Origin of the sequence: Duganella sp. 1411 (genome assembly GCF_017833525.1) — a bacterium.
GTDB lineage: Bacteria > Pseudomonadota > Gammaproteobacteria > Burkholderiales > Burkholderiaceae_D > Rugamonas.
In genome coordinates, this window is record NZ_JAFICD010000001.1 from 115,344 (window position 1) to 173,014 (window position 57,671).

Genomic DNA, 57,671 nt, shown 5'->3' on the forward strand with positions numbered 1-57,671 from the left:
CAGGCCGTCGGCGTCGCGCGCGCACAGGGCCGCTTCGGCCGGTCGCGGTGCCAGCCACCACGGCCCGGAAAGGGGATCTATCGGCATGCCGGCACCCTTGCCGCTGGCGCTAAACGCCGACCGGGAACGTCTCCGGCGCCTCGCCCAGCTTCCAGGGACTGGTCAACTCCAGCGGTTCGAGCGCGCGCGTGGTGTCGAAATGCAGTATCGCGTCGAACTGTTGCGACAGGTGGGCATGGAAATAATGGCTTTGCCGCTCCGTCTCCGGACGGTAGATGACGCCAATGGCGCGTTCGAGTGCCTGTTTCCACAGCGCCCGGCTGGTTTCCGTATCGTCGCGCAAGGGCAGCATGAAGCGCGGGATGCCGGTGTGGTGGAACAGCGATTCATACGCGCCCGGGAGGGCGGGGCGCGCCCGCTTGCGCTCGGCCGGCGCGTCCCAGTCGGATGCGGCGGTGACGGTGCCTTCGTAGGTTGTCAGGCCGATCAGGAATGCCTGTTCGCGGTAGCGCTCCCGCGCCAACTGGCCGAGGGTCCATTCGCCGCAGCGTCCCGCCTCGGTGGCGCGCGCGTCGCCCACATGCGAGTTGTGTGCCCAGACGACGATCTTGGCGGGCAGGTCCCGCGCCGGCGCGCGCAGGTGCGAGGCGAGCGCCTCGAGCGTGCCGGCCATGTGATGGTCGCGCAGGTTCCACGAAGAGACATGAGCGCTGAACATGGTGCGGTAGTAGCGTTCCGCGTTCATGAGACGCGCCTTGTCGATCAGTTCGATGAGCGCGTCGTAGTCGTCGCCGGCGCCGGTCAGCACATGGGCCGACGCCGCGACCGAACCGATTAATGCGGGAGGCCAGGCATGGCTTGTCATGGTCAAACTCCTTGTGATGTGGGATGGCGGGGACGGCGCGCGCTTCGCCTGGAAGCCGGCCGGGGGATCGGCCAGGGCGAGCACGCCATCCGGATCGACGGCGCCACATCGTATCTTGACCGCTTGTTGCGTTGTCGAAGGCATGGTTTTCTCCTGCGCCTAGGACGTCTGGCCGTCCGGGTTCCGCGTGGCCTCGCGCCGGGCCATGCGCAGCAGCCGCGTCACTTCCTCGTCGCTGGTCTGCCCGAAGTCGTCATACCATTGGCCGACCGAATAGAGCGGCTGCGGCGTACGCAGACATATCAACGCGTCGACCTCGGGAGCCAGTTCTGCGCAGGTATCATTTGCCGCGACCGGCACGGCGACGATAATTTTCGCCGCGTGCGCGCGGCGCGCCAGCCGGACCGCCAATTGCATGGTCGAACCCGTGGCAATGCCATCGTCGACCAGGATTACGACCTTGTCTTGCAACTGCGCGACCGGCCGGCCGGCACGGTACAGCGCCTCGCGCCGCGCGATCTCGAGCCGTTCATGCTCGACGAGCGCTTCGATCGCCTCGGCTGGCACGCCGAACATGGCGATCTCACCGGTCTTTAGCAGGCATGGTCCCTCGGCCGCGACAGCGCCGATCGCGTACTCGGGATGGCCCGGCAACCCAAGTTTGCGCACTGATATGATGTCGAGCGGAACCTCAAGTGCCCGGGCGACTGCGAAGCCGAGCGGCACGCCGCCACGTGGAAGGGCCAGTACGATGACATCGGGCCGCCGGGCGTACGCACCCAATCGCCGCGCGAGCAAACTACCGGCCTGAAAGCGATTTCTGAACAGCTTTTTCATGGGCATGCCGTTGTCTCAAGTCGCGCGTTCCACGATGTGTCTCCGGGATGGCATCGAACCGCTTGCCCTGTGGCCAGAAGACGTAGGCGAGGGTAGGCTGGGGCGGGGCGTTCATCGGCGCGCAAAGGTTGGACCGGCGCCACCGGCAATCGTGCGGCGCAACCTGTCGCCTATGGGCGGCGCCACCACCGTCGATTGGCGCCAGCACACGCGATTGAGGCATATCAAACTTGGTCCTTTCGACAGACCTAAGCTGGCAGGCATTGAGCGATGGAGCGTGCCCGTGGTCGTCGGCCTCCTTTGAGCGAAAGAATATACAGGGCGCAGGCGTACACCTCACACGTCCCCATCAATTTTCAAGGGTACGGTTCTCGTGCCCGCCGCTACCAACGAAGGTACCCATCCATGAAAACGCTATCCATACAGATGTCCGTGGTGCAGAACTGTTCAGTTTCCGAATGTGTCTACAACGCGGCCAACGGTTGCCATGCCAAGGCCATTACCATCGGCGACATGGGCAACCCAGCCTGCGACACCGCTCTTTGCCTGTCGGTTCCGGCCGCAGGGTGGGGCGCCACCGACTCCCGCCCGGCGGCCGGCGTCGGTGCCTGCAAGGTCGATACTTGCAGGCACAACCAAGACTACGAATGCACGGCCGAGGAGATTTCCGTCGGCCACAGGCTCGCTCTTGTCCATTGCCTGACGTACGCGGCCCGCTGAAAAAATACACTTTTGCTTGATCTGGATCTGGTTCGGTGCCGCATGCCTGATCCTGGCGCGCCCGGCACGCAGCGCCGCCAAGGCGTCGGGTCGACCGGCAGGCAGAAGCTTGCCGTCGCGGCCGACAATTTCCATGTCATTTTTCTTCAGATAAGCGGGGTCGCGCGCCAGTTGCGGAATGATCTCGTTTCGCTCAATACTGCTGGGAACATTCCAATAGGGCTGGAAGTCCAGGTAGCGCATCTGGGTGACAAACACCGGGGTTGGCGTGCCCGCCGCCTTGCCGACAATGACGCGCATTTCCAGCGCCGGGCTGATGGCCTGGGCGGCGATGTCGAATGCCCACAGCCTGAAGGCCGGCAGGTTCACCACGACGAGCCGGCCCGGCCGGAGGGCAGGCAGCCAGCGCAGGCGCTCGAGGGTCAGCCCGAGCTGGCGAACCCGGGGCGCGAGGGGCACGGCCAAGGCCTGCATGGTGGCCGGTCCGAGTTCACCATCTTCCACCAAGCCATGGCGTGACTGGAAACGTTTGACGGCTTCCGCGAGCCCGGCCGAATATTGCTGTGCGTTGCCACCGTCGACGCCGGGAACCAGGTCTCCCAGCAGGTTGCGTGAGTTCTTCAACGCGGTAGTGGGCGGGGGATAATCCATGCTCGGGCGCGCTGCGCAGCAACGCCAACGCCCGCTCCGCCTGCCGTCGTTCGGCGCCCAGCCAGATGGTTTCGTTTCCCGCCGCCTCATACAGCCGACGCACCAACGCGGCGTTGGCAGGGCGTGTCGCTATTTCCTCCGATATCGGCCCGACGGTCGCCGTCATCGGGCTTGGCTGCGTTGGATCGGCGGTTTTTGCCCGCATATCCGCGGTGATGGTTAGCTGCAGCAGCAAGCCGCAAACAACGCTGGATAGATTCGGCATGAATTGACCGGGTGGCCCATTGATATGGCAGCCGCCGGAAGCGGCGCAGCTTCCCTCAACCGCATGATACGTTGACACCTTGGTCACCGATGATGGGTTGGACTGGCACACCCGGTACGAGTTCAATCGATCATCGGCAGCGGTGGCAGGAGCTGCCCATCTTATAGTGGGGACTTCGTTCCGGCTCAGCTGTTCATCAGCGTTTCCAACAGTCGAAGCCCGTCGGGCCAGTCGCCAAGCCCGCTGGCCGCGTTGAGATGTCCGCGCGGTCCAACTTCGACCAGTTTGCTTCCCCACGCGGTTGCGCAAGCGCGCGTATGGTCGATGCCGCCATACGGATCGTCGCTGCTGGCCACGACGACGGTGCGAAAGGGCAGTGTCTGCATGGGCAAGGGCGCGAATCCGGTCGTGGCGGCATGGGGAAATGCCGCGGCGGCCGGATCGGGCACGGCCACCAGCAACGCGCCGCGTATCCTTCCCGTGTGCCGCGCAGCCCAATGCGCCACCGCCAAACAGCCGAGGCTGTGCGCCACGAGGATGGTCTCCCCGCCGATCTCCACCAGCTGCCGCTCCATCGCCGCCACCCAGTCATCGCAGACCACGCGGTCCCAGTCCCCGACCGCAAGGCGCCGCCAATCGGGATGCGCCACCTGCCACCTGCTCTGCCAGTGCGACGCACCGGAGTTGCCGATACCTGGAACAACAAAAACGGGATAGTCCATCTGTCAAATCTCCATCAGTGAATGAGGACACCAGTGTAAAAGGCAACGGATTCTGGCAAAATCACAATTCAAATGAATTAATGGCCAGGGACGCTCGAAATGAAGGAAATAGCAGGCGCTGACAAATGAAAGAAAAGCGGATCGTGTTGGATAGGCTCGACTGGCGCATCCTGGAGACATTACAGTGCAACGCCCGCGTCACCAATACCGAATTGGGTAAGCGGATCGGGCTTTCGCAGCCGGCGGTCACGGCGCGTATCAGGCGGCTGGAGGAGCATGGTGTCATCGAAGGCTATGCGGCGCGCGTGAACCCCGGTCTGGTTGGCCGTGGCATCGCGGCGATCGTGCGCATCCGTACGACGCACGCCGAGATCAAACGTTGTCTGAGCGCGTTCGCGGCGATGCCGGAGATCGTCGAGGCGCATCGGATCACCGGCGAAGATTGTTTTTTCGTTCGGATTCTGGTCGAAGAGATGAGCCAACTTGAAGCCGCCGTCGACGCGCTCGCCAAGTTCGGACCCGTGACCACCTCGGTGGTGCTGGCGAGCTATCCGCCTAAGCCTATCCGCGGGCCGGAGACGTGACTGTCGGACCGGGGTGGCCTATGCCGCGCCCGACCACGCCAATATGGAGACGGTTGGTTCGATGGCGACACGCGCCGGCCGGGCACGCACAGCTACCTCAACACGATGCGGAACACGGAACCGCCACCATCGCCGCGCTGGTAGCTGGCGCGCCCGCCGTGCGCCTGCGCGATGGCCCGCACCACCGCCAGACCCAGGCCGCTGCCGCCGCTGGCGCGCGCGCGCGAGTCGTTGCCGCGCTGGAAGGCCTCAAACACGTGCGCCGCCAGGTCGTCCTTCAGCCCGGGGCCGTCGTCCTCGACGGCAAGGTGCAGCGCGCCATTGTCGACCCGCGCCTCGACCAGCACGCGGCCCGGCACGGCGTAGCGGCGGGCGTTGTCCAGCAAGGCGAGCAGCACCTGCCGCACGCGCGTGATGTCGCACACGACATCGACATCGTCCAGCCGCAGTTCGAGCGCCAGGCCGGCCTGGCGCAGTCCCGGGCCCATCAACTCGGCCAGCTCGCGGATCTCGTCGGCGATCGGCGCCGAAGCCAGGCGCATGGTCAGGTGGCCGCCGTCGGCCAGGCTGAGCGTGCGCAAGTCGTCGATCAGCCGCGACAGGCCCTCGACCTGTCCCAGCAGGCTGCGAAATTGCGCCTCGTCGGGCGCGAACACGCCTTCGGCCAGGCCTTGCAGGCGTCCGCGCAGGATCGTCACCGGCGTGCGCAGTTCGTGGGCGATGGCGGCGTTCCACGTGACCAGTTCGTGCGCGGTGCGCTCGAGCCGTTCGGCCATCGAATTGAAGTCGTCGACCAGCGCGGCCGTCTCGCCGAGCGAACGGTCGCCGGCGACGGCGCGCGCGTGCAGCTCGCCGCGCGCCACGCGGCGTACGCTGTCGGCCACCGAGTTCAGCGGCGTGAGCAAGCGCCGGGACAGCCTTCTGGCCGCCACCACGGCCACCGCCATGGCCGCCAACACCAACAGGCCCATGAAGACCCACTCGGGCCAGGTGGGAATCAGGTTTTCCGGCGGCGGCAAGCCCGATTCCGGATAGAACATGATCCACAGCGTGTAGAAAGCGTACAGGCTCACCATCACCACCAACGCCATGCCGACCCCCACGGCGCCCATCGACCACAGGATCTGGCGGCTCAAGCCGGGTTCGCGCATCACGTCGGCTCCACCATGCGGTAGCCGACCCCGCGCAGGCTGAACGGCATGCCGGCGACGCCCGCCTCCTCCAACTTGCGGCGCAATTTGCTGATGTGACTGTCGACGGTGCGCTCCAGCGCGTCGCCTTCCGGCAGGCAGCTGGCCAGCAGCTCGGCGCGGCTGACCACCCGCCGCGGCGTGCGCGCCAGGTAGACGGCCAGGCGGAACTCGGTCAAGGTCAGCGGCAGCGGCGTGCTGGCGCCATCGGCGACGACACGCGCCTGATGGGTGTCGAGGTCGATCTCCAGCGGGCCGCAGCGCAGCATGCCGGCGTTGCCGCCGTTGCCGTGGCCGCCGGCGCGCGCGCGCCGCAGCACCGCGCGCACCCGCGCCACCACCTCGGCCGGGTTGAAGGGCTTGACCACGTAGTCGTCGGCGCCAACACGCAGGGCCAGCAGCTTGTCGAGGTCCTGGTCGTGCGCGGTCAGCATGATGACCGGCGTGTCGCCGCGCCGGCGCAGCTCGGCCAGCACCTGCCAGCCGTCGGGCTCGGGGATCTTCACATCGAGCAGCACCAGGTCCGGCTTGAGCGCCAGATGCTGGCGCAGTCCCTCGCGGCCGTCGCCGGCGCCAACGCCGCGCAGGCCGTCGCGCGCCAGGTAGGCGCGGATGATGTCGACGATCTCCGGTTCGTCTTCGATGATCAGTACCAGGCCGTCGTTCAGACGTGCCGGGGCGGGAGCGGGTGGGTTGGGCATCGGCCGTAATAACAGTGCGTGAAAGATGGGGGTGAAAGCGGGCAATTTACCGGATTCGCGGCGGTCTTGCGAGCCTTTCCGTCCGTTGGGCAACTATTTTACGCCTCCATACAATCTCCACATTCGCTGCATCCAATCCTCATGCGCCACGACTAGACTGGCCGGCTGCCGATTAACCACTGTTTTTCAGGAAGTAGCCAAGAGTATGACGATGAAGAGGCAAGGCCTTACCCGATCGCTGGCGCCGGCGGCGCTGGTGCTGTGCACCGCGTGCGCGCTGGTGGCGTGCGGCAAGCAAAACGCGCCGGAAGTGGCGCCGGCGCCGGCCGCGCCGCTGGTCTCCACGCTCAAGCTGGCGCCGGTGACGCTGACGCTCGACGACGAATTGCCCGGCCGCGTGGCCGCGCTGCGCACCGCCGAGATCCGGCCGCAGGTCGGCGGCATCGTGCTGCGCCGTTGGTTCGAGCAGGGCGCCGAGGTCAAGGCCGGGCAGCCGTTGTTCGAGATCGATCCGGCCGCCTTCAAGGCCGAGCGCAACGCCGCCGCCGCCGCGTTCGAACGCGCCGAGGCGGTCGCCGCGCGCGCCCGCCAGCAGGCCGCGCGCCTGCAACCGCTGGTGGCGGCCGACGCCGTCAGCCGCCAGCTGTACGACGATGCCGTGTCGGCCGCGCGGCAGGCCGACGCCGATGTCGCGCTGGCCCGGGCCACGCTGGCGCGGCGCGCGCTCGATGTCGGCTACGCGCGCGTGAAGGCGCCGATCGCCGGGCGGGTCGGCCAGGCGCTGGTGACCGAAGGCGCGCTGGTCGGCGCCGGCGACGCCAATCCGATGGCGCTGGTGCAGCAGATCGACCGCGTGTATGTCGACGTGCGCCAGCCGGCCGCGATGCTGGACGCGATACGCGCGGCGGCCGGCGGCCAGCACAGCGCCGACGTCGCCATCGTCGGCGCCAACGGCCGGCCGCTGGCCGTCAAAGGCCGGATTTTGTTCTCGGGCATTAACGTCGACGCCGCCACCGGCGACACCGTGGTGCGCGTCGAGGTCGACAACCGCGCGCGCCTGCTGCTGCCCGGCATGTATGTGCGCGCCCGGTTGCCGCGTGGCGGTCCCGCGTCGCAACTGCTGGTGCCGCAACAGGCGCTGCTGCGCGACAGCGCCGGCAAGCCGCGGGTGTGGGTGGTCGACGCCAGGCAGCGTGCCAGGCTCAGGCCGGTCGAGGCCGGCCCGCTGGTCGGGCGCCAATATGTGCTGCGCGCCGGCGTGGCCGGCGGCGACAATGTCGTCGTCGAAGGACAGGAGCGCCTGCAGGAGGGCGCCAAGGTGGTGGCCCGCCCGTGGAAGGCCGCGCCGGGCGCCGGTGCCGCCACCGTGGCCGCCGCCGCTGCCCGCTAATTGGACAGGATAGACCATGCCCCAGTTTTTTATCAACCGCCCGGTGTTCGCCTGGGTGGTGGCGCTGTTCATCATCCTGCTCGGCCTGATCGCGATTCCGCAATTGCCGATCGCGCGCTTTCCGTCGGTGGCGCCGCCGAGCGTGACCATCAGTGCCAGCTACGCGGGCGCGTCGCCGCAGACCATGAACGACACGGTGGTCGGCGTGATCGAGCGCGAGCTGTCCAGCGTCAAGAATTTGCTGTACTTCGAATCGTCGACCGATACCTCCGGTTCGGCGTCGATCACGATCACCTTCAAACCCGGCACCGATCCCGAGCTGGCCCAGGTCGACGTGCAAAACCGCATCAAGACGGTCGAGGCGCGCCTGCCGCAGACGGTGCGCCAGAACGGCCTGACGGTCGAATCGGCGTCGTCCGGTTTCCTGATGATCGTCGGCCTCAATTCCAGGGATGGCAAGTTCGACGACGTTGACCTGGGCGACTACATGGCGCGCAACATCGTCGAGGAATTGCGCCGCATCGACGGCGTCGGCAAGATCCAGCTGTTCGGCGCCGAGCGCGCCATGCGCATCTGGGCCGACCCGGCCAAGCTGGTGTCCTACGGCTTGTCGATGGGCGACCTGAACGCGGCCGTCGCCGCGCAGAACGTGCAGGTCGCGCCGGGCCGCGTGGGCGCCGAGCCCACCCTCGACGGCCAGCGCGTGACGGTGCCGCTGACGGTCGACGGCCAACTGCCCGATCCGCGCCAGTTCGCCGCGATCGTGCTGCGCGCCCGCGCCGACGGTTCCAAGGTCACGCTGGGCGACGTCGCCCGCGTCGAGCTGGGCGCGCAAGGCTACGGCAACGCCACGCGCGAGAACGGCATGGTCGCCACCGGCGCGGCCGTGATCCTGTCGCCCGGCGCCAACGCCGTCAGGACCGCCGACGCGGTGCGCGCGCGCATGGCCGAGCTGGCGCCGTCGCTGCCGGCCGGCATGCGCTACTCGGTGCCGTTCGACACCGCGCCGTTCGTCAAGATCTCCATCGAAAAGGTCGTCCACACCTTGATCGAGGCGATGGCGCTGGTGTTCCTGGTGATGTACCTGTTTTTGCAGAAGGTGCGCTACACCTTGATCCCGGCCATCGTCGCGCCGATCGCCTTGCTCGGCACCTTAGCCGTGATGCTGGCGGCCGGCTACTCGATCAACGTGCTGACCATGTTCGGCCTGGTGCTGGCGATCGGCATCATCGTCGACGACGCCATCGTGGTGGTCGAGAACGTCGAGCGCATCATGGCCACCGAGGGCCTGCCGCCGAAGGAGGCCACCTCCAAGGCGATGCGGGAGATCACCGGCGCCGTGGTCGGCATCACGCTGGTGCTGACGGCGGTGTTCATCCCGATGGCGCTCGCCGGCGGCTCGGTGGGCATCATCTACCGCCAGTTCACGCTGTCGATGGTGGTGGCGATCCTGTTCTCGGCGCTGCTGGCGCTGACGCTGACGCCGGCGCTGTGCGCGACGCTGCTCAAGCCGGTCGCGCCCGGCGAGCACGCCGCCAAGGGCCGCTTCTTCGGCTGGTTCAATCGGGGTTTCGAGCGCATGACGGCCGGCTACGAGGGCTGGGTGGTCAAGCTGGTCCGGCGCAGCGGGCGCGCCATGCTGCTGTTCGCCGCGATCGTCGGCGCGCTGGCGTTCGGGTTCGCCAACCTGCCGTCGTCGTTCATGCCGGAGGAGGACCAGGGCTACTTCATCACCTCGATCCAGCTGCCGGCCGACGCCACCACCGGGCGCACGCTGGACGTGGTCCAGCACTTCGAGCGGCATCTGGCCCAGCGCCCCGGCATCGAGAACAACCAGTCGATTCTCGGCTTCAGCTTCTCCGGCTCCGGTGCCAACTCGGCCATGGCCTTCACCATGCTCAAGGACTGGGACCGGCGCGACGGCGCCAGCGCGGCCGAGGAGGTGGCCATGGCGGCGGAGGCGATGGGCCGCATCAATGAAGGCAGCGCCTACAGCGTCATGCCGCCCGCGATCGACGAGCTGGGCAATTCGTCCGGCTTCGCGCTGCGGCTGCAGGACCGCGCCAACCAGGGCCATGCGGCGCTGGTGGCGGCGCAGGACAAGCTGCTGGAACTGGCCGCGCACAGCGCCCTGGTGACCGGCGTGTATGCCGACGGCCTGCCGTCCGGCGCCAGCGTGCGGCTCGACATCGACCGCCAGAAGGCCGAGGCGCTGGGGGTGTCCTTCACCGCCATCGGCGAGACCTTGACCGCCGCCATGGGCTCGACCTATGTGAACGACTTCGTCAACAACGGCCGCGTGCAGCAGGTCATCATCCAGGCCGACGCGGCGGCGCGCATGCAGGTCGACGACGTGCTCAAACTGTACGTGCGCAACGCCGGCGGCGGCATGGTCGCGCTGTCCGAGGTCGTCACGCCGGTGTGGACCACGGCGCCGCAGCAGCTGCTGCGCTACCAGGGCTATCCGTCGCTGCGCATCACCGGCGCCGCCGCGCCGGGTGCCTCGTCGGGCGCCGCGATGGCCGAGATGGAGCGGCTGGCGGCGCAATTGCCGCCGGGCTTCGCGGTCGAATGGAGCGGGCAGTCGCTGCAGGAGCGCGGCTCGGCCGCGCAGGCGCCGATGCTGATGGCGCTGTCGATGCTGGTGGTGTTCCTGGTGCTGGCGGCGCTGTATGAAAGCTGGGCCATCCCGCTGTCGGTGATGCTGGTCGTGCCGCTCGGCCTGGTCGGCGCGGTGGCGGCCGTGCTGTTGCGCGACATGAACAACGACGTGTTCTTCAAGGTGGGCATGATCACCATCATCGGCTTGTCGGCCAAGAACGCGATTCTGATCGTCGAATTCGCCAAGCAGTTGCACGCCGAGGGCAAGGGACTGGCCGAGTCGGCCATCGAGGCGGCCCGGCTGCGGCTGCGCCCGATTCTGATGACGTCGCTGGCGTTCGGCCTGGGCGTGGTGCCGCTGATGCTGGCCACCGGCGCCAGCGCCGAGACCCAGCACGCCATCGGCACCGGCGTGTTCGGCGGCATGATCAGCGCCACCGTGCTGGCCGTGTTGCTGGTGCCGGTGTTTTTCGTGGTCGTGCTGGGGATTGCGGAGGCGCTGGGGCGCCGCTTCGCCGGCCGCGGCGCGCCGCCGGCCGTCCCGGCTGTTACCACTGACAAGGATTGATATGAAATACCTGGTTTTACCCGGCCTGCTGCTGTCGCTGTCGGCCTGTACGCTGGTGCCGCCGCTGCAGCGCCCGGCCGCGCCGCTGCCGGCCCGCTACGACGACGCCGTCGTCGAGGCCGCCAATGGCGCCGACCTCGGCTGGCGTCAAATCTTCACCGACGCGCGGCTGCGGCGCCTGATCGAACTGTCGCTGGAGAACAACCGCGACCTGCGCATCGCCACCTTGAATGTCGAGGCGGTGCGGGCGCAGTTGCGGCTCGCCGGCGCGGCCCGCCTGCCGTCGGTGTCGGCCAGCGGCGGCATGACGCGCCAGCGCGTGCCGGCCGACGCCGGCGGCGCCACCAGCGGCGTGCAGCAACAAGACAGCGCCGGCATCGGCCTGAGCGCCTTCGAAATCGACCTGTTCGGCCGGGTGCGCGCGCAGTCGGAGGCGGCGTTCGCCCGCTATCTGGCCAGCGAGGAGGGGCGGCGGGCGGCGCACATCGCGCTGGTCGGCGCGGTCGCCGACGCCTATTTTGCCGAGCTGCTGGCGAGCCAGCAGCTGCAACTGACCGCCAGCACGCTGGCAGACTGGCGCGCGTCGCTGCGGATCGCGCGCCTGTTGCAGCAGGCGCGCCAGAACAGCGGGCTCGATATCGCGCAGGCGGAGGGGCAGGTCGCCACCGCCGAAGCCGACCTGGAGGCGCGCCGGCGCGCCGTGGCGCAGGCGCGCAACGCGCTCGAGCTGTTGGTCGGCACGGCCGTGCCGGCCGACCTGGCCGACGCCGTGCCGCTGGAAACGCAGGCGCTGCCGGCCGCGTTGCCGGCGGGCCTGCCGTCCGACCTGTTGACGCGCCGCCCCGATATCCTGCAGGCCGAACAGGCGCTGCGGGCGAGCAACGCCGACATCGACGCCGCCCGCGCGGCGTTTTTCCCGCAGATCTCGCTGACCGCCTCGCTGGGTTTCGCCAGCCCGTCGCTGGCAACGCTGTTCGACGGCGCCCGGCGGACCTGGAGCTTCAGCCCGCAAATCACGCAGCCGCTGTTCCAGGGCGGCCGCTTGCGGGCCGAGCTGGACCTGGCCAGGATACGCAACAGCGCGGCCGTGGCGGACTACGAGCGCGTCGTTCAAACGGCGTTCAGGGAGGTGGCCGACGGCCTGGCGGCGCGCGCGACCTACGGCCAGCAGATCGCGGCGCAACTGCGGACTGTCGCCAGCGCGGAGCGGGTGCGGGAGCTGTCCGACCTGCGCTACCGCGCCGGCCAGGACGGCCGCCTGCAGTTGCTCGACGCCCAGCGCAGCGCGTATGGGGCGCGGCTGGTGCTGCTGGAGTTGCGGCGCGACCAGTTGCGCGCCACGACAGCCTTGTATAAAGCCTTGGGCGGGGGTTATCGGTAGGGCCGGTCGGCGGCCCGGTCCAGCGTGGCGGAGACGGCGCAGATCAATTGACGCAGCGTTTCATGCCGCCGGCGCGCGCTGGAGCGCTTGCTCGATGCCATGGCCAGCAGGTCAGGCGGCGCCAGCGCGGCGCAGGGCAGGTGATAGTCGCCGTCCTCGCGCGGCTGGGCGCCGCATTCGCGCCAGAAGGCGTCGTAGTCGGCGTATACCTTGCCCTCCCTCAATGCGCTGCGGACCGTCCGGTTGCGGTTGCCAACCAGCCGCATGCCGGCGCAACCGAAGTGGCGGCCCATCGCCGAAATCAGCTTGATGAGCAAACTTTTCGGACGCAAGCCATGCAACTGGCGCGTTGCCTCGCGCACCAGCGACAAACCGGCGTCGTTCTTGGGGCCCTGCAGGCAGCCGATGCCGATTTCAGTGCCGGCCATACCCTGAAGGAAGGAAAACGCGCAGGAATACACCAGCGCCTCGCCATGCCATAGCTGCAACGTCAGTTCGCCCTCGCGCTCCATCGGTTCGATGGCGCGCAGCACCACCCTGAACGGGACGCCGGATTTGCCCGCCACGTTGCCCAGCTCGACACCCGTGCGCGCCGCCTGCAAGACCAGCGGCCCCCAACCCTGGCGCAGGATCGAATGGTAGTGGCCGATGAGCACGGAGGTGCGCTGTGCGCTGTTGAGCGTGGTGGAAAGATAGGGCCGAAACGCCTTGCCGACCAGGCGGGGCCTGGCGGCCACCAGTTCGCGAAACATGGGGTCGGAATTGAGCAAACCCAGCCATCCATGGGTGGCGTGGGGATGGATCACGCTTCGAAGCGCCAGCTTGATCAGTTCACGCAGCCGGGCCAGCGGCGTGCCCCCGTGCGCCCCCGAGCGCAGGGTGATAGGCGAAGAATAATTGGTCATCATGTTTGTCTCTACCGACGATAAAGTTCGGCAGAGTACGTCCACCATGCGAACCTTTGATGGGCGATGTGTGGAGAAACGGTGGAGGGATGAAATCTCTTCCGACAGCCTGGGCGGCCTCGGCCGCGATGTGCGCCACGCCACAACCGTAGGCCAAGAAACAACAGCCGACTGAATCTATATGAATCGACTTGCTTCATAGAAATTGCTGTCATACACTTGCAAGCGCGTCCCACCGGTTTCGTTCCCGTGGACGCGCACCACCGGCCACGCACCCGCCGGCTTCCCATAGCCGCAGCAAGATCCCGCAGCCAACCTCTCCGACGAGGCACAACATGAACGCACTCCAGAACCTCAAGATCGGCACCCGCCTCAATTGTGGCTTCGCCCTGTTGATCACGCTGCTGATCGCGCTGGCGGTTTTCGGTCTCAACCGCATCCACGCCATCGACGCCGACACCGAGATCATCGTGCATGACCGCTACGTCAAGGTTGCATTGGCGCACACGATCGAAAACGAGGTCAACCGGCAGGCCAGGGCGCTGCGCACCGCGCTGATCGCCATGGACGACGACATCTCGGTGCGCGAACTGGCCAAGATCAGCGATTCGGCACCGATCATCGGCAAGGCGCTCGACCAGCTGCAAACGATCATCCACAGCGAGCAGGGCAAGGCGGCGCTGCAGGCGCTGGTGGCGGCGCGCGCCACCTTCCAGGACCACGAACACCGTTTGATCGAGCTGATCAAATCGAAACAGGCCGACGCCGCCCACGATTACATGCTCAAGGAAATCATTCCGCCGCAAACCGTTTATCTGGGCGCGATCGAGGCGTTCGCCCAGACCCAGGTCAAGGGGATGGATCAATTCGCCGAGGAAGCCAACCAGATGGCCGACCGCGCCAGCACGTGGATGATCGCGCTGTCGGTGGTGGCCACGCTGCTGGCCCTGGTCACCGCCCACTTCTTGACGCGGTCGATCGTGCTGCCTTTGCGCCGCGCGCTGGAGGTGGCCAAAACCGTCGCCGGCGGCGATTTGCGCACCCGTTTCGACACCTGCGCCAAGGATGAGACGGGCCAGTTGCTGCTGGCCCTGAAGGAGATGAACGACAGCCTGAAGAACATCGTCGGCCAGGTGCGCGCCGGCACCGACACCATCGCCACCGCGTCGACCCAGATCGCCAGCGGCAACCAGGACCTGTCCTCGCGCACCGAGCAGCAAGCCGGCGCGCTGGAGGAGACCGCCTCGTCGATGGAGGAGATCACCAGCACCGTGCGCGAGAACGGCGACAACGCCCGCCACGCCAACCAGATGGCCGTCTCCGCCTCGGACGTGGCGGTCAAGGGCGGCGCGGTCGTGGCGCGCGTGATCGACACCATGGGCTCGATCACCGATTCGTCGCGCAAGATCGTCGACATCATCGGCGTCATCGACGGCATCGCCTTCCAGACCAACATCCTGGCGTTGAACGCGGCCGTCGAGGCGGCGCGCGCGGGCGAGCAGGGCCGTGGCTTCGCGGTGGTCGCCACCGAGGTGCGCAACCTGGCCCAGCGTTCGGCCTCGGCCGCCAAGGAGATCAAGGCGCTGATCGGCGACTCGGTCGAAAAGGTGGAGATGGGCAGCCAGCTGGTCAACCAGGCCGGCACCACGATGGACGAGATCGTCGCCAGCGTCAAACGCGTGACCGACATCATGTCTGGCATCGCCGTCGCCACCCAGGAGCAGAACACCGGCATCGAGCAGGTCAACCAGGCCATCACCGAAATGGACGCCGTCACCCAGCAAAACGCCGCGCTGGTGGAGGAGGCGGCGGCCGCCGCCGAATCGCTGCAAAACCAGGCCGTCTCGCTGGCCGAACTGGTCAGCGTGTTCAAACTCGACGCCGACCGCCCGGCCGCGCCGGCGGCACCGGTGGCGAAGGCCGCCGGCCACCGGTCGCTGCGGCTGGCGTCGGCCTAGCCCTTCGCGCGGGATGCTTGCCGGTCAACCCCCGACCGGCGGCGCCCGCATGCGCGTACGAGAGCGCCTCCCGGTCTAGCCGCCGGCACACCCGGCATCCGGCGGGGGCTTATTTGTAGACGCCGCAGCCGACCAGCGTGTCGTCGACTTTCTCGAAATACGTCGATTTCGATTCGATCGCCTTGCTCACCGGATTCGGCCATTTGTAATCGATCCAGCCCTTGCCCTTGGTTTTGGCGGTGTCGATCATCTCCTTCATGAAGAACTTGTCGTCGGCGTCCTTCAGGTTCATTAAATCCTTGCCGATCAGTTTGGCATTGGCGCCGTGGGCCTGCACCTTGCCGTTGAAATCGATGACGAACACATACAGGTCGCGGTCCTTGAACTGGCCGGCCTGATCGTTGAACGCGGCGTACGCCTTCGCCGGCCCGTTCGCTTTCAGATACTCGACGGCGCGCTGGACCATCGCGGTCGCCTCGGCGGCCGTGCCGCGGCCGTCGGCCGCCCAGCCCGGAACATGGAGGGCCAGCACGCAGGCCGCGACGGACATCGATTTGAGCAATTGTTTCATTTTCGTCTCCCGGAAAGGTCGTCTGTGTTGATCGTCTTCGATTGGTGCCGGCGCCCACGCGGCGGGGCCGGTGTTGAACGCTGATCCCATCGTAGCCCGTCCGCGCGGCCGGAAGTGTCATTGCGCGGACAATCGGCGCCGTGGCCGGCGCGATGTTGCGACAAGACAACAGACGCGCGCACGAATAGCGGCGGGCTAAAAAACCGCCCAATTGTCACGGGCCCGACAATTGCGCTCCGACAGCGATGCTACGCTAGGGTTTGACTTACGCTTACGTAAACGTCAAAAAATGTGTTTCAGATAAGAAAACATAACGGAGACAAAACATATGAAGCTTACGCAGCTGTCGCTGGCCGCCGCCATGCTCACCGCGGTCATGGCCGGCGCCACCGCCCAGGTCAGCAACGACGCGGTGAAAATCGGCGTCATCACCGATCTGTCCGGCCTGTATTCGGACCTGTCCGGCCAGGGCTCGATCGCCGCCGCGCGCATGGCCATCGAGGACTTCGGCAAGACCGTGCTGGGCAAGCCGATCGAACTGCTCACCGCCGACAGCCACAACAAGGCCGACGTGGCCGCCTCCAGGGCGCGCGAATGGATCGACCAGCAGCACGTCGACGTGTTGATGGACCTGGTGCCGACCAACGCCGCGCTGGCGGTGATGGACATCGCGGCGCAAAAAAACAAGCTCGCCATCGTCGTCGGCTCGGCCTCGAGCGTCATCTCCAACGAGAAGTGCACGGCCACCAGCGTGCACTGGATGTACGACACCTATTCCAGTTCGGTCGGCACCGGCAAGGCGCTGCTCAAGCGCGGCGGCGACAGCTGGTACTTCCTCACCGCCGACTACGCGTTCGGCAAGTCGCTGGAAAAGGACGTCTCCGACGTCGTCACGGCCGCCGGCGGCAAGGTGCTCGGCGCGGCCCGGCATCCGTTGAACAGCAACGATTTTTCCTCCTTCCTGATGCAGGCGCAGGCCTCGAAGGCCAAGGTCATCGGCCTGGCTAACGCCGGCGGCGACGCCGTCAACGCCGTCAAGCAGGCCGGCGAGTTCGGCATCGCCACCAAGGGCGTGGTGGTGGCGCCGCTGTTGATGTTCATCAGCGACGTTCACGCCATCGGCCTGAAATACGCGCAGGACATGTACCTGACCGAGGGCTTTTATTGGGACTACAACGATGGCACGCGCGCCTGGTCGCGGCGCTTCTTCGCGATCCAAAAGAAGATGCCGACGATGGCGCAGGCCGGCATGTATTCGGCCGTGACCCACTATTTGAAGGCGGTCAAGGCGGCCGGCACGGACGACACGGCCGCCGTCATGACGAAAATGCGCGAGCTGCCCGTCAATGACGTTATCATCCCCAAGGGCACCTTGCGCGCCGACGGCCGGATGGTGCACGACATGCTGCTGCTGCAAGTGAAGAAACCGGCCGAGTCGAAGTCGCCCTGGGACTACTACAGGGTGGTGGACGTGATCCCCGCCAACGAGGCGTTCAGGCCGTTGGCGCAGTCCGGTTGCGCGCTGGTCAAAAAATAGGCCCCGGCCATATGGAGAGTTCTATGCAGGAACAATTAAGTTATGTGCACGGCGCCCACGACGTGCCGCTCATCGGGGTGACGATCGGCCCCTATCTTGCCTCGATCGCGGCGCGCCACGGCGACAGCGACGCGGTCGTCGTTCCCCATCAAAACGTGCGCTGGAGCTACCGCGAGTTCGACCAGCGCGTCACCCGCGTGGCCGCCGGGCTGCTCAAGCTCGGCCTGTCGCCGGGCGACCGGGTCGGCATCTGGTCGCAGAACTGCGCCGAGTGGGTGCTGGTGCAGTTCGCCACCGCCCGGGCCGGGTTGATCATGGTGAACATCAATCCGGCCTACCGGCGCTCGGAGCTCGAGTATGTGCTCGACAAGGTGCAGTGCAGCGCGCTGATCCTGGCGCCGGCGTTCAAGTCGAGCGACTACATCGCCATCGTGCGCGACGTGGTGCCGGCCATCCACCACGCCAGGCCGGGCGGCTTGCACTCCGAACTGCTGCCGCATCTGCGCCACGTGATCCGGCTCGGCGACGAACGCACCGCCGGCATGTACAACTTCGGCGAGCTGCTGGCCGAGCCCAGCGCCGAACAGCTCGCGCAGCTGGCGCGGGTCGAGGCGGGGCTGCAGTTCGACGACCCGGTCAACATCCAGTTCACCTCGGGCACCACGGGCGCGCCCAAGGGCGCGACGCTGACCCACCACAACATCCTCAACAACGGCTTCTTCATCGGCGAGGCGATGCGCTTGGGCGGCGACGACCGGCTGTGCATCCCGGTGCCGCTGTACCACTGCTTCGGCATGGTGCTTGGCAATCTGGCCTGCGTCACGCACGGCGCCGCCATGGTCTTCCCGGGCGAGAGCTTCGAGCCCAAGGCGGTGCTGGAGGCGGTGCAAGCAGAACGCTGCACGGCGCTGCACGGCGTGCCGACAATGTTCATCGCCATGCTCGACCATCCGGAGTTCGGCGACTACGACCTGTCGACGCTGCGCACCGGCATCATGGCCGGCTCGCCGTGCCCGGAGGAGGTCATGAGCCGCGTCATCGGCACCATGCACATGAGCGAGATCACCATCGCCTACGGCATGACCGAGACCTCGCCGGTCAGTTTCCAAAGCTCGGTCGACGACCCGGTGGCGCTGCGCGTGGCCACCATCGGCCGCGTGCACCCGCATCTGGAGGTCAAGATCGTCGACGGCGCCGGCCGCATCGTGCCGCGCGGCGTCAAGGGCGAGCTGCTCACGCGCGGCTACTCGGTCATGCTCGGCTACTGGGGCGACGACGAGCGCACCCGCGAGACCATCGACGATGCGCGCTGGATGCACACCGGCGACCTGGCCGTCATCGACGAGCAGGGCTACGCCACCATCGTCGGCCGCTCGAAGGACATGGTCATCCGCGGCGGCGAGAACATCTACCCGCGCGAGGTGGAGGAATTCCTGTACCGGCACCCCAAGGTGCGGGACGTGCAATGCGTGGGCGTGCCGGACCGAAAATACGGCGAGGAGCTGTGCGCCTGCGTGATCCTGCGCCCGGGCATGCAGGCCGACGCCGACGACATCCGCGCCTTCTGCCAGGGACAGATCGCCCACTACAAGGTGCCGCGCTACGTCGTGTTCGTGGACGCCTTCCCGATGACGGTGACCGGAAAAATCCAGAAGTACCTGTTGCGCGAGCAAATCACCGGCGACCTCGGGCTGGGCGTTTGAGGCCGCGTTCCTGGCCGAGGGAGTGATCCGGAATGATCAGTTTGTACCATTGTGTCGCCGCGCGATCGTTCAGGCCCTTGTGGGCGCTGGAGGAACTGTCGCTGAACTATGAGTTGAAAATGCTCGCCTTTCCGCCCAGGGTGATCGACAAGAACTATCTCCAGCTCAATCCGCTCGGCACGGTGCCGCTGCTGTGCGACGGCGACGTGCGCATGACCGAATCGGTCGCGATCTGCCACTACCTGGGCGCCAGGTACGGCCCTTCGCCCCTGATCGTCGATGTGGAGGAGCCGGATTACGGCGCCTTCCTCAACTGGCTGCACTTCGGCGAAGCCACGCTGACGTTCCCGCAAACCATCGTGCTGCGCTACGACCGGCTCGAGACGCCCGAGCGCCGCCTGCCGCAGGCGGTGGCCGACTACCGGCGCTGGTTCCTCGGCAGGTTGCGGACGCTGGAGCCGTTGCTGGCCGGGCGGGAGGGCATTTGCGCCGGCCGCTTCACGATGGCCGACATCTCCGTGGGGTACGCGCTGTTGCTGGCCGAGTATCTGGGGCTCGAGCCGGAGTTTCCGCCGTCGGTAAGGTATTATTGGCAGCAGTTGAAGCAGCGGGACGGGTACGGCAGGGCGCGTGTCGCGGAGCTTGTCGCGGCCGAGGCGCAGGGCGTCGATACCGTTCCCGCTCCATTGCGGTCGCCGTAGGCAGAAACCTGGAACGTAGAAGATGGCGAGTGAGCAGATCAAAGAATTCATAGCTTCCTCCTTGTGGGGCCGCAATTTGACGGCGGAGCAGCTCGGGCGGGTACTCGGTGACACATCCGAGTTGATGGCGGAAGGCGGCCGGACGGTCTGCCACCGTGGCGTGCGCGCCGAATACTGGTATGGCGTGGTCGAGGGCCTGGTGAAGGTCTCGAACGTCACGCGGGATGGGCGGACGACGTCGTTGATCGGCATACCGACGGGGGGCTGGTTCGGCGAGGGTTCGGTGTTGAAAAATGAGATCCGTCCCTACGACGTGGTGGCGCTGCGCGCGAGCCACCTGGCGCAGGTGCCCGCCGCGACCTTCCACTGGCTGCTGGGCTGCAGCCTGCCGTTCAATCGCTTCCTGATCGAGCAGCTCAACGCGCGGCTGGCGCAGTTTGTGATTCGCGTGGAGCATTTCCGTTCGTCCGGTCCGGAAAGGCACGTCGCGCACTGCCTGGCCGAGCTGTTCAACGCGGAGCTGTATCCGGGCACGGCGGCCATGCTGCGGATATCGCAGGAAGAAATCGCGTTGCTGGCCGGGGTATCGCGTCAGCTGGTGAACCGCGCGCTGCACCGGCTGGAGGACGCCAGGCTGCTGCAGGCCAGCTATGGCTCGATCCGCATACTCGACATCGAAGCGCTGCGCGCCTTCGCCTCCGAGGCGCATGATCGATCTGGAGACACGTAGGGCGGATTAGGCGGAACGCCGTAATCCGCCAATGCATGCGCCGTCGAAACGCACGCATATCACCTCAAGGCTGCGTACAGGTGAAATTAACGGCCAGCTTACCCGCCTGCGCATCGTTGGCCGGCCCCGTATAGCGCGGATACTGCGGATATGGGCAAAGCGGCCTACTCAACTCCGCCTTGCCATCCACCGCGAATCTGGAAGCGACCAGCGTCCCCGGCGCGGTATTCTTGTCGACCCAGTTATCCAGCGCGGTCAGCAAATCGCTGGTATCCGCCCCGGGCCCACCGGCGCAATGATCCACCGCCGGCGCCAGATAAAACTGCGCAAACTCCGCCACCGCCGCCGGACTTCCAAAGCGCGTCTGCAAGCCCAGGTAATACTCGGTCGTCGACTTGTAGCTCAACGCCGCGTCGTTGGTGCCATGCCACAAAATCAGCTTGCCCCCGCTGTTTTTAAACGGACGCAGGTCGGTGCTGGTGGCCGAGTTGAGCGCCTCCAGCGCATAGAGCGCATTCTGGTTTTGATCGAACGCCCCATACGTCAGCGAATTGGCACTCGGACTGCGCGCCAGATAATTCTTCACCGTCGTGTCCTGGAACAGGAACTGCAAGGCCCCCTGGACGTTGCCGCCTCCCGTCACCCACGCCGGCCAGGCGCCCGGATCGTCCTCGTTGCCGCTCAATTGCCAGCCGGCGTTGCGATAGGTCGGACTGCCGCTGAAGACGGCCGGCGTGGTCCACGATTCGACCACGGCGAGCTGCGCGTCGGACAGGCATGAATCGCCGTTATCGGTGCCGCCGGCACAACGCAGCGACGCCGGGCTGAAATCGCTGGCGCTGCAAGCGGCGGGATTGGAGACCATGCCGTCGACGATGCCGTCCTTGCCGTCGCAGGCTTCGCGCACCGACCGCGCCAGCAAGGCCAGTTTGGCGTTGGTGAATTGCCCGCCCGGCGCCGCCAACGCCACCGCCGTCCGGTTGAACGCGCCCATGAAGCCGACCCAGTTGTAGGCCGGCGCGCGCGCGATGATGCCGTCGAACAGGTTCGGGTAGCGCTGCGCCGTCATCAGCGCCTCGCGCCCGCCGTTCGAACAGCCCTCGAAATAAGCGTGCTTCGGCGCCGCCCCATACGCGGCCTTGACCATGTCGAGCGCCGACGACATCACCGTCGGAATCGACAGGCTGCCGAATAGCTGCGCGGCGTTCGGATCGTTGAGCGCGAACGAGGCGTCCACCGGCGAGCCTTGGTGGCCGGAGTCGCTGTTGACCGTCGCATAGCCTTGCCGCAGGGCGGCGAGGTTGAAGCCGCTTGCATCCGGGATGGCGCCGTTGTATCCGCCGCCACCGCCGTAATACAGTTTGCCGTTCCAGCTGTCCGGCAGGCGCAGTTCGAAATTCAGGCTGGGGTCGATCTTCGCCGTAATCTTGCAATAGGCCGGCGTCGGCGAGGCCGCCGCCACCAGGGTCGCGGAGCCGATCGTGGCGCCGCTGATGGCCTTGCCTTTGAGCGCGTCGCATGCTTGCTGGGCCGTGTTCTGGCGCATGTCGGGGGCGATGGCCGCGCCGTCGCTGCCGCCACAGCCAGCCAACAGCAACGAGGCGCAAGCGGCGGCCGGGGTGAGGAAAGCCTTGATGTACTGTGTCATTCGATGTCTCCTGTTTTTTTATATTGAATCGCCAGGTGGATCCGGATCAGAAATTGTGGTGCACGCCCACGCCGTAGTAGTTGTAGCTGCCCAGCGCGTTCGGGCTGGTCAGCGGCGGCGTTTTCTTGTTCGAGAGATCGGCGTAGAGATAGGTGCGTGCGGACAGGTTGTGTTCATAGCCGAGCGACGCCTGCTTGATGCGCGGCGAGCCGTCCGGGGCCTTCTGGCCGTAGCCCAGCAATATCTTTCCGACGCCCACGTTGTAATTGGCGCCCAACAGCCAGGCTTTGGTGTCGGGGTTGGCGGCCAGCGTGTGGCTCTGGTCCTGCTTTTGGTAGGAGCCCATCAGTTTCAGGTCGGGAATGGGACGGAAGGAGGCGGCCACGGCCCAGATCTTGGTCTCGACGCCGTTGCGCTCGTAGGCGGCCATCGCGCCGAAGCGGCCCAGCGTGTAGGTCGCGCTGGCCGAGTAGGGCGTGGCCGACGGCACGCTGTTGGCGGGGTACTGCGGCGCCAGCGCGGTGCCGCGTCCGATGATGGCCGGATTGCCGTTGGCCTCCTTGGCGCCGACCGTGAGGTTGAGCTGGAAGCCGTTGAACAGCGGCGAGTTGTAGAACACGGCGTTCGAGATGCGGTTGCGCGAGTTGCCCGCCGGCCCCAGCGGATCGCTGGTGTAGCCGGCCACGTGCAGGTCGGACTGGAAGCCGGGACCGATGGCGCCGCCGGGCGAGCCCGCCACCACCGTCGGCAGGCCGTTCCACGGCTCGAACGGAATGCTCGACTCCTGGTACGCGGTCAGGCCGCGCCCCAGCCGCACGGTGCCGAAATCGCCCTGCAGGCCGACCCGGCTCTGGCCCTGGAACAGCGGACGCGAGCCCGATTCGACGGTGCCGGTGTCCGGCTCGAAGCGGATTTCCAGCTGAAACAGCGCCTTCAGGCCGTTGCCCAGATCCTCGACGCCGCGAAAGCCCAGTTTGTTATTGTCGCGCTTGGCCACTTGCGCCGTTGCCCCCGTGACCTTGGCGATCCCGGTGTCCAAGGTGCCGTAGACGGCGACCGACGATTGCGCCTGCGCGCCGGCCACGGTTCCGACTACGCCCAGCAATGTCAGTGTCTCCAATATTTTTTTCATTTTATTTGTCCATTGATGAAAGATGGTGCCGATCCGAGGTTCATGCGCGGCGGCCCGCGGATCGCGTTCAGGCCGGTTTTTCCAGCGTATGCGAGATCCGTCGCCAACTTTGTCATGCTGAGGACAATGCCGATTTTTTATCGATGCGTGACAACACGCCGCCGCCGGAGACGTTGTAGAACTCCATGTCCATTGGTTTAGGCAAGATATCCGTAGGAAATGGCAAGCGTTTTCCAGGTGGTCGACGTCATACTCCCGCTAGATAACCTTTCACTGGAGATACACATACCATGAGCACACTCAATGTCAACGGCAGCCCGCGCGCCATCGATGTCGATGGCGACACGCCGATCCTGTGGGCGCTGCGCGACACGCTGGGACTGACGGGCACCAAGTTCGGCTGCGGCGCGGCATTGTGCGGCGCTTGCACCGTCCACCTCGACGGCCAGGCGATACGCTCGTGCGTCACGCCGGTCTCCGCCGCCGAAGGCAAGCAGATCACCACCATCGAAGCCGCCACCGACGGGCACGACCGCGTCGGCAAGGCCGTGCACGCGGCTTGGGTCAAGCACGACGTGGCCCAGTGCGGCTACTGCCAGAGCGGCCAGATCATGAGCGCGATCGCCTTCCTCAAGTCGCTGCCGCGCGGGAAAAAGCCGACCGGCGCCGAGATCGAGTCCGCCATGGCCGGCAATATTTGCCGTTGCGGCACGTACGACCGCATCCGCGCCGCCGTCGCCGACGCTGCCCGCACTCTCGCCTAAAGGAACCATCATGCTGACCAATTTCAATCCCAAGGAAATGCCGCGCGCGCTGCAAAACATGCTCGAGCGCGACCAGGGCCCGGCGATGGCCAGTCCGCCGCGCCGCGCCTTCCTCAAAATGGCCGGCTTGTCCGGCCTGGCGCTGGGGGCGTTCCCGGGCCTGGCGCTGGCGCAGGGCGGGGCCGAGACCGCGCTCAAGCCGACCGAGCAGCCGCTGGCCTTCGTCCGCATCGCGCCCGACGGCGTCGTCACCGTCACCATCAACCGCCTCGAATTCGGCCAGGGCGTGCAAACCGGGCTGCCGATGATCCTGGCCGAGGAGCTCGACGCCGATTGGGCGCTCGTCACCAGCCGGCTCGGCAGCGACGACCCGGCCTATATCGACCCGGTGTTCGGCATCCACCTGACCGGTGGCTCCGGCGCGATCAAGCACAGTTACACGCAATACCGCGAACTGGGCGCGCGCGCCCGCGCCATGCTGCTGACGGCGGCCGCGCAGCGCTGGAACGTGGACGTTGCGACCTTGCAGACCCGTTCCGGCAAGGTGCTGGGCCCGGGCGGACGCCAGCTCGGCTACGGCGAACTGGCGCAGGCCGCGGCCGCGCTGCCGGTGCCGCAAAAGGTGGCGTTGAAGGACCCCAAGGACTTCCGCATCATCGGCCACGCGACGGGCCGCATCGACGCCAAGGCCAAGAGCAGCGGCAGGCAGGCGTTCGGCATCGACACCCGGCTGGAAGGCCAACTGACGGCGGTGGTGGCGCGGCCGCCGGTGTTTGGCGCCCGCCTCAAGTCGGTCGACGACGGCGCCGCGCGCGCCGTCAAGGGCGTGCGCGCCGTGCTGCGCGTGCCGCTCGACCGGGGCGCCGAGGGCGTGGCCGTGGTGGCCGACGGCTACTGGTCCGCCAAGCGCGGCCGCGACGCCTTGAAACTGGAATGGAACACGGGCGACGTCGAAAAGGTCGACAGCGAAAAGCAACTGGCCCAATACCGGGAACTGGCCGGCCAGCCCGGCGCGCGCAAGTTCGATGCCGACATGGCGCCGCTGGCCGGCGCGCCGCTGACGATCAAGGCGGACTTCGTGTTCCCTTATCTGGCGCACGCGCCGATGGAACCGTTGAACTGCACCGTCAAGCTCGACGACGGCGCCGCCCAGCTGTGGGTCGGCACGCAGATGCCAGGCCTCGACAGCGCCGCCGCCGCGCGCGTGCTGGGCCTCAAGCAGGACAAGATCACGATGAACGTGGCGGTCGCCGGCGGCGGCTTCGGCCGGCGCGCCACGCCGAGCAGCGACTTCGTGGTGGAAGGCTGCCAGATCGCCAAGGCCGCCCGCGCTGCCGGCGTGGCCGCGCCGATCCGCACCGTGTGGAGCCGCGAGGACGATATGCACGGCGGCTACTACCGCCCGATGCACCTGCACCGCGCGCACATCGGCTTCGACGCCGATGGCAACGTGCTGGCCTGGGACCACGCGATCGTCGGCCAATCGATCACGGCCGGCTCGCCGTTCGAACCGTACCAGGTCAAGAACGGCATCGACGGCACCGCCACCGAAGGCATGCGCGATCCCTATCCGTTCCCGATGCGGCTGACCGTGCACCATCCCAAGCTGAACGTGCCGGTGCTCTGGTGGCGCAGCGTGGGCTCCAACCACACCGCGTTCGTCATGGAAACGCTGGTCGACGAGATCGCGCGCATGACCAAGCAGGACCCGGTGGCCTACCGCATGCGCCTGCTCGGCGCCAAGCACGCGCGCCACCGCGAAGCGCTGCAACTGGCGGTCGACAAGAGCGGCTACGGCAAGTGGCGCCTGGCGGCCGGCAGGGCCTGGGGCGTGGCGGTGCATGAATCGTTCGACAGCGTGGTGGCCTATGTGGTGGAGGCGTCGGTCAAGGACGGCGAACCGGTGCTGCACCGGGTCACCGCCGGCGTGCACTGCAACCTGGCGGTCAACCCGCGCAGCATCGAGGCGCAGGTGCAGGGCGGGGCGGTCATGGGCTTGTCGATGTGCTTGCCTGGCGCGGCGATCACGTTCAAGGACGGCGTCGTCGAGCAAAGCAATTTCAGCGACTTCACGGTTGCGCGCATGACCAACGCGCCGGCCATCGATGTGCATATCGTGCCGAGCGCCGAAGCGCCGACCGGCATCGGCGAGCCGGGCCTGCCGCCGCTGGCGCCGGCGTTCGCCAACGCGATCGCCCGCCTGACCGGCAAGCCGCTGCGCGACATGCCGTTCAAGCTGGCTTGAGTGAATGCGTGGGGGTCAAGTCTAACATTCATACACGGCCTCATCCCTCACGCGATTCCTCACGGCCTTTTTTTTCCATTGCCGCGACCGCACGGCTCACTGTTTGGACAGACACGCCAAAATGCGCGGCGATTTGATTCATGGAAAACACCGTTGATCGATAAGCCTGCGCCATCGCCACATCGCGTGGTGAATATTTCGAGCTATACTCTTCAAGCGACATCGCGAGCGCGCGCCTTTGCGTTCTGACGATCTCCGCGGATACCAGCTCGGCGGATTTCCGGTGTTCCGCGATAAATGAATCGTCGCCAAGAATAGATTGAAAGCAGACATTCTTTAGCGGACTTTCCGCGTTGATTCCCGCCATCACAAAGTTTCGATAGGCGTCCTTAGCGGTCGGATAGTCGGGGCCAAAGCTGGCCAGCAGCCAATCAATCGTCAGCCAGGACGGTGCTGACTCGCTCATCATATAGCGGTAGCTGCTCCATTCCCATTTCTCCGGCGCATCCACGATACCAGCGCGGACGGGATTCAAGACAATGTAACGCGCCAGTTCGAGTAAATAGCTCTCCTTTTGTACCAAAACGGCGTGGTAGCGGCCTTGCATCACATGCCCGACCAGGTCGTGGCGACGATTGAAGTGTTGCGAGTAAGCGCTATTTAGCAAACGCATGCCTTGACCAAGATTTCCTTCGGGCGTCTCGATGAGCAGGTGAAAGTGGTTCGTCATCAGGCAAAACGCATGGACCACAAAATGAAATCGTTGACACATGCGTTCAGCTTCGACAAACCACGCAAGACGATCTGTTCTGTCGCGAAAGATATTTTCGCGTCGGTTGCCGCGGCAAGTGACGTGATAGAGAGCGCCGGGAAATTCTAGTCTGAGTGGTCTGGCCATTCGCTCAATCTAACAGGCGATCACGGCGACGCGCTGATCGAACGCAGAAGAGAAGTAGTTATCGCTCGATTCAATAATACCTCCCTCCGATACGTCAGCAGACCGAGGTCATGTATGAATGTTAGACTTGACCCCCCGTGAGCATCTAGCCGGCGGCGATTTGCCGGAGCGCCGCCACCAGATGGTCCAACTGCGCCGGCTGCGTGAACAGCGCCGGCGTTACGCGCACGCAGCTGCCGCCCACCGGCCCGTGGCGCGCCACGGTGAAGATGCCGAACTGGTCCATCAGACGCCGCGCCAGCGCGACGTTCTGCTCGCGCGTGCCTTGTCCGCGCAGCCGGAACGACGTTACCGTGCCATACATGCCGTCCACGTCCGGCGTGAGGATGTCGACGTTGCCGAGCGGCCGCACCCGGCCCACCCAGTAGTCGCGTAGATAGCGCAGCCGCGCGCCCTTGGCGGCGGTGCCGATCTCCTCGTGCAGCCGCAGCGCCGCCGGGATCGTCATGACGGCCGCCGAGTTGAGCGTGCCCGAGTGCACGCGCGAGCGGATGTCGTCGCGCTCGTAGTCGCGGTCGCCCAGGTGGACGCCGATGTCGGCCAGCCGCTCCTTGCGGATGTGGATGAACCCCAACCCCAGCGGCGCGCCTATCCATTTATGCAGGTTGCCGCCGACGAAATCGGCCTGCAAGTCCGGCAGGCGGTAGTCCAGCTGTCCCCACGATTGCGCGACATCGACGATGACGTCGACCCCGCGCCGCTTGGCCATGCGGGTGATGTCGGCGACCGGAAACACCAGGCCGGTGCGGTGGCTGATGTGCGTCAGCAGCAACAGCCGCGCGCGCGGGTTGGCCCGCAGCGTCCGCTCGTAGGCGTCCAGCACGCCCTGGCGCGTGGCCGGCTCCGGCACCCGGACGATGGCCACGCGCGCGCCGCGCCGCTCGGCCAGGTCGTTCATCGCGTATTGCATGGCGTCGTAATCGAGGTCGCCGTACACGGCGGTGTCGCCCTTGCGCAGCGGCCGGTAGTTGGAGATCAGGTTTTGCAGCGATTCGGTGGCGCCGCGCGTGAGGGCGATCTCGTCGACCGGCACGCCCAGGTGCCGCGCCAGTCGCAGGCGGATCGCCTCGGTGCCGTCGCCGTCGAAGCTCTGGCGCAGCAGGCGCGAGTTGTCGCGGTTGAGGGTGTCGATGTTGCGCTTGAAGTCGTCCGCGACCGGCCTGCCCATGATGCCGTAGTAGGCGTTCTCCAGGTTGACGAAGTCGGCGCTGACGTCGTAATGCGCGGCCACGGCGCGCCAGTGCGATTCATCGTCGGCGGCGGCCGGCTGGGCGTAGAGCTCTTGGGAGGCGGCCAGCGCCGCCACGGCGGTGCCGTGCAGGAAGGCGCGGCGGGTCAGCGGGTCGGTCATGGGGATCTCCGTCGGTGGTGGCGTCACGTCATTGTACCGCCGCGGCGCCTTCCGTCTGGCTGGCGCCCACGACCGTTCTGTAGCGCCTTGATCCGGACTGTCACAAACCCATTGCGCAGGTCACTTGCGATTGGGCATCCTGCCGGCATCGACCGCTCCGGCCCCCTCGACGGCGCCACCGAGCCGATGTCGAATAAATAAAATAATAGTGGGGAGACAATCTGATGACGGCCAAGAAGGCACACCGGATCGCGTTGCTGTTCAACGCCAACAAGACCTTCGACCGCGAGGTCATGTCCGGCATCGCCGGCTATCTGGGCGGCACCCGCGCGCCCTGGGATCTGTTCCTGGAGGAGGACTTCCGCCTGCGCCTGTCCGGCATCGAGCAGTGGCGCGGCGACGGCGTCATCGCCGACTTCGACGACCCGACGGTGGCGGCGGCGCTGTCGCGATGCCGGGTTCCCGTGGTGGGCGTGGGCAGCTCGTACGCCGGCGACGCCGACTATCCGCACGGCGTGCCGTACGTGGCGACCGACAATTTCAAGCTGATCAAGCTGGCGCACGGCCACCTGATCGATAGCGGGCTGCGCCGCTTCGCCATGTTCAGCCTGCCCGAGGCGGTGGAGAACCGCTGGGCGCAGGAGCGCGAGCGGGCCTTCCGCGCCTTGATGCTGCGGGACGGCTTGGAGGTCGAGATCTTCCGTGGCTGCGGCACCAGCGCGCCATCGTGGGACGAGGCGCTGCAACGCCAGGCCGCCTGGCTGCGCGGCCTGCCCAAGCCGGTCGGCATCATCGCCGTCACCGACGCGCGGGCGCGCCAGTTGCTGCAAGCCTGCCTGAGCGCCGGCATCAAGGTGCCCGAAGAGGTGGCGCTGATCGGCATCGACAACGATCCGCTGGTGCGCATGCTCACCAGGATACCACTCAGCTCGGTGATCCAGGGGGCGCCGGAGATGGGGCGCCGCGCGGCCCAGCTGCTCGAGCGCATGCTGCACGGCGACCGCGTCGGCGAGGCCCGCATCCTGGTGCCGCCGGCCGGCATCAACGTGCTGGCGTCGAGCCAGCACCAGCCGGCCATGCATCCCTACGTCATGCGCGCGCGCTATTTCATCGCCCGCTACGCCTGTCAGGGCATCAGGACCACCGACGTCGCCGACTACGTGGGCGTGTCGCGCTCCTCGCTCGAAGCCCATTTTCGCCAGGCGCTCGGATGCAGCGTGCACGACGAGGTGTTGCGGCTCAAGCTCGACACCGCCAAGAGCGGCCTGGCCAGCGGCGCGCGCAGCATCGCCGACGTCGCCCTGGCGTGCGGTTTCGGCTCGACCCAGTATATGCACCTGGTGTTCAAGCGCGAACTGGGCTGCACGCCGTGCGCCTACCGCGATTGGGCGCTGGGCGAAAGATTCACCACAACGAAGAGACAAGCATGAAGTTCATCAGATTTTCCGTGTTGGCCGCCGGCGTGATGGCGGCGCTGGCGAGCGCGTCGGCGGCCGAGATCGGCCTGACGATCGAAGCCGCCACGCCGGGGCCGGTCATCAGCAAGTACGTCTACGGGCAGTTCGCCGAGCATCTGGGCACCGGCATCTACGGCGGCCTGTGGGTGGGGCCGGAGTCCCGCATTCCCAACACCCGGGGCTGGCGCAACGACGTCGTCGGCGCGCTCAAGGCCCTGCGGGTGCCGCTGGTGCGCTGGCCGGGCGGCTGCTTCGCCGACCAGTATCATTGGCGCGACGGCATCGGTCCGCGCGCCGCGCGGCCGGTGCGCGTCAACACCAACTGGGGCGGGGTGGAGGAATACAACAGCGTCGGCACCCACGAATTTTTCGAGCTGGTCGAGCAGCTCGGCGCCGACGCCTATGTCAACGGCAACGTCGGCACCGGCTCCCCGCAAGAGATGGCCGAGTGGGTCGAGTACATGACGGCGGACGGCAAGTCGAGCCTGGCCACGCTGCGCGCTGCCAACGGCCATCCGGCGCCGTTCAAGCTGGCCTTCTTCGGCATCGGCAATGAAGCCTGGGGCTGCGGCGGCAACATGAGCGTCGGGCATTACGCCGACGAGTACAGCCGCTACGCCACCTTCCTGCATCCCGGCGGCGGCAACAAGACGCAATTCATCGCCGCCGGCGGCCATGACGACGACACCAGCTGGAGCGAGCATCTGAGCGCGCGCCTACGCACGGGCCGTTTCGACGGCGTCTCCTTCCACTATTACACCTCGCCGGGCCCGGATGCCGACGGCAAGTACGGCGCGACCGGCTTCGGCGAGGCCCAGTGGATCAGCACGCTGAGCAACACGCGCCGCATGGACGATTTCATCACCAACAACGCCGCCAAAATGGACCTGCACGACCAGCACAAGCGGCTGTCCTTCGCGGTCGACGAGTGGGGCACGTGGTACGACGCCGAGGCCGGCAGCAGGTCGGGCTTCCTGGTCCAGCAGAACTCGCTGCGCGACGCCATGGTGGCCGCGCTCAACTTCAACATCTTCCACGCCCATGCCGACCGCGTGCGCATGACCAGCATCGCGCAGATGGTCAATGTGCTGCAGGCCATGATACGCACCGACGGCGACAAGATGGTGCTCACGCCGACCTACCACGCGTTCCGCATGTACGTGCCGTTCCAGGACGCGACCTCGGTGCCGGTCAAGCTTGAGCATAATCCACAGTACGCGTTCGGCGGCCTGGCCATTCCCGCCGTCAGCGCCTCCGCCGCGCGCGGCAAGGACGGCCAGTTGTATCTGGCGCTGGTCAACACCAATCCGGGGGAGCGGGCCGACGTCGCCGTCGACGTCGCCGGCGGCCGGGCCGGCTCGGCGTCCGGCACGGTGCTGACGGCCGCCGCGATGGACGCCCACAACACCTACGCGGCGCCCGCGGCGGTCAAGCCGGCGCCGTACGAGGCCAGGGCCGAAGGCGGCAAGCTGTTGCTGAAGCTGCCGCCCAAATCGATCGTGGTCGTCGCCGTGCGGTAGCCGCGGCGCGGCCGGTGCCGATCAGAACGCCGGCAGGTCGACGCGTCCCTCGACCATCAGTTTCAACGCCACGCCGGACGAGGGACGCGCCGGCGTCGCCGGCGCCGGCTGGCCGCCGCCTATCCACAGGTAGGCGGCGCCCGCTTCAACGCCACGGTTGCCCGCCGCGTCGACGGTGCTCAGCGCCTTGGCGTCGAGCGGGAACGTCACGGTGCGCTTTTCGCCCGGTTTGAGCGTGACGCGGGTGAAGCCGGCCAGCGTGCGGATCGGCGCCGCCGCGCCCGGCCGGGTGACATACAGCTGCACCACCTCGTCGCCGGCGCGCCGGCCGTCGTTGCGCACGTCGACGGCGACCGTGGCCGCCTCGCCGGCGCGCACCACCTTGGGCAGGCCCGCCTTGGCCGCATAGGTGAAGCGCGTGTAGCTCAGCCCGTAGCCGAACGGGTACAGCGCCTGCCCCTTGAAATATTTATAGGTGCGCCCCCGCATGCCGTAGTCCTTGAACGGCGGCAGGTCGGCGGCCGATTTGTAGAACGTCACGGGCAGGCGGCCGGCGGGGCTGAAGTCGCCGGCGATGAGCTCGGCCACGGCGCGGCCGCCTTCGCCGCCCGGATACCAGGCCTGGATGATGGCCGGCGCCTGCTTGTCGGCCAGGTTCAGCGCCATGGCGCTGCCGCTCAGGTTGACCACCACCAGCGGCTTGCCGACGGCGGCCAGCCGTTGCAGCAGCGCCTCCTGCGGAGCCGGCAGGTCGATGCTGGTGCGGTCGCCGCCGGCGAAGCCGGGCGCGTGCACCGTCATTTCCTCGCCTTCCAGTTGCCAGTTCAGGCCGCTGACGAAGACCACCAGGTCGGCCTCGCGCGCCGCGTCCAGCGCCGCCGTGTCGTCGAAGCTGGGTTTGGTCCATTGCAGCCGCTGCTCGCCGTCCCAGCCGCTCTGCCGCGCCTCGACCTCGATCCGGTAGACCTGGCCGGCCACCAGGTCGATCGAGGTTTTGGAGGTCGGCCAGGCGATGTCCCACATGTCGGCCACCATGCGGCCGTCGACGCGGATGCGGTAGCCCTGGTTGCTCTTCATGCGGAAATGGTGGGCGCCGTTCTCGCCGGCGCGCAGGTAGCCGCGCCAGCGCGTGGAGGTCTTGCGGTCGCGGTTGTCGGGCCAGCCCCATTTGAGGTCGGCGCCGGCGCTGTCCTCGACGGCGACCGGCGCGCCCTCCAGGTCCAGGTTGTCGAAGCGTTCGAGCTGGAGGCCGGGCAGGGCGCAGGACTGGTCGCGGCACAGCGCCGACGGCGGCACGTCCTGCAGCGGCGGCGCCACCCAGCCGGTGCCCTCGACGTGGGTCACCCGCGCCGCCGGGAACCTGGCGCGCAGGCCGGCCAGCACCGTGACCGGGCGCGACGGCGTGCCGCTGTAGTTGCCGACCAGCGCGTCGACGCTGTCGGCGTTCGGGCCGATCACGGCGATGCGGCGCGGCGCGCGCTTTAGCGGCAGCACGCCGTCGTTTTTCAGCAGCACCAGCGACTGGCGAGCCGTCTCCAGGTTCAGCGCCCGGTGGGCCGGCGTGTCGTAGTCCTTGGGGCCGATCTGCTTGAACGGCCGTTGCGCGGCCGGCTCGAGCAGGCCGAGGCGGATGCGCGCCTCGAGCAGGCGCAGCACGGCGCGGTCGACGTCGGCCTCGGCCAGCAGGCCTTGCCGCACCGCGCGCACCGTGGTGGCCGGGTTGGCCGTCGGGCTGCCGCCGAACTCGCACATCACGTCGGTGCCGGCCTGGATCGCCAGCGCGACCGCGCGCTCCGGCGTCGTGGTGTAGCGGTGCGCGCCGTCCGAGTGGATGTCGGCCACCGCGCCGCAGTCGGAGACGACGTGGCCCTGGAACTTCCACGCGCCGCGCAGGTAGTCGTTGAGCAGCGACGTGTTGGCGCAGGCCGGCACGCCGTCGACGGCGTTGTAGGCGCACATCACCGACAGCACGTGGCCCTCGGTCACGGCGGCGTGGAAGGCTGGCAGATAGGTCTCGACCAGGTCGTGGCGCGACGGATGGATGTCGTCGCGGTGGCGGTCCGCCTCCGGGCCGCTGTGCACGGCGAGGTGCTTGACGGTGGCCGAGACCTTGGGCGCGCCGGCGTCGGCGCCCTGCAGGCCGTGGATGTAGGCCACGCCCATGCGCGCGCTCAGGTAGGGGTCTTCGCCGTAGGTCTCTTGTCCCCGGCCCCAGCGCGGATCGCGGAAGATGTTGACGTTCGGCGACCACACCGTCAGGCCGCGGTAGATGCCGGTGCCGCCGTCGGCACCGACGGTTTCCAGGTACTTGGCGCGGAACTCGGTGCCGACCGTGTCGGCGACCCGCGCCACGAGGTCGTTGTTCCATGTCGCCGCCAGGCCGATGGCCTGCGGGAAGACGGTGGCGTTGCCGGCGCGGGCCACGCCGTGCAGGCCCTCGTTCCACCAGTTGTAGCCGGGGATGCCCAGGCGGGCGATGGCGGGCGCATCGTGTTGCAGCTGGGCGGCTTTTTCTTCCAGCGTCATGCGCGCGAGCAGGTCCCGGGCGCGCCGCGCGGGATCGGCCGGCGTTTGCGGGGTCGCCTGGTGGGCGAGCAGGGCCAATGCCAGGGCCGTGGCGGCCGCCAGGGCGGATTTGTGGTGACGTTTCATTGATTTTCTTGACCGGCTGGTTGATGTCGGCGCGATGTTAGCACCGTCGATTCAGGCCAGCGGCCGCGTCGATTCTCGTTGCGATAAATTGTTGGCGGAATTGATAATTTTTGTAACGCGGCGTCATATAAATCACCAGACGGTCGAACAATATTTTGCAACCGACTTTGGCGCCGTGCCGGCGGCATGGGGGAGGTGCTAGCATCGCAGCGCTAAGCGATGCCACTAAAAGTAATAATATGGAGACCAGAACGATGCGGTATTTTGTAACGAACGAGCCGGGCAAACCGGTTGCCGTCCAACTCGGAAAACTCGCCGCCGCCTGCGCGCTGGCGCTCGCCGCGCTGGGCGGCGTGCACGCGCCGGCGCACGGCGCCGACGCCCATCCCGGCTGGCCCGGCGCCGGCCAGCTGTTCGTCGGCACCTGCTACCAGCCAGTCGACCGCAGCCGCGAACAGATCGGGCGCGACATCGACCTGATGAAGCAATCGGGCTTCAAGGTGGTGCGCATGGGCGACCTGTCGTGGGACTATTTCGAGCCGTCCGAGGGCAAGTTCGAATTCGCCGAGTTCGACTGGATCATGGACCGCATGCACGCCGCCGGCATCCAGGTCATCCTCGACATCCCCGGCCAGCCGGCGCCGCTGTGGCTGCACCACCGCTATCCCGGCGTCGACCTGGTCAGCCAGCAGGGCACGCGCCTCGACCCGGCCGAGCGCTACATGGACAATAACAGCGATCCCGACTACCAGCGCCTGCTGACCCGCCTGGCCGACACGCTGACCAAGCGCTACGCCCACCATCCGGCGCTCAAGATGATCGGCTACAACAACGAGATCGGCAACGGCTACCTTTCGTACTCGGAGGCGGACCGCAAGCGTTTCATCGTCTGGCTGCAAAAGAAATACGGCACCATCGCCGCGCTCAACAAGGCCTGGGCCACGCAGCGCTGGTCGCGCAAGATCAACGTCTGGGACGAGGTGCGCCTGCCGTACGCCGACGGCCCCGGCCCGTTCGAGCGCCAGCTGGACCTGCGCCGCTATTGGTCCGAGGTCAACATCGGCGTGCTCAAGGGGCTCGACGCGGTGCGCCGCAAGAACACGCCGGACAAGCCGGCCATGTCCAACCTGTGGGACAGCGCCGGGCGCAAGGGCTTCGACTACCTGTCCACCTACCGCGGGTACGCCAACTACGGCGCGATGGGCTTCTATCCGGGCGAGCCGGTCGGCGCCGGTTTCGAGGCGCTGATGATGAAGGCCGGCATGTCGACGCCGATCTGGTTCAACGAATTCACCGCCGGCGGCCCCGGCTACTACGGCACCAAGGGGCGCTCGCGCATGTGGGCCCACTTCGGCCTGTTGCTGGGGTCGCAGGCGGCGATGGCGTGGACCTACAACAGCCACCTGGGCGGCGAGGAGCAAGCGCTGTTCGGCCTGCTCGACCATGACGACCGGCCGTCGTGGAAGCTGGCCGAGTTCGCCACCATCGCGGCCGACTTCGCCAAGCTGGAAAAGCTCGGCTTCCCGCGCATGACCGCGCCGAAGGTGGCGTTCGCCTACTCATTCGACAATATGCAGGCGACCAACCCGGCCGGGCCGCAGGCGACCAACTCGGTGCGCCAGTATCTGACCACGCCTTACATGACGCAGGCGCACAACGCCTTCGCGCCGCTGTTGAAGGACAACATCGACGCGGCCGTCATCAACATCGCGCACGAGGACCTGGGCCGCTACAAGCTGCTGGTGGTGCCGGGCATGTACCTGCTCGACCGCGCCGCCACGGAGGCGATCCGCAAGTTCGTCGGCGATGGCGGCACCGTCATCATGACCGCCGTCTCGGCCAAGGTCGACGGCAACAACCAATGGCACGCCACGCCGTTGCCGGGCGGCCTGACCGACGTCTTCGGCCTGCGCACAAACGAGTTCTACAACGGAGGCACCCTGGTCACCCGGATCGGCGACGAGGAGGTCAAGGGCTCGAACGGCCACTACGAGGTGCTGGAGCCGTCGACCGCCGAGACGCTGGCGCGCTTTTCCAACGTCGACGGCACGCCGCCGTCGATCACCGTCAACCGCTACGGCAAGGGACGGGCGATCTATGTCGCCACGCCGGCCCAGCGCGAGATCATGGGGCCGCTGTACCGCCAGCTGTACGCCAGCCTGGGCATCGTGCCCGGACCGAAGACGCCCGACGGCGTCTACGCGCGCGCCGTCGACGGCCGCGTGCTGTATGTCAACACCACCGCCGAGGCGAAGGACGTGGCGATCGATGGCGCCATGACGGGCGTGCTCTCGGGCAAGCAGTTTTCCGGCACGCTGCGGCTCGAGCCGCTGGGCGTCGACTTATTGGGGAAATAATCCATGAAACGAAACGCACTCGTTGCGGCGCTGGCGTTGGCGTTCGCGCCGACGGCCATCGCCGCCACCCCAACCATTCCGTATGCGACCGAACACGTCATCGCGCCGGGCGATACCGACGCCGTGATCGCCGAGAAGGCGGCCAAGGTGCTGCCGCGCCCGAACCAGAGCGCGTGGATGCGGCTCGAGCGCACCTTCTTCCTGCACTTCGGCGTCAACACCTTCAACCAGGTGGAGTGGGGCAGCGGGCGCGAGGACCCGGCCATCTTCAACCCGCCCGCGCTGGACGCCAAGCAGTGGCTGCGCTCGGTCAAGCAGCTCGACGGCAAGATGCTCGTGCTGGTGGCCAAGCACCATGATGGTTTCGCCATGTGGCCCAGCCGCTACACCGGGCACTCGTCGGCGGCCAGCCCCTGGCGCGGCGGCAAGGGCGACCTGGTGCGCGAGGTGGCCGACGCCGCGCGCGCCGACGGCGTCAAGCTGGGCATCTACCTGTCGCCGGCCGACCTGTACCAGTTGCGCACCAACCCGGTCAACCCGGCCGGCTACTACGGCAACGGCAGCCCGAAACTGAAAACGACGATCCCCACCGATCCCGCCAGCTTCAAGGGCGACCCGTCCAAGGGCCGCGCGCCGGCGCCGGGCTTCAAGTCCTACAGCTACGAGGTCGACGACTACAACCGCTACTTCCTCAACCAGCTGTACGAGCTGCTGACGCAATACGGCCCAGTGCACGAGGTCTGGTTCGACGGCGCCAATCCGGACCCGAGCGTGCAACAGGCCTACGACTACGGCGCCTGGTACGACCTGATCCGCAAGCTGCAGCCCGACGCCGTCATCATGGGCAAGGGGCCGGACGTGCGCTGGGTCGGCACGGAAAGCGGCTACGGCCGCACCACCGAGTGGAGCGTGGTGCCGCTGCCGACCGCGCCGGGCGATTTCACCTGGCCCGACATGCACGGCGACCTCGGCCACCGGGCGCAGCTCACGCCGGGCTCGCACCTGTGGTGGTATCCGGCCGAGACCAACGTCACGATGCTGGCCAACGGTCAATGGTTCTGGGCGCGCGACAAGCGTCCGCGCCCGGTCACGCAGCTGGTGGACATCTACTATTCGTCGATCGGCCGCAACGGCAACCTGATCCTGAACCTGTCGCCCGACAACCGCGGCCTGGTGCCGGACGACCAGGTCCAGGCGCTCGGCCAGATGGCGGAAATCGTCGACACCACCTTCGCCACCAATCTGGCCGCCGGCGCCAGGGTGACGGCCGACCAGGCGGCGCGCGGCCACGGCGCCACGTCCGCGCTGGATGGCAAACTCGACACCTGGTGGGAGGCTGCCGGGCGCGACGGCGGCGCGCTGACCTTGACCATGCCGAAAGCGGTCAAGTTCGACGTCGTGTCGCTGCAGGAGGCGGTCGACCGGCGCGGACAGCGCATCGAATCGTTCGTCATCGAGACCTGGAACGGCGCCGCGTGGGTGGCGGCCGAACCGATCGCCTCGGATGCGCTGACCACGGTCGGCCACCGGCGGCTGGTGCGCCTGCGCGCGCCGGTCAGCACCGACCGCGTGCGGGTGCGGATCACCGGCGCGCGGCTGCATCCGACCCTGGCCGAGGTGGGACTGTATCTGCAATCGACCGATCTGCTGCCGCCGGTTATCGCCGAGCGCGACGCCGACGGCAAGGTGGCGCTCAGCCATCCGGCCGGCGGCGCCATCGTCTACACCACGGACGGCACGGCGCCCCGTGCCGGATCGCCCGTCTATGGCGCGCCGCTGGCGGTGGCGAGCGGTGTGGTCAAGGCCGCGCGGGTGCTGCCCGGCGGCCGGCTCGGCGTCGTCGGCACGCGCGATTTCATAGGATTGTCGCCGCGCGGTTGGCAGGTGGTGGTGGCCGATGGCGACGCCGGCAACGCGGCGCTGGCCATCGACGGCGATCCGGGCACGTATTGGGAGGGGCAGTGGACGGCCGAGACCAAGGCGCCGCGCGCGGTCACGGTTGACATGGGCCAGCGGCGGCGGATCGCCGGCGTGGTGTATCTGCCGCGCCAGGACGGACAGCTTAACGGTACGGTGGAGAATTTCCGTTTCGAGGTCAGCGAGGATGGTGTGCGCTGGACGACCGCCATCGAGCGTGGGACGTTCGCCAATGTGCGCAATAATCCGGATTTGCAGCAGGCGCGCTTTGCGCCGGTGCGGGCGCGCTATTTCAGGTTCACGGCGCTGGATGATGTGTGGCGCAATGGCTGGACCAATGCGGCGGAGTTGTCGGTTATTCCGGCCGAGGGGGAGTGATTGGGGGAGGTGAGGGGCCGTTGGCGGCACTTCGATGGCGGATTACGCTTCGCTAATCCGCCCTACGTGATTCCAGATTGATTCGGGTGCGGCGGGGGGGCTTCCGCGCTAGGTTGCGTGCGGTGGCCGCTCCGTCGCGGAGATACGTAGGGCGGATTAGGCGGAACGCCGTAATCCGCCATCGACGAGCCGCCAACACGCCCGCGTTACCCGTTCGCTTCTTACTTCGCGCTTTCCTCGACGATGGCCAGATCCCACGGCGCCAGCGTCACCTTGTCGTTCGACCCGACCCGCCCCGACGTCAGCAGGTTGGTGCCACCCCGGTGCCGGTAGTCGAAGCTCACTTCCTCGCCCGAATAGTTGAAGTAGTAATGCACCGCGCGACCGAAGCTGTTGACACCCGAACGCGCCCGCACCTTGGCCGGCAGCTGCTGGTCCGGTCCCGTCAACCCCGCCTCCTGCAGCACCGAGCGCACCACCTCCGTCTGCAGCTTGTCCGACAGGTAGGTGCCCTCGTAGACCACCTTGCCGGCGCCGTACTGGTTCGACGTGATGGCCGGCCAGCGTCCGAAGAACGGGTGGTCGTAATAGGCCAGCGCCTTGGCCGTGTCCAGCTGCAGGAACTCGGCCCAGTGCCGCACCGTGTTTTCGCCACCCGTCTTATACGGATCGTCCTTCAGCTTGAGCGGCTGCGCCAGGTTGGAAAACTCCTGGTAGTGGAAGCCGAGCGCCTCGCGCAGCGGCCCAGGCGCCATGGTCCAGCGCACCGCCGTGTTCTCGTTGGTGAAGCCGCTCTTGAAGGTCATCAGCACGCGGCCGCCCTTGCGGATGTAGTCGTTGATGCGCGCCAGCAGCGCGTCGTCGGCCACGTACAGCGACGGCACGATCAGCACCTTGTACGCCGAGAAGTCCTGCGCCTCCGGGAACACGAAGTCGGCGCTGACGTTCAGGTCGTACAGCGAGCGGTGCAGCTGGCGCACCAGCGAGCCGTAGTCGGCCTTGCTGCCGCCGCCGCCCCATTGCGAATCCTTGGCGAACGGCATGTCGTTGAGGGCGTTGAGCGAGTCGCGGCTCCACAGGATGGCGACGTCGCTGCGCAGCTTGAGGTTGGCCAGGCGCGGGCCGATCTTTTGCAGCTCATGGCCGGTGCGGCTCATCTCCGCGTAGGCGCGGTTCGGCTCGAGGTCGTGCGACAGCACGCCTTTCCAGTAGGTTTCCTGGTTGGCGTGGATCGACGCCCAGTGCCAGTACTCGACCATGTTGGCGCCGTTCGACAGGTGCGTGTAGACGTCCTCGCGGAACTGGCCGTCGTACGGCGGGTACTGGAACGAGGAGCTCCAGTCGGTGGTCTGGGCGTTGGTCTCGATGACCAGGAAGTTGCCGCGCTTGAGCGCGCGCGTGAAGTCCGCCTGCAAGGTCTGCTGGGCGCCGTCGTACTGCTCCTGCGGCGACCAGTGGTAGATGTTGACGCCGGCGACGTCCAGCGCGGCGGCCACCGCGCCCTCGTTGACGTCGCTGTGCATGGCGCCGGCGAAGTCGTGGGTGACGAACTGGCGCGGCGAGGCGTGCTCGCGCACCAGCGCCGATTGCCAGCTCAGGAAGTCGGTCACGCGCATCTGGCTCCAGCGCGACCATTCGAGCTTGTAGCCGGTGCTTTGCGCGCCGTCGGCGGTGGGCAGGTCGGCCCAGCTGTGCAGGTCCTGGCCCCAGTAGTTCAGGAACCAGGCCTTGCTGAGGTTTTCGGGCGTGTCGAACTTTTTCTCCAGGTAACGCTGGAAGCCGACGAACACGTCGTCGTTGCTGGCGCCGTAGCTCGACGTTTCGTTGTCGACCTGCCAGCCGATGACGGCCGGGTTGTCCTTGTAGCGCGCGACGATGCGGCGGATCAGCCGTTCGGCGTAGAAGCGGTAGGCCGGGGCGTCGGTGTTCATGTTCTGGCGCATACCGTAGTTGTTGCGCACGCCGTTGGACTTGCGCGCCAGGATCTCCGGATGCTGGCGCGCCATCCACGCCGGCAGCGAGTAGGTCGGCGTGCCCATGATGACCTTGATGCCGGCCTTGCCCATGGCGTCGATCACGCGGTCCATCCAGGCGTACTCGAAGCGGCCGTTCTCCGGCTCCCACAGGCTCCATGTCGATTCGCCCAGGCGCACCACGTTGAAGCCGGCCGCCTTGATCATCGCCACGTCCTTGTCGAGGCGGTCGGTGGGCATGTATTCGTGGTAGTAGGCGGCTCCGTACAGGATGGTTGGAAACTCGGGCGGCGTCGCGCTGGGGGCGCGCACCGTGGCTGGCGCGGCCAGCGCGGCGGAGGCGATCGCCAACGACGACGCTACGAGTAGAACTGTTCGCTTAAGCAGCATGAAATCTCCCTGGTGAATGTTGGTCCGTCCGCCGATGCGCCGCCGGCGGCCGTTTTCGTAGGGCGGATTAGGCGGAACGCCGTAATCGGCCATGCGTGCGTCGCCGGGACGCATGCATGGCCGATTACGCTGCGCTAATCCGCCCTACGTGGTTTAGAGGAACTCTTGGTTTGGCGGTCATTTTGACGGCCTGCCCCACCGGCTGCAATTACTAAGTTCACCAACCGCCGCAATGATTTTGCGGGGCACGGGGTTGCCAGATTGTGTGATTTTGTTGTCCGGACTGGTGATTTTTGGACTTGTTGCGCTCGGGTGTCGTGAACAGAATGGCCGCTTGCATCTTGTACCAAGACCATAAAAATTGGAGACAGCCCGAATGAACACCCTTCAAAGGACGGCCATAGCGGCCGGCGTGGCGCAGTTTCCCGACGATTGCCAATCCCTCATCGATCCACGCATATGAAAAAATTAAACCGCTTGACTGCCCTGTGCGCGCTGTCCTGGCTCGCCGCCAACGCCGGGGCCGCCGCGCCGTCGGCCACCCCCTACCTGCTGCAGAAGGACGGCCGCCATGCGCTGATCGTCGACGGCAAACCGTTCACGATGGTCGGCGTGCAGACGCACAATTCCAGCAACTACCCCGACGCCCTCGGGCAGGTATGGGACGCGGTCAGGGACGCCCACGCCAACACGCTGGAGATCCCGGTGGCGTGGGAGCAGATCGAGCCGGTCGAGGGCAAGTTCGATTTCAGCTATGTCGACACGCTGGTCGAGCAGGCGCGCCAGAAGCAGGTGCGCCTGGTGCTGCTATGGTTCGGCACCTGGAAGAACACCAGTCCGCAATACACGCCCGAGTGGGTCAAGTTCGACAACGCGCGCTTCCCGCGCATGCTGGACAAGGACGGCAAGGTGACCTATTGCCTGTCGCCGCACGGCGAGGAAACCATGAAGGCCGACAAGCGCGCCTTCGTCGCCCTGATGACGCATCTGAAGAAAATCGACGAGGCGCGCGCCACCGTCATCATGGTGCAGGTCGAAAACGAAGTGGGCACCTACGGCAACGCGCGCGACTACGGGCCCAAGGCGGAGGCCGCGTTCAGGCGGCAGGTGCCGCCGGCGGTGCTGGCACATAAGAAGCCGCCGGTCGCCGGCGCGGCCGCCGGCACCTGGACCGAGGTCTACGGCCCCTACGCCAGCGAGTATTTCCACGCCTATGCGATCGCCAGCTACATCGAGGAGATCGCCAAGGCCGGGCGCGCCGTCTACAACCTGCCGATGTACGTCAACGCCGCCCTGCGCGACCCGCTCGAGCCGATGGCGCCGTGGAAAGGCAATTTCGCCAGCGGCGGGCCATCGTACGACGTGATCGACATCTACAAGGCCGCCGCGCCGCATATCGACGTCGCCGCGCCCGACCTGTACGCGTCCGACTCGGACCGGGTCGCGTCCAACCTGGAGCGCTTCCAGCGCGGCGACAACGCGCTGTTCGTGCCGGAGATGGGCAACGCGCCGGTCTACGCGCGCTACGTCTACCAGATCCTGGGGCGCGGCGCGATCGGTGTGGCGCCGTTCGGTGTCGATTATGCCGACTACAGCAATTATCCGCTCGGGAACAAGCTGACGGACAAAACCATGGTCGAGCCGTTCGGCAAGATCTACGCGGCGTTCCGCCCCATGGAGCGGCTGTGGGCCGGCTGGGCGCTCGAGGGGCGCACCCGGGGCGTGGCCGAGAGCGACGCGCGCAAGCCGCAGACCATGGCGTTCAAGGACTGGGGCGTGACGGTCTCGTTCCGCCAGTGGCAGATGGGCGAGCAGCCCGAGTCGGCCGACATGAAGGACATCCCGGCCGGCACCGAGTCGCCCAGTGGCGGCGTGGCCGTGGCCCAGATCGGCGAGGGGGAATTCATCGTGTTCGGGCAGCACGCCCGCGTCAAGTTCCACGGCACCGGCGCCAACGCCGGCAAGCCGGCCATGTTCGCGCGCGCCGAGGAGGGGCGTTTCGACGCCGACGGCAAATGGGTCATGCAGCGCAACTGGAACGGCGACCAGACCGACCATGGCCTGAATCTGACGGGACGCCCGACCGTGCTGCGGGTCAAAATGGGCACCTACTGAGCGCGACGCCATGTATATCTCCGGGAGATCCGAGAAGGCCATCCGCGGCACGCCGCCGCGCCGCCACCGGCGCGTTAGAGCGCCTGTCCGAGGCGCTTTTCCAGCTGGCCGCGGAAGGTCCGGCTGACTTTGGCGCGTCCGCCGTGCTTGAGCACCACCTCGAACTCGCCGTGCGAGATCGATTCCAGATGCAGGATGCTCTCGAGATTGACGATCGCCGAGCGGTGGATGCGCACGAAATGGGCCGGGTCCAGTTTGTCGGCCAGCAGGTGGATGGGCGCGCGGTACAGCGTCGCCTTGCCGCCGATGTACAAATTGACGTACACGCCCACCGCCTCGATCCAGTCGATGTCGGCCGCCTTGACGAATTGCGTCGTGCCTTCCGACTTGACCACCAGCCGGTCCCAGCGCTCCGGTTCGGCGGCGCCGCTCTGGCGGCGTTCGTCGAGCCGCTTGCCGATGCGCGTCATCGTCGCCTCGAAGCGTTCGTCGCTGAAGGGCTTCAACAGGTAATCGAGGGCGTTGGCCTCGAAGGCGTTGATCGCGTGGTGGTCGTAGGCGGTGACGAACACCGTGACGGGCATGCGGTCCAGACCGACGGCGTCGACCACGCTCAGGCCCGACTGGCCGGGCATCTGGATGTCCAGGAACACCACGTCGGGGCGCCGGCTCTCGATCAGCCGCACCGCCGAGTCGCCGTCGGCGGCCTCGATGATCTCGGCCACGTTGGCGACGTTGCGCAACAAGTCGCCGAGGCGGCGCCGCGCGGGCGCCTCGTCGTCGGCAACCAGGGCGGTCAATGGCTTCATCGATGGCGTGGGCATGCTTGACCTCTTTCTATATGGCGAACGGTAATGAAATGCGCGCTTCGGTGCCGCCGCTGGCGTGCCGCCCGACGTCGAACTCGTATTCTTCCGCCGAGTACATGGCCGACAGCCGATCGCGCGTCACGCTCAAGCCCAGTCCCTGCGGCGCCGCCATGTGCCAGTCCGGCGGCAGGCCGACGCCGTCGTCGGTCACGCGGATGTCGACCCGGTCGCCGGCGCGCCGCGCCGAGACGGACACGCGGCCACCGGTGACGCGCCCGGCGATGCCGTGCCTGATGGCGTTTTCCACCAGCGGCTGCAGCAGCAGCGATGGAATGCACGCCTGCTCGACGTCCGGCGCGATGTCCAGCGTGACCCGCAGGCGGTCTTCGAAGCGCATCCGGTGCAGCGCCAGGTAATGGTCGAGGAAGGCCATTTCCTCGGCCAGCGTGACTTCCTGGCGGTTGCGCGTGGCCAGCGACAGGCGCAGCAGGTCGCCCAGGTGCTCGATCATCTTGCGCGCCAGCTTGGGCTCATGTTCGACGTAGGCGGAAATGCCGTTGAGCGAATTGAACAGGAAATGCGGGTCGAGCTGCATGCGCAACGCGTTGAGCCGGGTCTCGAGGAAGCGGCGCTCCAGGCGTTCGAGCTTGAGCGCGTCGACCACATGGTGGCGGTAGTATTGGTAGGCCTTCAGCGAGCCGAGGATCACGCAATGTACGAGCACGGCCCATAAAAACCAGTCGAGCACGCCGATCATCTCGACCCACGGGTTCCAGCTGTTGAGGCCAACGACATACTCGAGCGGCGCCACGATGATGGTGTAGAGCGCCGGCAGCGCGATCCCGAACAGGATATGGGCGGCCAGCATTTGCAGCGGCGGCTTGCCGCTGGCGGAGAGCCGGTCGTCGAATTTCTTGATGAGCGGCGCTAACAATCCCCACAACCACCAATTGATCATGCTGGCGAGCAGCGCCTTGTAGCCGTTGCCGCGCGCGAGATAAGGTATCGCGAACACGAGCCCCATGGCCGACCAGGCGCCGACGGCGACGAGCAGGCGCGTTCTCCGACGTTTCAATATGCATCCTTCCGTTGTGACTTGGAATTTTACCGCAATCGATGGGAGGTTCAGCGCTTGTTTTCGTTGCCAATCAGGTATTTCAGCTGAACTGACTTTCATTTTGTCATGAACAGGTCATTGTCGAGAAATAGACTAGGCGCTTCACTATTTTTCGAGCACCAGTCCCATGAACGAACACGGCAAAAGCAAATCCCCGCAGACCATCACCGCAGCCGGCGACGCGCCGCGGCCACAGCGCCGCACCTTGCTCAAGATGGGCCTGGCCTCGGCGTCCGGCCTGTCGGTCGGCGGCCTGCTGGCCGGTTGCGGCGGTGGCAACAGCGACATCGGCAGCGCCGGCGGCGGCACCGCGCCGGTCGTGGTGCCGCCGAGCACGCAGATTTCCAGCTTCGCGCTGGCCGTGTTGCCGGACACGCAGTTCTACTCGCGCTACGCCACCTCGTCGGAAAGCAGCCAATACCAGCGCCACTACGGCAACGAGCCGTTCGCCGCGCAGACCAACTGGGTGGCGCGCAACGCGGCGGCGCTCAACATCCCGTTCCTGATCCATCTGGGCGACGTGGTCGACCAGGTCGGCAAGCCGGAGCAGTGGAAGGTGGCCGACAGCGCCATGCAGGTGCTGGAAGTGGCCAAACTGCCGTACTCCATCCTGGCCGGCAACCACGACGTCGTCAACGACCTCGACTACACCGGCGACCAGAGCAAGGGCACGGACGCGCAGCGCGTGCTGGCCAACGAGCCGTACCTGCAATGGTTCGGCACCAAGCGCGCGCAGCGCCAGGCCACCTTCGGCGCGCGCGACAGCAGCGGCTTCCACGAGTACCACATCTTCACCGCGCAGGAGCAGAAATTCATGGTGCTGTCGCTGTCGTGGCGCATCTCCGACGCCGGTATCGCCTGGGCGCGCAAGGTCATGGCCGACAATCCGACCCTGCCCGTGATCCTGGTCAACCACCAGCTGCTGAACATCGCGGCCGACGCCCTCAGCCCGCTGGAAACCGACTACGGCAAGATGCTGTGGGAAAAACTGATCCGCGACAACGACCAGATCTTCATGACCTTGAACGGCCACCACCATGGCGCCGCGCACCTGACCAAGACCAACAACTTCGGCAACCCGGTCGAGGAAATGGTGGTCGACTACCAGATGGACTACCAGGGCGGCAACGGGTTGATGCGCCTGTACGAATTCGACCTGACCAACAACCAGATCAAGGTGCTGTCGTTCTCGCCGTGGGTGCCGATGAAGCCGGCCGACACGCTCAACGCCTTCGACCGCGCGGTGCTGACCGAACCGAACGAGGCGTTTACCATCAACATCAACTTCGCCAAGCGCTTCGCCCGTTTCAACACCACCTTTGGCACCGGCAAGGCGACGGTGGCGTCGTCGCTGGTCGAGCAGGCCAAGGCGATCGTACTCAAGGGCTACACCGAGCCGGCCGTGGTCGCGCCGGTGGCGCCGAAGGACGCGGACGACTATCCCAAAGTGGCATCGACGGTGGCGCACTGGCGCTTCTTCGGCGGCGCCGAGGGCACGTCGGTGGCGCCGGGCGCGCGCATCGCCGACGTCACCGGCGCCAATCCGTTGACGCGGGACGCGCTCAACAAGGGCGGCATCGTCGGCGCCGAGGCGGGCGACATCGTCTGGAGCAGCGACCGCCACCGGCTGTCGTCGGCGCCCGGGTCGGTCAGCTTCATCAACACCGACAAGAACGTCCCGCGCCTGAGCTATTTCGTCACCGATCCGTCGGCCGCGATCAACGCCCAGACGTTCGCCAAGACCGGCTACACGATCGAAGCGTTCGTCAAGATCAACCAGGCGTGGGACAAGACCAAGCACGCGTGGATGAACATCATGACGCGCGACGGCAAGCGCGGCGACCTGGCCGGCTTCGACGGCGGCGATCCGGAGTCGCCGCCGCTGCTGTTCGCCATCTCCAGCCTGCGCGAAGTGCAGTGGGAAGTGGTGCCGGACGTGAGCGGCGCGCGCGACGCGATGGCCAACTGGTCGGGCGAGATCATCGCCGGCACTTGGGTGCACATCGCCATCGTCAACGATCCGGTCACGCACGACACGATCATGTACGTGGAAGGCGCGCCGGTGCTGCGCAACAGCAGCAACGTGGTCGGGCTGGCGACGCTGTCGGCGTCGTCGCAGTGGGTGGTCGGTGGCGGCTCGTGGGATGGCGCGCGGGCGGATGGCTTCTTCGGTAATATCGGCGAGGTGAGGGTGGCCGCCGCCGCGCTGGCGCCGGCGCAGTGGTTGACCGCGCGGCGAACGGTGTAACCACCTGAAGGACCATGTAAGGTCATCTAAAACACGTAGGGCGGATTAGCGAAGCGTAATCCGCCATGCATGCGCCGTTGGCGGCTCAAAGATGGCGGATTACGGCGTTCGCCTAATCCGCCCTACGTGTATCCGTTGTCCGTCATAAATCCGCGAGCGTGGCCCGGGTACGGGCGGCCTGTTCGCGTAACGCTTGCCGGGTCGGCTCGTCCATCCGTTTGATTTGCAGATACACCATGTTGAGCCGGTTGTTCTTGCCCAGCGATTCGCGATTGCGGTCAAAGAAATCCCAGTACAGCGCGTTATAGGGGCAGGCCTTCTCGCCGATCCGCGCCTTCTTCTCGTAGTGGCAGCCCTTGCAGTAATCGCTCATGCGGTCGATATACGCCGCGCTGGACACATACGGTTTGGTGGCCAGCAGGCCGCCGTCCGCGTACTGGCTCATGCCCAGCGTGTTGGGCAGCTCCACCCACTCGAACGCGTCGATGTACACGCCCAGATACCATTGATGCAGCTGGTACGGCGACAGCCCGGCCAGCAGCGAGAAATTCCCGATCACCATCAACCGGTTGATGTGGTGGCTGTGCGCGTGCTCGAGCGACTGGCCGATCGCCGTCGCCATGCAGCGCATGCGCGTCTCGCCGGACCAGAACCAGTGCGGCAGCGGCGCCGTGTGCTTGAAGACGTTGAGCCGGTCGTAGCCCGGCATCCGGTGCCAGTAGACGCCGCGCACATACTCGCGCCAGCCGAGTATCTGGCGGATATAGCCTTCGGCCGACGCCAGCGGCACGGCGCCGTCGCGCCACGCCGCCTCCACGCGTTCGATGACGGTGCGCGGATCGAGCATCTTGCTGTTCATCGCGAACGACAGCAGCGAATGGAACAGGCGCCAGGCCTTGAAGCTCATCGCGTCCTGGAAATGGCCGAAATGCGGCAGCGCGTGCTTGACGAAGCGCTCCAGCTGTTCCAGCGCCTCGTCGCGGCTCAGCGGCCAGGCGAAATCGTCGGCGTTCGGTTGGCCGAAGCTGCGGGCGCCGGCCGCCTGTATCGTGTTCCATAAGGCGCTGTGGTCGTGGCGCCCGCGCAGGTCGGCCGGCTCCCATGGCATGCCTTTCCAGGCTTCGCGGTTGTCGTGGTCGAAGTTCCACTGGCCGCCGGCGGGCTTGCCGGTCTCCGACACCAGCACCTTGTGGCGCAGGCGCATGTGGCGGTAAAAGCGCTCCATCAGCCAGTTCTCGTGGCCGTCGAACAGGCGGGCCGCCTCGTCGCGGGCGGTGTAGAAATGTTCGGTGTCGTCCATCGTCGACGGGATGGACAGGCCGGCGGCGTAGTCGGCCAACTGACGGTCCAGGCGCCATTCGTCCGGCGCTTGCCAGTGGAAGGCCGCCGCGTTGTAGCGCGCGATCAGGTGATCGAGGTTGGCCGGCAGCGATTGACGGTTGTCGGCATCGTCGATGGCCAGATAGTGGACGCGGTGGCCGTCGGCGCGCAGCCGCCGCGCCATGTCGCGCATGGCGGCGAAGATGGCGATGATCTTTTGCGCGTGATGCAGCACGTAGTCGGTTTCCTGACGGACCTCCATCATGACGAAGACCACGTCGTCGCGCGCCTGCGCGAACCAGCTGTGCCGGCAATTGAGCTGATCGCCCAGGATCAGCTTGAGTGTGGGTTGGCTTGTGCGGTTCATGCGGACACCTTAGAGGATGCGCAAACCTCCGTCCAGCGCGCGCATCGCGATCCGGCATCAAAAATGGTACAAAGACGGTTCAATTACTTCTGATTTACGTAGGGCGGATTAGGCGGCACGCCGTAATCGGCCATTGATGAGTGGCCGGCGGCGCATGCATGGCCGATTACGCTGCGCTAATCCGCCCTACGTGTTTCCGCTGTCACGCGCGGTGCATCTCAGGCGCGGCCCAGCACCGCGGCCGCCGCCATCAACTCGTCGATCAACGCCAGCGAGCTTTTGCCCGACAGCGAATGCGGGTCGAACTCCGCCGTTGCCGAGTAGCGCAGCAGCGTGCCCGGATTGAGCTTGTTCAAATTGGTCTGCCCCATGGTCCAGCCGGAGTAGCGGCGCTCGCAGATCTCCTCGTAATGCAGCAGCACCACGTCGGTGTGGCGCGTGTCGCGCAGGATTTTTCCGTACAGGCGGTTGACCTGGTCGCGCCCGCCCTCGATCACCTGCAGGTACGAGCGGTCGCTGTGGCATAGCACGCCGGTGATGCCGTGCTTGGGGTTGTAGGCATGCGATTGCTGCATGATGGCGGTGACCGCGCCCGTGTGGGTGTCAACGGCCGCGCGGCTGGCGTACAAGAGTCGGACGAGCATTCGTATTCTCCGGTGATATCAGCGTTTGATCAGTGACAGGAACTCGCGCCGCAGCGCCGGGTCCTTGAGGAAGGAGCCGTGCATGACGCTGTTGATCATGCGCGCATCCATATCCTTGACGCCGCGCCACTGCATGCAAAAGTGGTCCGCCTCCATGATAACGGCCAAGCCGTCCGGCTGCATCTTTTCTTGCAGCAGATCGGCCAGCTGCACCACCGCTTCTTCCTGGATCTGCGGCCGGCTCATGATCCAGCTGGCCAGGCGCGCATATTTGGACAGGCCGATCAGGTTCGAGTGCTGGTTCGGCATGACGCCGATCCAAACTTTACCGATCACCGGGCACAGATGGTGCGAGCAGGCGCTGCGCACCGTGATCGGGCCGATGATCATCAACTCGTTCAGGTTGGCGGCGTTGGGGAACTCGGTCACCGGCGGCATATCGACGTAGCGGCCGCCGAACACCTCGGTCATGTACATCTTGGCGACGCGGCGCGCGGTGTCCTGCGTGTTATGGTCGCTGACGGTGTCGATGACCAGGCTTTCCAGCACCTTCTGCATATGGCCGCTGACCTCGTCCAGCAACTGATCCAGCTCGCCGGGCTCGATGTAGGCGGCTATGTTGTCGTTGGCGTGAAAGCGCGTGTTGCTGGCGACCAGACGCGCGCGGATGCGCTCGGAGGCGGTGGTGGTGGCAGGGCGATATGCCGGTGGCTGCTCGGTGGTCATGCGGTAGTCCAATCAGAAATTCAAATAAAAAAGTGCGGCGGCGGTTGCGATGCGGTCAAAAGCCGTCGGGCAGCGGCAGGCCCTCCGCGTACGCCAGCCGTTCCAGCGCCTGCTCCATCATCACGCGCGCGTGTCCGGCGCTGCGGGCGAGGTCTTCGTGCAGCGCCGCGTCGGCCGCGTTGCGGGTTTGGCATTGGAGGCTGTAGCGTTCGAAACTCGCCAGCATCGTCAGTATATCCGCCAGATGGCGCGGGCACTCACAATTGATGCTGGAGGAGGATGCCGCCAGCGCCGCCAGCGCCTGGTCGTCGAGGCGGCGCGGCGCCGCCGCCGTGGCCGGGCCGGGAGGCGGCCGCGCCGCGCCGGTCAGCGCGGTGCCGCATAAGACGGCCACTTCGGCGGGGTCGGATGGCGCGCGCGCCACCAGACAGCCATGTTCGCGCAGGCGGCGCACGGTGGCGCTGTCGCAGAAGCGGTACAGCACCACCACCGTGCGCACCTGCATCGCGCGGCGCGCGGCCTGGATTTGCGGCAGCGCGTCGGCGCTCATTTCGGACGATTCGATCAGCAGCACGTCGGCCGTGACGCCGGCCATGGCTTCGGCCGCGCCTTCGAGCTGCGCGCAGCTGGCGACGATGTCGAGCCCCGGCGAGGTGCGGATGGCGCTTAGCCGGCGCGCCAGCGCGGCGCCGGCGACGGCGAGCGTCAGCGTTTGCGTGGCGGCTCCCGAAGGCGTCGGGGAGGGCGCGGCGCCGGCCAGGGCGATCAGTTCGTCGGCGTCGAGCCGCGCGACCGTGCCGATCGCGTGCCCCTGGTCGACCACGCGTTTGAGCAGGCCAAGCCGGCGGACTTGGTCGGCCGAGTACAGGCGCTGGCCGTGCGGCGAGCGGTCGACGTCGGAGACGCCATAGCGGCGCTCCCATACCCGCAGCGTTTCCACCGGCAGGCCAGCCAGTCGCGCCGCCACGCCGCTGCGGTAGCCGGTGGGCTTCGTTTCTGGTTTTTGTTCCTGTTCCGGTTTTGGCATGTCGGTCCCTTTTTGTGTGTTGTGATTCGCATTTTAGCAGTTTGCGGGTCACTGTGTGGTTTGAACCGATATTGAACCGGCTTAAATGTGCTTTCGGCTTCTTTCGACTCCAGCTTCTCCTTATACTCGGGCCTTGGATACGGTGTTGGCGGCTCTTGGCGGATTACGCCGTGCCGGCTAATCCGCCCTACGTGGAACTCGTCATAATTTATTAAGGAAGTCATTGTCATGCCTCATACGCGCCTTAACGTGGCGGTGGTCGGGGCCGGGTTGGCCGGCTTGTCTTGCGCGCGGCATCTGCAAAACGCGGGCTGCCGTGTGACCTTGTTCGAGAAGGCGCGCGGACCCGGCGGCCGCATGAGCACCCGCCGTGCCGACGGCTGGCAGTGCGATCATGGTGCACAGTATTTCACGGTGCGCGACAACGCCTTCCGCGACGAGGTCGCGCGCTGGGAGGCGGCCGGCGTGGCCGCGTTGTGGGAGCCGAGGATTGCCGTTATCGGCGGCGGCAAGGTGGAGCCGGACAGTGTCGCGCGCTTTGTCGGCGTGCCGCGCATGAGCGCTCCGGCGGCCTGGCTGGCGGCCGGCCTGCAGGTGCACAGCGGCGTTACCATCACACATATGCATCACGAGGCGGAGGGCTGGCGCCTGCATTCGAAGGAGCAGGGCTTGTACGCCGAGCCTTACGACGCGCTGGTGCTGGCGGTGCCGGCGCCGCAGGCGGCGGCGCTGCTGGAGCCGCTGCTGCCACTGACGGCGGTGCAGGCGAGCGCGGTCGCCATGCTGCCCAGTTGGACCTTGATGCTGCGTTTCGCGCGTCCCTACAAGCCGGGCTACGACGCCGCTTTCATCAACGACGGGCCGCTGCGCTGGATCGCGCGCGACAGCTCGAAACCCGGCCGCACCGGCAGCGAGGTGTGGGTGTTGCAGGCCGGCGCCGAGTGGAGCGCCGCGCATATCGAGGACGACGAATTGACGGTGACGGCGCTGCTGCTGGAGGCGTTTGCGGCGCTCGGCGGGCCGGCGCCGGATGCGGTCACCGCGCACCGCTGGCGTTACGCCAAGGCCGGCGCGGCGTCGTCGGGGCAGGCGGTGTGGCTGCCGGCGGTGGGGGTGGGCCTGTGCGGCGACTGGCTGGGCGGCGGCCGGGTGGAAGACGCCTGGCTTAGTGGACTGGCGCTGGCCGCCAAGGTGTTGACTAAAACTCCGTGCTTGCCGTGAGCGAAAGGCTGCGCGGCGCGCCCAGCACCAGATAGCCGCTGCCCTGCGCGCCGCCGGCCGAGGCCCAGTAGCTCTTGTCGGTCAGATTGTCGACACGCGCGCGCAGCGTGTAGGTTCGCCCGTCCAGATCCATCTCGAAGCGCGCGCCCGCGTCAAGCCGGTTCCACGACGGCAGGTTCTGGGTGTTGGCGGCGTTGACCGCCTGCGACGCCGTATGCAGCGCGCGCGCCGACAGGCTCAGGCCCGGCACGCCCGGCACGTCCCAGTCGACGCCCAGATTGACCTGCGACTTGGGCACGCCGATGACGTCCTTGCCGTCCGTCAGGCCGCCGGCGGTGCGCCGTTGCGAGGCGTCGAGCCAGGTCACGCCGCCCAGCACGCGCAGGCCGCGCAGCGGTTCGCCGAAGGCCGAGAGCTCGGCGCCACGGTTGCGCTGCTCGCCGTCGATGCCGAACACCTTGCTGGCCGGGTCCAGCACGCCCTGTGGCTGGGTGGTGGTGAACAGCGCGGCGTTGGCGCCGAAGCGGCCGCCGTCGTACTTCGCGCCCACTTCCTTCTGGCGCGATTTGTACGGGGCGAAAATCTGGCCGACGTTGACGGCGGTCGATCCGGCCACCGCGCCTTGTTGCAGGCTCTCGATATAGTTCGCGTACAGCGACAGCCGTTTCGACGCCTTGTAGACCAGCGCCGCGATCGGCGTGTTCGCGCTTTCGCTGTAGTCGGCGTTTTGCTTGCCGGTGTTGTAGGCGTAGCCTTGTTGTCCGATGCGTTGGTGGCGCACGCCGACCGTCAGCAGCACGCGGTCGTCGAGGAAGCCCATGCTGTCGGCCAGCGCGCCGCTGACCAGCTTGACCTTGTTGGTGGTGCGCGGATCGGACAGCGCGTTGCCGAATGTGGTCAACTGCGGCAAGGCCAGCGCCGCCGGGTTGTACAGCGACGTCGCCTGGTAGGCCGATGTGGCGTAGGCGTTGCGCGAATCGAGCTCGAAGCCGGTGGTGGTCAGCGCCAGCTTGTGGCTCACGGCACCGGTGCGCAGCGCCGCGCGCAGTCCCAGTTCGCCGGTTTGCACATGGTCCTCGCGGGCGTTGTCGAAGCGGCGGATGTTGCCGGCGCCGGTGGCCGCCGTCAGGTTCAGCGTGCTGGCCAGGCGGTTGAGTTCATGGCCGCGCCGGCCGCCGAACGAGGCCCACGCCACCACGTCCCTGGCCACGTCCCATTCTCCGCGCAGGGTGCCGAAGACATCGCGCTCGCTCGAGTAGTCCCACGGCTGGCCGAAGTTGGCGCCGCCGTCCGGCGCGGCGGGCACCGCCAGCCCGGCGGCGACGTTGACGGCCGGGCGGGCGTTGCGCATCCGGCTGTCCTGCCAACCCAGGTCGGCCGACAGCCGGAACCCGCGTCCGCGATAGTCGGCGCCCAGCGCGGCCAGTTGCAGCTCGCGGTGTTCGTCGTCGACGGCGGTGCCGCCCTTGCGCTGCACGGCGTTGAAGCGCACGCCGACGCGGTTCTCGTCGCCGAAGCGGCGCGCGATATCGGTGGCCAAATGGGTTTGCCGGCCCGATTGCAGGCCCGCGCTGATTTCGGTCAGCGGTTGGACCGGCGCGCGCTTGGGCAGCAGGTTGATGGCGCCGCCGATGCCGCCGCCGCTGGGCGAGGCGCCGTTGAGGAAGGTGTTCGCGCCCCGGAAGACCTCGACGCGCTCCAGCAGTTCGGCGGCGATGTACTGGCGCGGCAGCACGCCGTTCAAGCCGTTGTAGGCCAGATCGTCCGAAGGCACGGGAAAGCCGCGAATGACGTACAGCTCCTGGTAATTACCGAAACCGCGCGCCACGCGCACCGACGGATCGCTTTGCAGCACGTCGGCCACGCTGCGCGCCTGCTGGTCCTCGATGAAGCGTTGCGTGTAGTTGGTGCTGTTGAACGGCGTGTCCATGCTGTCCATGTTGCCAAGCAGGCCGACGCGCCCGCCCTTGGCGACCTGGCCGCCGGCGAATGCTTTCGACAGCCCGGCAGCCGAGGCGTCGGCGCTGGCGCTGATGACGACCGTTTGCGGTTCGGCTTCGGTTTGCGCCTGCGAGGGCAGGGCGTACAGCGAGGAGAGGACGCACAACGTCAGCGGCTTTAATACAGGAGGCATGGAAAGGTCTGTGGATGAGAATGATTGTTATTATCATTCAAATCCACGGAGCTGTACACTCCCACTTATGGGATAGCCGGCGGCGCCACGCCCTGGACGCCGGCCAGGCCGAGGATGGTGAGCATGACGTTCTGCGGTCCGGTGTGGGCATTCTTCGGCGACCACCACTCGTTCTTTTCGGAGTGGTAGCCACCCGAGCTGCCGCCGCCGGACATCGTGATGGCCGGGATGCCAAGGCTCATCGGCAGGTTGGCGTCGGTGGAGTGGGCGCTGTCGAGCGCCGCCGGCCGGCCTTGCGCGGTGGCCGCCGCCAGCGCCAGTTTGACGATGGTCGAATCCTTGGCCATCTGGCCGGCGGGCCGGTCGCCGATCAGTTTTATCTCGGCGGTGATGGCCTTGCTGTTCCAGCGTTGGTTGGTGTCGTCCACGCCCTGCTGGATCGCCGCCTTGATCTGTTGTTCGACCTTGGCCAGCAAGGGCGCGTCGGCCGAGCGGATGTCGATCAGCAGGCTGGCCTCGGCGGCGATGCTGTTGACCGATTGCCCGCCCTGGACCACGCCGACGTTGAAGGTGACCTTGGGTTCGGCCGGCACGCGCACCTCGTCGATGCGGGCGATGGCGCGGCCGGCCGCGTGCACCGCCGACGGCAGGCCGAAGCCTTCGTAGCTATGGCCGCCCGGACCGCGCAGCGTGACCTTGAAGCGGCGGCTGCCGGTACCGATGTGGGTGACCGGGTCGCCGTCCGCGCCCAGCGCCGGTTCCAGGCCGACGAAGGCCTTGATGTCCTTGCGTTGGTTGAACAGGTGCTTGACGCCTTTCAGATCGCCCAGGCCTTCCTCGCCGACGTTGGCGCAGACCAGGACGTCGCCCTCGGTGGCGATGCCGGCGTCGCGCATGGCGTTGACGATGGTGAGCATGGCCGCCAGCGAGCGAGCGTTGTCGGCGATGCCCGGCGCGTACAGGCGGCCGTCCTTTTCGCGTACGGTCAGGTCGGTGCCGGCCGGGTAGACCGTGTCGAGATGGGCCGCCAGCACGATGGTCGGACCTTTGCCGCTGCCGCGCCAGGTGCCCAGCACGTTGCCCGCGTCGTCCAGGTGCACGTCGCGCAGGCCGGCGGCCTTCATGCGCGCCAGGTAGTCGGCGGCGCGCGCGCCTTCGGCGAAGGTCGGCGCCGGGATGGCGTTGATGGCCAGCGTGTTGGCGGTGGTGGTCGGCTCGTTCTTTTCGATATAGGCCAGCGCCTGTTTCACCGCCGGCTGCGCGGCGATGCGCGCCATGCCGCGGTCCTGGTCCTGGTTCTGGGCCTGGTTCTGGGCCTGGGCCTGGGCCTGGGCCTGCAGCGCGAGCGTCAGGGCGGTGGCGGCGATGGTGAGCAGCAGGGGGCTTGCGGGCATTGGGGTCCTGTTGGTTAGTGGAGGGTGGCGATCACCGCCAGCAAGCCGTCGACATCGAGCGGCTTGACGAAATAATGGTCGAAACCGGCGTCCCTGGCCAGCTCCTTGTCCTCGCGGCGGCCGTACCCGGTGACCGCCACTAGCGTGGCGTTGGCCGTTTGCGGCAGCTGGCGCAGTCCGCGCGCCAGGTCGTTGCCGCTGATGTCGGGCAGGCCGATGTCGAGCAGGCACAGTTGCGGCCCGATCGCCTGGGCGATCTCCAGCCCGGCGTGGGCGGTGTGGGCCACGAAGACCTCGTGGCCGACCGTTTCAAGCAGCAGCTGCAGCGTTTGGGCGGCGTCGATGTTATCGTCGACCACCAGCACCCGCAGCCTGGTTTGCGGCTTGGGCACCGGCTTGGCCGATGGCGGCGATTGCGGGCCGGCCGAACCGGGCAGCGTGATGGTGAACGTGCTGCCTTTCTGGTCGCCGCCGCTGTCGACGGCCACCGTCCCGCCGTGCAGTTCGACCAGCGTCTTGACCAGCGCCAGCCCCAGTCCCAGCCCGCCCTGCGAGCGGTCCGGATTGCGGTCGGCCTGGGCGAACAGCTCGAACACGCGGCCGCGCAATTCCTCCGACATGCCGATGCCGTTGTCGCTGATGATCATCTTGACCCGCTCCGTCTCGGCGCGCACCTGCAGGCGGATGGTGCCGCCGGCCGGCGTGTACTTGGCCGCGTTGTTGAGCACATTGACCAGCACCTGCACCAGCCGTTTATGGTCGCCCATGACTTGCAGCGGCGTTTCCGGCAGCGCCAGCTCGAAGCGGTGCTGCTTGGCGCGCATCATCGGGTCGGCCTGTTCGACGGCGTCGGCGATGACGTCGGTCACGTTCAGCGGCACGCGCGTCAACGTCACCAGGCCGCGCGTGACGCGCGAGACGTCGAGCAGGTCGTCGACCAGGCGCGTCATGTGGGTGACCTGGCGCACGATGATGCCGGCGGTGCGCTCGACCGCCTGCGGGCTGGCGTTGCCGCTCTGGAGCAGCTGGGCGCCGGCGCTGATCGGCGCCAGCGGGTTGCGCAGCTCGTGCGCCAGCATCGCCAGGAATTCGTCCTTGCGCTGGTCGGCCTGGCGCAGCTGGGTCTCGGCCTGCAGGTGCTGCAGCTCCTTCTCCTGCAGCGCGGCGGCCATGGCGTCGAGCGCGCGCGCCAGTTCGCTGATCTCCTCGTTGCCGTAGGCGATGCCG

At 67.0% G+C, this 57,671-nt stretch carries 43 protein-coding genes and 1 pseudogene (2 of these 44 cut by a window edge); 19 read left to right on the forward strand and 25 right to left on the reverse strand.

What is annotated here, in order from left to right; all coding sequences use genetic code 11:
- The 3 genes in view from mgtA to JOD97_RS00465 are tightly spaced (at most 22 nt apart) and all read right to left on the reverse strand, a layout consistent with a single transcriptional unit that may run on beyond the window.
- On the reverse strand, positions 1-87 hold the start of the coding sequence (gene mgtA, locus JOD97_RS00455) for a magnesium-translocating P-type ATPase (protein WP_209712679.1). It extends 2,478 nt beyond the left edge of the window; only the first 87 of its 2,565 coding nucleotides appear in the window; the start codon lies at positions 85-87; the stop codon falls past the left edge of the window.
- A 22-nt stretch (positions 88-109) separates the two neighbouring features.
- Positions 110-1,009 (reverse strand): erythromycin esterase family protein, encoded by a 900-nt coding sequence (locus JOD97_RS00460; protein WP_209712680.1) that lies wholly within the window; start codon positions 1,007-1,009, stop codon positions 110-112.
- Between the two features lie 15 nt (positions 1,010-1,024).
- Positions 1,025-1,702, reverse strand: coding sequence for a phosphoribosyltransferase (locus JOD97_RS00465; protein WP_209712681.1), 678 nt, complete (start codon positions 1,700-1,702; stop codon positions 1,025-1,027).
- 426 nt (positions 1,703-2,128) lie between these two features.
- On the opposite strand from JOD97_RS00465, the gene JOD97_RS32460 reads away from it, so the two are divergent.
- A complete protein-coding gene (locus JOD97_RS32460; RefSeq protein ID WP_229264287.1) occupies positions 2,129-2,422 on the forward strand; it encodes a DUF1540 domain-containing protein in 294 nt (97 codons plus the stop codon).
- 96 nt (positions 2,423-2,518) lie between these two features.
- On the opposite strand, the pseudogene JOD97_RS32465 reads toward JOD97_RS32460, so the two are convergent.
- From JOD97_RS32465 to JOD97_RS00475, 3 genes and pseudogenes are all read right to left on the reverse strand, one after another.
- A pseudogene (locus tag JOD97_RS32465) lies at positions 2,519-3,028 on the reverse strand (peptidoglycan-binding protein); the annotation flags it as partial.
- A complete protein-coding gene (locus tag JOD97_RS33200) occupies positions 2,913-3,338 on the reverse strand; it encodes a hypothetical protein (protein ID WP_373999762.1) in 426 nt (141 codons plus the stop codon). The pseudogene JOD97_RS32465 and the gene JOD97_RS33200, both read right to left, overlap by 116 nt.
- 185 nt (positions 3,339-3,523) lie before the next feature.
- Positions 3,524-4,060 carry an alpha/beta hydrolase gene (locus JOD97_RS00475; protein WP_209712683.1) on the reverse strand — a complete coding sequence of 179 codons (537 nt, stop codon included), beginning with the start codon at positions 4,058-4,060 and terminating at the stop codon, positions 3,524-3,526.
- 125 nt (positions 4,061-4,185) lie between these two features.
- Here JOD97_RS00475 and JOD97_RS00480 point away from each other — a divergent pair, with 125 nt between their 5' ends.
- Positions 4,186-4,644, forward strand: coding sequence for an Lrp/AsnC family transcriptional regulator (locus JOD97_RS00480; RefSeq protein WP_209712684.1), 459 nt, complete (start codon positions 4,186-4,188; stop codon positions 4,642-4,644).
- Between the two features lie 92 nt (positions 4,645-4,736).
- Here the strand turns inward: JOD97_RS00480 and JOD97_RS00485 are convergent, their stop codons facing one another.
- On the reverse strand, positions 4,737-5,795 hold the full coding sequence (locus tag JOD97_RS00485) for an ATP-binding protein (protein ID WP_209716963.1): 1,059 nt from the start codon (positions 5,793-5,795) through the stop codon (positions 4,737-4,739).
- The gene (locus JOD97_RS00490) at positions 5,795-6,535 is read right to left on the reverse strand and encodes a response regulator (RefSeq protein WP_209712685.1); all 741 of its coding nucleotides are present in this window, start codon (positions 6,533-6,535) and stop codon (positions 5,795-5,797) included. The genes JOD97_RS00485 and JOD97_RS00490 overlap by 1 nt, the downstream gene beginning before the upstream one ends.
- 211 nt (positions 6,536-6,746) lie before the next feature.
- Here JOD97_RS00490 and JOD97_RS00495 point away from each other — a divergent pair, with 211 nt between their 5' ends.
- Genes JOD97_RS00495 through JOD97_RS00505 form a run of 3 tightly spaced genes read left to right on the forward strand, consistent with a single transcriptional unit; the run spans position 6,747 to position 12,475 of the window.
- Positions 6,747-7,925: an efflux RND transporter periplasmic adaptor subunit gene (locus tag JOD97_RS00495; protein ID WP_209712686.1), complete on the forward strand. Its 1,179-nt coding sequence runs from the start codon at positions 6,747-6,749 to the stop codon at positions 7,923-7,925.
- 16 nt (positions 7,926-7,941) lie between these two features.
- Positions 7,942-11,094, forward strand: a complete 3,153-nt coding sequence (locus JOD97_RS00500; RefSeq protein WP_209712687.1) for a multidrug efflux RND transporter permease subunit — start codon at positions 7,942-7,944, stop codon at positions 11,092-11,094.
- A 1-nt stretch (position 11,095) separates the two neighbouring features.
- The gene (locus JOD97_RS00505; RefSeq protein WP_209712688.1) at positions 11,096-12,475 is read left to right on the forward strand and encodes an efflux transporter outer membrane subunit; all 1,380 of its coding nucleotides are present in this window, start codon (positions 11,096-11,098) and stop codon (positions 12,473-12,475) included.
- On the opposite strand, the gene JOD97_RS00510 is transcribed toward JOD97_RS00505, so the two are convergent.
- Positions 12,466-13,383: a DUF535 family protein gene (locus JOD97_RS00510; RefSeq protein WP_209712689.1), complete on the reverse strand. Its 918-nt coding sequence runs from the start codon at positions 13,381-13,383 to the stop codon at positions 12,466-12,468. The genes JOD97_RS00505 and JOD97_RS00510 overlap by 10 nt on opposite strands.
- 332 nt (positions 13,384-13,715) lie before the next feature.
- On the opposite strand from JOD97_RS00510, the gene JOD97_RS00515 reads away from it, so the two are divergent.
- Positions 13,716-15,338 (forward strand): methyl-accepting chemotaxis protein, encoded by a 1,623-nt coding sequence (locus JOD97_RS00515; RefSeq protein ID WP_209712690.1) that lies wholly within the window; start codon positions 13,716-13,718, stop codon positions 15,336-15,338.
- Positions 15,339-15,447: 109 nt separating this feature from the next.
- On the opposite strand, the gene JOD97_RS00520 is transcribed toward JOD97_RS00515, so the two are convergent.
- Positions 15,448-15,909: a cache domain-containing protein gene (locus JOD97_RS00520; protein WP_209712691.1), complete on the reverse strand. Its 462-nt coding sequence runs from the start codon at positions 15,907-15,909 to the stop codon at positions 15,448-15,450.
- A gap of 328 nt (positions 15,910-16,237) precedes the next feature.
- Here JOD97_RS00520 and JOD97_RS00525 point away from each other — a divergent pair, with 328 nt between their 5' ends.
- The 4 genes from JOD97_RS00525 to JOD97_RS00540 are packed head-to-tail and all read left to right on the forward strand — an operon-like array spanning position 16,238 to position 20,580.
- A complete protein-coding gene (locus tag JOD97_RS00525) occupies positions 16,238-17,446 on the forward strand; it encodes an ABC transporter substrate-binding protein (RefSeq protein WP_209712692.1) in 1,209 nt (402 codons plus the stop codon).
- Between the two features lie 23 nt (positions 17,447-17,469).
- The gene (locus JOD97_RS00530) at positions 17,470-19,149 is read left to right on the forward strand and encodes an AMP-binding protein (protein ID WP_209712693.1); all 1,680 of its coding nucleotides are present in this window, start codon (positions 17,470-17,472) and stop codon (positions 19,147-19,149) included.
- A 32-nt stretch (positions 19,150-19,181) separates the two neighbouring features.
- Positions 19,182-19,850, forward strand: coding sequence for a glutathione S-transferase family protein (locus tag JOD97_RS00535; RefSeq protein WP_209712694.1), 669 nt, complete (start codon positions 19,182-19,184; stop codon positions 19,848-19,850).
- A gap of 22 nt (positions 19,851-19,872) precedes the next feature.
- Positions 19,873-20,580, forward strand: a complete 708-nt coding sequence (locus tag JOD97_RS00540) for a Crp/Fnr family transcriptional regulator (protein WP_209712695.1) — start codon at positions 19,873-19,875, stop codon at positions 20,578-20,580.
- A 64-nt stretch (positions 20,581-20,644) separates the two neighbouring features.
- On the opposite strand, the gene JOD97_RS00545 is transcribed toward JOD97_RS00540, so the two are convergent.
- Both JOD97_RS00545 and JOD97_RS00550 read right to left on the reverse strand, forming a co-directional pair.
- Entirely contained in the window at positions 20,645-22,228 is a 1,584-nt protein-coding gene (locus JOD97_RS00545) for a DUF6351 family protein (RefSeq protein ID WP_209712696.1), read from the reverse strand.
- A gap of 46 nt (positions 22,229-22,274) precedes the next feature.
- Complete coding sequence (locus JOD97_RS00550; protein WP_209712697.1) at positions 22,275-23,360, reverse strand: porin; 1,086 nt, start codon at positions 23,358-23,360, stop codon at positions 22,275-22,277.
- A 290-nt stretch (positions 23,361-23,650) separates the two neighbouring features.
- On the opposite strand from JOD97_RS00550, the gene JOD97_RS00555 reads away from it, so the two are divergent.
- Positions 23,651-24,124: a (2Fe-2S)-binding protein gene (locus JOD97_RS00555; protein ID WP_209712698.1), complete on the forward strand. Its 474-nt coding sequence runs from the start codon at positions 23,651-23,653 to the stop codon at positions 24,122-24,124.
- Between the two features lie 10 nt (positions 24,125-24,134).
- Entirely contained in the window at positions 24,135-26,369 is a 2,235-nt protein-coding gene (locus JOD97_RS00560) for a xanthine dehydrogenase family protein molybdopterin-binding subunit (protein WP_209712699.1), read from the forward strand.
- Between the two features lie 40 nt (positions 26,370-26,409).
- Here the strand turns inward: JOD97_RS00560 and JOD97_RS00565 are convergent, their stop codons facing one another.
- Both JOD97_RS00565 and JOD97_RS00570 read right to left on the reverse strand, forming a co-directional pair.
- On the reverse strand, positions 26,410-27,267 hold the full coding sequence (locus tag JOD97_RS00565) for a transposase (RefSeq protein ID WP_209712700.1): 858 nt from the start codon (positions 27,265-27,267) through the stop codon (positions 26,410-26,412).
- Positions 27,268-27,412: 145 nt separating this feature from the next.
- On the reverse strand, positions 27,413-28,678 hold the full coding sequence (locus tag JOD97_RS00570) for an aminotransferase class V-fold PLP-dependent enzyme (RefSeq protein ID WP_209712701.1): 1,266 nt from the start codon (positions 28,676-28,678) through the stop codon (positions 27,413-27,415).
- Between the two features lie 224 nt (positions 28,679-28,902).
- Between JOD97_RS00570 and JOD97_RS00575 the strand changes: the two genes are divergently transcribed.
- Both JOD97_RS00575 and JOD97_RS00580 read left to right on the forward strand, forming a co-directional pair.
- Positions 28,903-30,108 carry a XylR family transcriptional regulator gene (locus JOD97_RS00575; RefSeq protein WP_209712702.1) on the forward strand — a complete coding sequence of 402 codons (1,206 nt, stop codon included), beginning with the start codon at positions 28,903-28,905 and terminating at the stop codon, positions 30,106-30,108.
- Positions 30,105-31,655, forward strand: coding sequence for an alpha-N-arabinofuranosidase (locus tag JOD97_RS00580; RefSeq protein ID WP_209712703.1), 1,551 nt, complete (start codon positions 30,105-30,107; stop codon positions 31,653-31,655). Before JOD97_RS00575 ends, JOD97_RS00580 begins: the two co-directional genes overlap by 4 nt.
- A 21-nt stretch (positions 31,656-31,676) precedes the next feature.
- Here JOD97_RS00580 and JOD97_RS00585 read toward each other — a convergent pair whose 3' ends face one another.
- A complete protein-coding gene (locus JOD97_RS00585; RefSeq protein ID WP_209712704.1) occupies positions 31,677-34,307 on the reverse strand; it encodes a glycoside hydrolase family 3 C-terminal domain-containing protein in 2,631 nt (876 codons plus the stop codon).
- Between the two features lie 254 nt (positions 34,308-34,561).
- Between JOD97_RS00585 and JOD97_RS00590 the strand changes: the two genes are divergently transcribed.
- Positions 34,562-36,664, forward strand: coding sequence for a beta-galactosidase (locus JOD97_RS00590; RefSeq protein ID WP_209712705.1), 2,103 nt, complete (start codon positions 34,562-34,564; stop codon positions 36,662-36,664).
- Positions 36,665-36,667: 3 nt separating this feature from the next.
- On the forward strand, positions 36,668-38,959 hold the full coding sequence (locus JOD97_RS00595) for an alpha-L-fucosidase (RefSeq protein ID WP_209712706.1): 2,292 nt from the start codon (positions 36,668-36,670) through the stop codon (positions 38,957-38,959).
- Positions 38,960-39,180: 221 nt separating this feature from the next.
- Here JOD97_RS00595 and JOD97_RS00600 read toward each other — a convergent pair whose 3' ends face one another.
- Complete coding sequence (locus tag JOD97_RS00600) at positions 39,181-41,322, reverse strand: beta-galactosidase (protein ID WP_229264127.1); 2,142 nt, start codon at positions 41,320-41,322, stop codon at positions 39,181-39,183.
- A 459-nt stretch (positions 41,323-41,781) separates the two neighbouring features.
- Here JOD97_RS00600 and JOD97_RS00605 point away from each other — a divergent pair, with 459 nt between their 5' ends.
- Positions 41,782-43,437, forward strand: a complete 1,656-nt coding sequence (locus JOD97_RS00605) for a DUF5597 domain-containing protein (RefSeq protein ID WP_209712707.1) — start codon at positions 41,782-41,784, stop codon at positions 43,435-43,437.
- 74 nt (positions 43,438-43,511) lie between these two features.
- On the opposite strand, the gene JOD97_RS00610 is transcribed toward JOD97_RS00605, so the two are convergent.
- Both JOD97_RS00610 and JOD97_RS00615 read right to left on the reverse strand, forming a co-directional pair.
- On the reverse strand, positions 43,512-44,261 hold the full coding sequence (locus JOD97_RS00610) for a LytTR family DNA-binding domain-containing protein (RefSeq protein ID WP_209712708.1): 750 nt from the start codon (positions 44,259-44,261) through the stop codon (positions 43,512-43,514).
- A gap of 13 nt (positions 44,262-44,274) precedes the next feature.
- Positions 44,275-45,321 carry a sensor histidine kinase gene (locus tag JOD97_RS00615; RefSeq protein WP_209712709.1) on the reverse strand — a complete coding sequence of 349 codons (1,047 nt, stop codon included), beginning with the start codon at positions 45,319-45,321 and terminating at the stop codon, positions 44,275-44,277.
- A 169-nt stretch (positions 45,322-45,490) separates the two neighbouring features.
- Here JOD97_RS00615 and JOD97_RS00620 point away from each other — a divergent pair, with 169 nt between their 5' ends.
- Positions 45,491-47,611 carry a LamG-like jellyroll fold domain-containing protein gene (locus JOD97_RS00620; protein ID WP_229264128.1) on the forward strand — a complete coding sequence of 707 codons (2,121 nt, stop codon included), beginning with the start codon at positions 45,491-45,493 and terminating at the stop codon, positions 47,609-47,611.
- A 142-nt stretch (positions 47,612-47,753) separates the two neighbouring features.
- Here the strand turns inward: JOD97_RS00620 and JOD97_RS00625 are convergent, their stop codons facing one another.
- The 4 genes from JOD97_RS00625 to JOD97_RS00640 all read right to left on the reverse strand — a co-directional run bounded on the left by JOD97_RS00625 (position 47,754) and on the right by JOD97_RS00640 (position 51,695).
- On the reverse strand, positions 47,754-49,298 hold the full coding sequence (locus JOD97_RS00625; protein WP_209712710.1) for a cryptochrome/photolyase family protein: 1,545 nt from the start codon (positions 49,296-49,298) through the stop codon (positions 47,754-47,756).
- A 218-nt stretch (positions 49,299-49,516) separates the two neighbouring features.
- A complete protein-coding gene (locus tag JOD97_RS00630; RefSeq protein WP_209712711.1) occupies positions 49,517-49,942 on the reverse strand; it encodes a BLUF domain-containing protein in 426 nt (141 codons plus the stop codon).
- Positions 49,943-49,960: 18 nt separating this feature from the next.
- Positions 49,961-50,668 carry a GTP cyclohydrolase I gene (gene folE, locus JOD97_RS00635; protein WP_209712712.1) on the reverse strand — a complete coding sequence of 236 codons (708 nt, stop codon included), beginning with the start codon at positions 50,666-50,668 and terminating at the stop codon, positions 49,961-49,963.
- Positions 50,669-50,723: 55 nt separating this feature from the next.
- Positions 50,724-51,695 (reverse strand): MerR family transcriptional regulator, encoded by a 972-nt coding sequence (locus JOD97_RS00640; protein ID WP_209712713.1) that lies wholly within the window; start codon positions 51,693-51,695, stop codon positions 50,724-50,726.
- Between the two features lie 228 nt (positions 51,696-51,923).
- On the opposite strand from JOD97_RS00640, the gene JOD97_RS00645 reads away from it, so the two are divergent.
- Entirely contained in the window at positions 51,924-52,916 is a 993-nt protein-coding gene (locus tag JOD97_RS00645) for an NAD(P)/FAD-dependent oxidoreductase (RefSeq protein WP_209712714.1), read from the forward strand.
- Here the strand turns inward: JOD97_RS00645 and JOD97_RS00650 are convergent.
- The 3 genes from JOD97_RS00650 to JOD97_RS00660 all read right to left on the reverse strand — a co-directional run.
- A complete protein-coding gene (locus JOD97_RS00650) occupies positions 52,894-55,050 on the reverse strand; it encodes a TonB-dependent siderophore receptor (RefSeq protein WP_209712715.1) in 2,157 nt (718 codons plus the stop codon). The genes JOD97_RS00645 and JOD97_RS00650 overlap by 23 nt on opposite strands.
- 65 nt (positions 55,051-55,115) lie before the next feature.
- A complete protein-coding gene (locus tag JOD97_RS00655; protein WP_209712716.1) occupies positions 55,116-56,444 on the reverse strand; it encodes a M20/M25/M40 family metallo-hydrolase in 1,329 nt (442 codons plus the stop codon).
- Between the two features lie 14 nt (positions 56,445-56,458).
- Positions 56,459-57,671, reverse strand: the 3' portion of a protein-coding gene (locus tag JOD97_RS00660; RefSeq protein ID WP_209712717.1) for an ATP-binding protein. Its footprint extends 992 nt past the window's final position; the window shows 1,213 of its 2,205 coding nt (coding positions 993-2,205); its start codon lies beyond the right edge, outside the window; its stop codon occupies positions 56,459-56,461.

What these genes read in the sequence shown, in the direction of transcription:
- JOD97_RS00460 (WP_209712680.1), bottom strand. Translation starts at nt 1,009, where the DNA reads ATGCCTTCGACAACGCAACAAGCGGTCAAGATACGATGTGGCGCCGTC.
- JOD97_RS00465 (WP_209712681.1), bottom strand. Translation starts at nt 1,702, where the DNA reads ATGAAAAAGCTGTTCAGAAATCGCTTTCAGGCCGGTAGTTTGCTCGCG.
- JOD97_RS32460 (WP_229264287.1), top strand. Translation starts at nt 2,129, where the DNA reads ATGTCCGTGGTGCAGAACTGTTCAGTTTCCGAATGTGTCTACAACGCG.
- JOD97_RS33200 (WP_373999762.1), bottom strand. Translation starts at nt 3,338, where the DNA reads ATGCCGAATCTATCCAGCGTTGTTTGCGGCTTGCTGCTGCAGCTAACC.
- JOD97_RS00475 (WP_209712683.1), bottom strand. Translation starts at nt 4,060, where the DNA reads ATGGACTATCCCGTTTTTGTTGTTCCAGGTATCGGCAACTCCGGTGCG.
- JOD97_RS00480 (WP_209712684.1), top strand. Translation starts at nt 4,186, where the DNA reads ATGAAAGAAAAGCGGATCGTGTTGGATAGGCTCGACTGGCGCATCCTG.
- JOD97_RS00485 (WP_209716963.1), bottom strand. Translation starts at nt 5,795, where the DNA reads ATGCGCGAACCCGGCTTGAGCCGCCAGATCCTGTGGTCGATGGGCGCC.
- JOD97_RS00490 (WP_209712685.1), bottom strand. Translation starts at nt 6,535, where the DNA reads ATGCCCAACCCACCCGCTCCCGCCCCGGCACGTCTGAACGACGGCCTG.
- JOD97_RS00495 (WP_209712686.1), top strand. Translation starts at nt 6,747, where the DNA reads ATGAAGAGGCAAGGCCTTACCCGATCGCTGGCGCCGGCGGCGCTGGTG.
- JOD97_RS00500 (WP_209712687.1), top strand. Translation starts at nt 7,942, where the DNA reads ATGCCCCAGTTTTTTATCAACCGCCCGGTGTTCGCCTGGGTGGTGGCG.
- JOD97_RS00505 (WP_209712688.1), top strand. Translation starts at nt 11,096, where the DNA reads ATGAAATACCTGGTTTTACCCGGCCTGCTGCTGTCGCTGTCGGCCTGT.
- JOD97_RS00510 (WP_209712689.1), bottom strand. Translation starts at nt 13,383, where the DNA reads ATGATGACCAATTATTCTTCGCCTATCACCCTGCGCTCGGGGGCGCAC.
- JOD97_RS00515 (WP_209712690.1), top strand. Translation starts at nt 13,716, where the DNA reads ATGAACGCACTCCAGAACCTCAAGATCGGCACCCGCCTCAATTGTGGC.
- JOD97_RS00520 (WP_209712691.1), bottom strand. Translation starts at nt 15,909, where the DNA reads ATGAAACAATTGCTCAAATCGATGTCCGTCGCGGCCTGCGTGCTGGCC.
- JOD97_RS00525 (WP_209712692.1), top strand. Translation starts at nt 16,238, where the DNA reads ATGAAGCTTACGCAGCTGTCGCTGGCCGCCGCCATGCTCACCGCGGTC.
- JOD97_RS00530 (WP_209712693.1), top strand. Translation starts at nt 17,470, where the DNA reads ATGCAGGAACAATTAAGTTATGTGCACGGCGCCCACGACGTGCCGCTC.
- JOD97_RS00535 (WP_209712694.1), top strand. Translation starts at nt 19,182, where the DNA reads ATGATCAGTTTGTACCATTGTGTCGCCGCGCGATCGTTCAGGCCCTTG.
- JOD97_RS00540 (WP_209712695.1), top strand. Translation starts at nt 19,873, where the DNA reads ATGGCGAGTGAGCAGATCAAAGAATTCATAGCTTCCTCCTTGTGGGGC.
- JOD97_RS00545 (WP_209712696.1), bottom strand. Translation starts at nt 22,228, where the DNA reads ATGACACAGTACATCAAGGCTTTCCTCACCCCGGCCGCCGCTTGCGCC.
- JOD97_RS00550 (WP_209712697.1), bottom strand. Translation starts at nt 23,360, where the DNA reads ATGAAAAAAATATTGGAGACACTGACATTGCTGGGCGTAGTCGGAACC.
- JOD97_RS00555 (WP_209712698.1), top strand. Translation starts at nt 23,651, where the DNA reads ATGAGCACACTCAATGTCAACGGCAGCCCGCGCGCCATCGATGTCGAT.
- JOD97_RS00560 (WP_209712699.1), top strand. Translation starts at nt 24,135, where the DNA reads ATGCTGACCAATTTCAATCCCAAGGAAATGCCGCGCGCGCTGCAAAAC.
- JOD97_RS00565 (WP_209712700.1), bottom strand. Translation starts at nt 27,267, where the DNA reads ATGGCCAGACCACTCAGACTAGAATTTCCCGGCGCTCTCTATCACGTC.
- JOD97_RS00570 (WP_209712701.1), bottom strand. Translation starts at nt 28,678, where the DNA reads ATGACCGACCCGCTGACCCGCCGCGCCTTCCTGCACGGCACCGCCGTG.
- JOD97_RS00575 (WP_209712702.1), top strand. Translation starts at nt 28,903, where the DNA reads ATGACGGCCAAGAAGGCACACCGGATCGCGTTGCTGTTCAACGCCAAC.
- JOD97_RS00580 (WP_209712703.1), top strand. Translation starts at nt 30,105, where the DNA reads ATGAAGTTCATCAGATTTTCCGTGTTGGCCGCCGGCGTGATGGCGGCG.
- JOD97_RS00585 (WP_209712704.1), bottom strand. Translation starts at nt 34,307, where the DNA reads ATGAAACGTCACCACAAATCCGCCCTGGCGGCCGCCACGGCCCTGGCA.
- JOD97_RS00590 (WP_209712705.1), top strand. Translation starts at nt 34,562, where the DNA reads ATGCGGTATTTTGTAACGAACGAGCCGGGCAAACCGGTTGCCGTCCAA.
- JOD97_RS00595 (WP_209712706.1), top strand. Translation starts at nt 36,668, where the DNA reads ATGAAACGAAACGCACTCGTTGCGGCGCTGGCGTTGGCGTTCGCGCCG.
- JOD97_RS00600 (WP_229264127.1), bottom strand. Translation starts at nt 41,322, where the DNA reads ATGCTGCTTAAGCGAACAGTTCTACTCGTAGCGTCGTCGTTGGCGATC.
- JOD97_RS00605 (WP_209712707.1), top strand. Translation starts at nt 41,782, where the DNA reads ATGAAAAAATTAAACCGCTTGACTGCCCTGTGCGCGCTGTCCTGGCTC.
- JOD97_RS00610 (WP_209712708.1), bottom strand. Translation starts at nt 44,261, where the DNA reads ATGCCCACGCCATCGATGAAGCCATTGACCGCCCTGGTTGCCGACGAC.
- JOD97_RS00620 (WP_229264128.1), top strand. Translation starts at nt 45,491, where the DNA reads ATGAACGAACACGGCAAAAGCAAATCCCCGCAGACCATCACCGCAGCC.
- JOD97_RS00625 (WP_209712710.1), bottom strand. Translation starts at nt 49,298, where the DNA reads ATGAACCGCACAAGCCAACCCACACTCAAGCTGATCCTGGGCGATCAG.
- JOD97_RS00630 (WP_209712711.1), bottom strand. Translation starts at nt 49,942, where the DNA reads ATGCTCGTCCGACTCTTGTACGCCAGCCGCGCGGCCGTTGACACCCAC.
- folE (WP_209712712.1), bottom strand. Translation starts at nt 50,668, where the DNA reads ATGACCACCGAGCAGCCACCGGCATATCGCCCTGCCACCACCACCGCC.
- JOD97_RS00640 (WP_209712713.1), bottom strand. Translation starts at nt 51,695, where the DNA reads ATGCCAAAACCGGAACAGGAACAAAAACCAGAAACGAAGCCCACCGGC.
- JOD97_RS00645 (WP_209712714.1), top strand. Translation starts at nt 51,924, where the DNA reads ATGCCTCATACGCGCCTTAACGTGGCGGTGGTCGGGGCCGGGTTGGCC.
- JOD97_RS00650 (WP_209712715.1), bottom strand. Translation starts at nt 55,050, where the DNA reads ATGCCTCCTGTATTAAAGCCGCTGACGTTGTGCGTCCTCTCCTCGCTG.
- JOD97_RS00655 (WP_209712716.1), bottom strand. Translation starts at nt 56,444, where the DNA reads ATGCCCGCAAGCCCCCTGCTGCTCACCATCGCCGCCACCGCCCTGACG.